This window comes from Microbacterium sp. NPDC096154, from assembly GCF_040302945.1.
Taxonomy (GTDB): domain Bacteria; phylum Actinomycetota; class Actinomycetes; order Actinomycetales; family Microbacteriaceae; genus Microbacterium.
In genome coordinates this window covers 1-42235 of sequence record NZ_JBEOSM010000012.1, presented here as the reverse complement: position 1 = coordinate 42235, position 42235 = coordinate 1, and the positions used below count along the sequence as shown (strand labels likewise).

50 protein-coding genes and 1 pseudogene are annotated in these 42235 nt (G+C 69.2%); 28 read left to right on the top strand and 23 right to left on the bottom strand.

Going from position 1 to position 42235, the window contains the following annotated elements; genetic code table 11:
• Nucleotides 1-222 precede the first annotated feature (222 nt).
• The 9 genes from lnt to ABTW64_RS14245 form a co-directional block, all read right to left on the bottom strand.
• Complete coding sequence (lnt, locus tag ABTW64_RS14285) at nt 223-1869, bottom strand: apolipoprotein N-acyltransferase (RefSeq protein ID WP_350623509.1); 1647 nt, start codon at nt 1867-1869, stop codon at nt 223-225.
• A gap of 78 nt (nt 1870-1947) precedes the next feature.
• Nucleotides 1948-2313 carry a thioredoxin gene (gene trxA, locus ABTW64_RS14280; RefSeq protein ID WP_036542724.1) on the bottom strand — a complete coding sequence of 122 codons (366 nt, stop codon included), beginning with the start codon at nt 2311-2313 and terminating at the stop codon, nt 1948-1950.
• A 54-nt stretch (nt 2314-2367) separates the two neighbouring features.
• Nucleotides 2368-3261, bottom strand: coding sequence for a sulfite exporter TauE/SafE family protein (locus ABTW64_RS14275; protein WP_112266842.1), 894 nt, complete (start codon nt 3259-3261; stop codon nt 2368-2370).
• 121 nt (nt 3262-3382) lie between these two features.
• Nucleotides 3383-3982, bottom strand: a complete 600-nt coding sequence (locus ABTW64_RS14270) for a rhodanese-like domain-containing protein (protein ID WP_112266844.1) — start codon at nt 3980-3982, stop codon at nt 3383-3385.
• 100 nt (nt 3983-4082) lie between these two features.
• Nucleotides 4083-5492, bottom strand: coding sequence for an MBL fold metallo-hydrolase (locus ABTW64_RS14265; protein ID WP_112266846.1), 1410 nt, complete (start codon nt 5490-5492; stop codon nt 4083-4085).
• A gap of 71 nt (nt 5493-5563) precedes the next feature.
• Nucleotides 5564-5977 (bottom strand): hypothetical protein, encoded by a 414-nt coding sequence (locus ABTW64_RS14260; protein ID WP_350623505.1) that lies wholly within the window; start codon nt 5975-5977, stop codon nt 5564-5566.
• 76 nt (nt 5978-6053) lie between these two features.
• Nucleotides 6054-6809 carry a hypothetical protein gene (locus ABTW64_RS14255; RefSeq protein ID WP_350623503.1) on the bottom strand — a complete coding sequence of 252 codons (756 nt, stop codon included), beginning with the start codon at nt 6807-6809 and terminating at the stop codon, nt 6054-6056.
• The gene (locus tag ABTW64_RS14250; RefSeq protein ID WP_102209895.1) at nt 6806-7675 is read right to left on the bottom strand and encodes a cytochrome c biogenesis CcdA family protein; all 870 of its coding nucleotides are present in this window, start codon (nt 7673-7675) and stop codon (nt 6806-6808) included. The genes ABTW64_RS14255 and ABTW64_RS14250 overlap by 4 nt, the downstream gene beginning before the upstream one ends.
• A gap of 6 nt (nt 7676-7681) precedes the next feature.
• Nucleotides 7682-8434 (bottom strand): DsbA family protein, encoded by a 753-nt coding sequence (locus tag ABTW64_RS14245; RefSeq protein ID WP_051016935.1) that lies wholly within the window; start codon nt 8432-8434, stop codon nt 7682-7684.
• A 92-nt stretch (nt 8435-8526) separates the two neighbouring features.
• On the opposite strand from ABTW64_RS14245, the gene ABTW64_RS14240 reads away from it, so the two are divergent.
• From ABTW64_RS14240 to ABTW64_RS14220, 5 genes are read left to right on the top strand one after another with little or no spacing between them, the layout of a single operon-like run.
• Nucleotides 8527-9117 (top strand): hypothetical protein, encoded by a 591-nt coding sequence (locus ABTW64_RS14240; RefSeq protein ID WP_051016936.1) that lies wholly within the window; start codon nt 8527-8529, stop codon nt 9115-9117.
• Nucleotides 9114-9503, top strand: coding sequence for a BlaI/MecI/CopY family transcriptional regulator (locus ABTW64_RS14235; protein ID WP_036542093.1), 390 nt, complete (start codon nt 9114-9116; stop codon nt 9501-9503). The genes ABTW64_RS14240 and ABTW64_RS14235 overlap by 4 nt, the downstream gene beginning before the upstream one ends.
• A complete protein-coding gene (locus ABTW64_RS14230; RefSeq protein ID WP_036542091.1) occupies nt 9500-10483 on the top strand; it encodes a M56 family metallopeptidase in 984 nt (327 codons plus the stop codon). Before ABTW64_RS14235 ends, ABTW64_RS14230 begins: the two co-directional genes overlap by 4 nt.
• Nucleotides 10484-10536: 53 nt before the next feature.
• Entirely contained in the window at nt 10537-10842 is a 306-nt protein-coding gene (locus ABTW64_RS14225) for a hypothetical protein (protein WP_112266848.1), read from the top strand.
• A gap of 30 nt (nt 10843-10872) precedes the next feature.
• Nucleotides 10873-11571 carry an aspartate/glutamate racemase family protein gene (locus ABTW64_RS14220; RefSeq protein ID WP_028850584.1) on the top strand — a complete coding sequence of 233 codons (699 nt, stop codon included), beginning with the start codon at nt 10873-10875 and terminating at the stop codon, nt 11569-11571.
• 39 nt (nt 11572-11610) lie between these two features.
• Here the strand turns inward: ABTW64_RS14220 and ABTW64_RS14215 are convergent, their stop codons facing one another.
• From ABTW64_RS14215 to ABTW64_RS14195, 5 genes are read right to left on the bottom strand one after another with little or no spacing between them, the layout of a single operon-like run.
• Complete coding sequence (locus ABTW64_RS14215; protein WP_112266850.1) at nt 11611-12264, bottom strand: class I SAM-dependent methyltransferase; 654 nt, start codon at nt 12262-12264, stop codon at nt 11611-11613.
• Nucleotides 12261-12437: a DUF8730 family Cys-rich protein gene (locus ABTW64_RS14210; protein ID WP_164498150.1), complete on the bottom strand. Its 177-nt coding sequence runs from the start codon at nt 12435-12437 to the stop codon at nt 12261-12263. Before ABTW64_RS14210 ends, ABTW64_RS14215 begins: the two co-directional genes overlap by 4 nt.
• A 54-nt stretch (nt 12438-12491) precedes the next feature.
• Entirely contained in the window at nt 12492-12767 is a 276-nt protein-coding gene (locus ABTW64_RS14205; RefSeq protein WP_026529653.1) for a metal-sensitive transcriptional regulator, read from the bottom strand.
• Complete coding sequence (locus ABTW64_RS14200) at nt 12754-13074, bottom strand: hypothetical protein (RefSeq protein WP_028850586.1); 321 nt, start codon at nt 13072-13074, stop codon at nt 12754-12756. The genes ABTW64_RS14205 and ABTW64_RS14200 overlap by 14 nt, the downstream gene beginning before the upstream one ends.
• Complete coding sequence (locus tag ABTW64_RS14195; protein ID WP_257996725.1) at nt 13067-13201, bottom strand: hypothetical protein; 135 nt, start codon at nt 13199-13201, stop codon at nt 13067-13069. Before ABTW64_RS14195 ends, ABTW64_RS14200 begins: the two co-directional genes overlap by 8 nt.
• Nucleotides 13202-13464: 263 nt before the next feature.
• Here ABTW64_RS14195 and ABTW64_RS14190 point away from each other — a divergent pair, with 263 nt between their 5' ends.
• The 17 genes from ABTW64_RS14190 to ABTW64_RS14110 all read left to right on the top strand — a co-directional run bounded on the left by ABTW64_RS14190 (nt 13465) and on the right by ABTW64_RS14110 (nt 29201).
• Complete coding sequence (locus ABTW64_RS14190; protein ID WP_112266852.1) at nt 13465-14049, top strand: hypothetical protein; 585 nt, start codon at nt 13465-13467, stop codon at nt 14047-14049.
• Between the two features lie 208 nt (nt 14050-14257).
• A complete protein-coding gene (locus tag ABTW64_RS14185; protein ID WP_164498149.1) occupies nt 14258-15109 on the top strand; it encodes a helix-turn-helix domain-containing protein in 852 nt (283 codons plus the stop codon).
• Between the two features lie 220 nt (nt 15110-15329).
• Nucleotides 15330-16427 carry an ArdC-like ssDNA-binding domain-containing protein gene (locus tag ABTW64_RS14180; RefSeq protein WP_112266854.1) on the top strand — a complete coding sequence of 366 codons (1098 nt, stop codon included), beginning with the start codon at nt 15330-15332 and terminating at the stop codon, nt 16425-16427.
• On the top strand, nt 16427-17341 hold the full coding sequence (locus ABTW64_RS14175; RefSeq protein WP_026529656.1) for a bifunctional DNA primase/polymerase: 915 nt from the start codon (nt 16427-16429) through the stop codon (nt 17339-17341). The genes ABTW64_RS14180 and ABTW64_RS14175 overlap by 1 nt, the downstream gene beginning before the upstream one ends.
• Nucleotides 17338-18048: a helix-turn-helix domain-containing protein gene (locus tag ABTW64_RS14170; RefSeq protein WP_026529657.1), complete on the top strand. Its 711-nt coding sequence runs from the start codon at nt 17338-17340 to the stop codon at nt 18046-18048. The genes ABTW64_RS14175 and ABTW64_RS14170 overlap by 4 nt, the downstream gene beginning before the upstream one ends.
• Complete coding sequence (locus tag ABTW64_RS14165) at nt 18045-18449, top strand: hypothetical protein (protein ID WP_026529658.1); 405 nt, start codon at nt 18045-18047, stop codon at nt 18447-18449. Before ABTW64_RS14170 ends, ABTW64_RS14165 begins: the two co-directional genes overlap by 4 nt.
• Nucleotides 18450-18541: 92 nt before the next feature.
• Nucleotides 18542-19438 carry a hypothetical protein gene (locus ABTW64_RS14160; RefSeq protein ID WP_112266856.1) on the top strand — a complete coding sequence of 299 codons (897 nt, stop codon included), beginning with the start codon at nt 18542-18544 and terminating at the stop codon, nt 19436-19438.
• A complete protein-coding gene (locus tag ABTW64_RS14155; RefSeq protein WP_112266858.1) occupies nt 19435-20460 on the top strand; it encodes a ParB N-terminal domain-containing protein in 1026 nt (341 codons plus the stop codon). Before ABTW64_RS14160 ends, ABTW64_RS14155 begins: the two co-directional genes overlap by 4 nt.
• A 41-nt stretch (nt 20461-20501) precedes the next feature.
• Nucleotides 20502-21191 (top strand): hypothetical protein, encoded by a 690-nt coding sequence (locus tag ABTW64_RS14150; protein WP_036542082.1) that lies wholly within the window; start codon nt 20502-20504, stop codon nt 21189-21191.
• Nucleotides 21192-21204: 13 nt separating this feature from the next.
• A complete protein-coding gene (locus tag ABTW64_RS14145; RefSeq protein WP_350623493.1) occupies nt 21205-22836 on the top strand; it encodes a peptidoglycan DD-metalloendopeptidase family protein in 1632 nt (543 codons plus the stop codon).
• On the top strand, nt 22836-23102 hold the full coding sequence (locus tag ABTW64_RS14140; protein ID WP_026529667.1) for a DUF6112 family protein: 267 nt from the start codon (nt 22836-22838) through the stop codon (nt 23100-23102). The genes ABTW64_RS14145 and ABTW64_RS14140 overlap by 1 nt, the downstream gene beginning before the upstream one ends.
• Nucleotides 23103-23227: 125 nt before the next feature.
• Complete coding sequence (locus ABTW64_RS14135; protein ID WP_026529668.1) at nt 23228-23497, top strand: DUF6112 family protein; 270 nt, start codon at nt 23228-23230, stop codon at nt 23495-23497.
• A gap of 28 nt (nt 23498-23525) precedes the next feature.
• The gene (locus ABTW64_RS14130) at nt 23526-24857 is read left to right on the top strand and encodes a TrbL/VirB6 family protein (protein ID WP_026529669.1); all 1332 of its coding nucleotides are present in this window, start codon (nt 23526-23528) and stop codon (nt 24855-24857) included.
• 6 nt (nt 24858-24863) lie between these two features.
• The gene (locus tag ABTW64_RS14125; RefSeq protein ID WP_112266861.1) at nt 24864-26330 is read left to right on the top strand and encodes an SCO6880 family protein; all 1467 of its coding nucleotides are present in this window, start codon (nt 24864-24866) and stop codon (nt 26328-26330) included.
• Nucleotides 26331-26380: 50 nt separating this feature from the next.
• Complete coding sequence (locus ABTW64_RS14120) at nt 26381-27178, top strand: hypothetical protein (RefSeq protein WP_026529671.1); 798 nt, start codon at nt 26381-26383, stop codon at nt 27176-27178.
• Nucleotides 27179-27219: 41 nt separating this feature from the next.
• Nucleotides 27220-27687, top strand: coding sequence for a hypothetical protein (locus ABTW64_RS14115; RefSeq protein ID WP_026529672.1), 468 nt, complete (start codon nt 27220-27222; stop codon nt 27685-27687).
• A complete protein-coding gene (locus ABTW64_RS14110) occupies nt 27684-29201 on the top strand; it encodes a putative type IV secretion/conjugal transfer ATPase (RefSeq protein ID WP_112266863.1) in 1518 nt (505 codons plus the stop codon). Before ABTW64_RS14115 ends, ABTW64_RS14110 begins: the two co-directional genes overlap by 4 nt.
• A gap of 178 nt (nt 29202-29379) precedes the next feature.
• Here the strand turns inward: ABTW64_RS14110 and ABTW64_RS14105 are convergent.
• Nucleotides 29380-29769, bottom strand: a pseudogene (locus ABTW64_RS14105) (GNAT family N-acetyltransferase); the annotation flags it as partial.
• Between the two features lie 23 nt (nt 29770-29792).
• The gene (locus tag ABTW64_RS14100; RefSeq protein ID WP_112266865.1) at nt 29793-30140 is read right to left on the bottom strand and encodes an ArsR/SmtB family transcription factor; all 348 of its coding nucleotides are present in this window, start codon (nt 30138-30140) and stop codon (nt 29793-29795) included.
• 88 nt (nt 30141-30228) lie between these two features.
• On the opposite strand from ABTW64_RS14100, the gene ABTW64_RS14095 reads away from it, so the two are divergent.
• From ABTW64_RS14095 to ABTW64_RS14070, 6 genes are read left to right on the top strand one after another with little or no spacing between them, the layout of a single operon-like run.
• Nucleotides 30229-31548: an FAD-dependent oxidoreductase gene (locus tag ABTW64_RS14095; RefSeq protein ID WP_112266867.1), complete on the top strand. Its 1320-nt coding sequence runs from the start codon at nt 30229-30231 to the stop codon at nt 31546-31548.
• Nucleotides 31545-32609 carry a flavin-containing monooxygenase gene (locus ABTW64_RS14090; RefSeq protein ID WP_112266869.1) on the top strand — a complete coding sequence of 355 codons (1065 nt, stop codon included), beginning with the start codon at nt 31545-31547 and terminating at the stop codon, nt 32607-32609. Before ABTW64_RS14095 ends, ABTW64_RS14090 begins: the two co-directional genes overlap by 4 nt.
• Nucleotides 32602-33843, top strand: coding sequence for an MFS transporter (locus ABTW64_RS14085; RefSeq protein WP_253049604.1), 1242 nt, complete (start codon nt 32602-32604; stop codon nt 33841-33843). The genes ABTW64_RS14090 and ABTW64_RS14085 overlap by 8 nt, the downstream gene beginning before the upstream one ends.
• Nucleotides 33844-33891: 48 nt before the next feature.
• A complete protein-coding gene (gene cmtR, locus ABTW64_RS14080; RefSeq protein WP_007633539.1) occupies nt 33892-34251 on the top strand; it encodes a Cd(II)/Pb(II)-sensing metalloregulatory transcriptional regulator CmtR in 360 nt (119 codons plus the stop codon).
• Nucleotides 34248-36155, top strand: a complete 1908-nt coding sequence (locus tag ABTW64_RS14075) for a heavy metal translocating P-type ATPase (RefSeq protein ID WP_350623487.1) — start codon at nt 34248-34250, stop codon at nt 36153-36155. The genes cmtR and ABTW64_RS14075 overlap by 4 nt, the downstream gene beginning before the upstream one ends.
• Nucleotides 36152-36460 carry a hypothetical protein gene (locus ABTW64_RS14070; protein WP_013864598.1) on the top strand — a complete coding sequence of 103 codons (309 nt, stop codon included), beginning with the start codon at nt 36152-36154 and terminating at the stop codon, nt 36458-36460. The genes ABTW64_RS14075 and ABTW64_RS14070 overlap by 4 nt, the downstream gene beginning before the upstream one ends.
• Nucleotides 36461-36595: 135 nt before the next feature.
• Here the strand turns inward: ABTW64_RS14070 and ABTW64_RS14065 are convergent, their stop codons facing one another.
• From ABTW64_RS14065 to ABTW64_RS14035, 7 genes are all read right to left on the bottom strand, one after another.
• A complete protein-coding gene (locus ABTW64_RS14065) occupies nt 36596-37000 on the bottom strand; it encodes an arsenate reductase ArsC (RefSeq protein WP_112266873.1) in 405 nt (134 codons plus the stop codon).
• Nucleotides 37001-37015: 15 nt separating this feature from the next.
• Nucleotides 37016-38017, bottom strand: coding sequence for a metalloregulator ArsR/SmtB family transcription factor (locus tag ABTW64_RS14060; RefSeq protein ID WP_013864596.1), 1002 nt, complete (start codon nt 38015-38017; stop codon nt 37016-37018).
• Nucleotides 38014-39114: an ACR3 family arsenite efflux transporter gene (gene arsB, locus ABTW64_RS14055; protein ID WP_112266874.1), complete on the bottom strand. Its 1101-nt coding sequence runs from the start codon at nt 39112-39114 to the stop codon at nt 38014-38016. The genes ABTW64_RS14060 and arsB overlap by 4 nt, the downstream gene beginning before the upstream one ends.
• The gene (gene trxA / locus ABTW64_RS14050; protein ID WP_223172695.1) at nt 39111-39437 is read right to left on the bottom strand and encodes a thioredoxin; all 327 of its coding nucleotides are present in this window, start codon (nt 39435-39437) and stop codon (nt 39111-39113) included. The genes arsB and trxA (ABTW64_RS14050) overlap by 4 nt, the downstream gene beginning before the upstream one ends.
• Nucleotides 39434-40408 carry a thioredoxin-disulfide reductase gene (gene trxB, locus ABTW64_RS14045; RefSeq protein WP_112266878.1) on the bottom strand — a complete coding sequence of 325 codons (975 nt, stop codon included), beginning with the start codon at nt 40406-40408 and terminating at the stop codon, nt 39434-39436. Before trxB ends, trxA (ABTW64_RS14050) begins: the two co-directional genes overlap by 4 nt.
• Before the next feature lie 88 nt (nt 40409-40496).
• The gene (locus ABTW64_RS14040; protein WP_350623483.1) at nt 40497-41282 is read right to left on the bottom strand and encodes a site-specific integrase; all 786 of its coding nucleotides are present in this window, start codon (nt 41280-41282) and stop codon (nt 40497-40499) included.
• Nucleotides 41231-42010: a hypothetical protein gene (locus ABTW64_RS14035; RefSeq protein ID WP_350623481.1), complete on the bottom strand. Its 780-nt coding sequence runs from the start codon at nt 42008-42010 to the stop codon at nt 41231-41233. The genes ABTW64_RS14040 and ABTW64_RS14035 overlap by 52 nt, the downstream gene beginning before the upstream one ends.
• Nucleotides 42011-42235 lie beyond the last annotated feature (225 nt).

Genomic DNA, 42235 nt, shown 5'->3' with positions numbered 1-42235 from the left:
ACCGGTCACGCTGGCGCCGAAAACACCAACACACCGCCCGACGACACCATTATCTACGCCGCGGACACACGCCATAAACGCGACTGTAGTACTAGTGGACCGCGGCCGTCGCCCGAGTTCGTGGAGTGGTTGATGGGTCTCCCCAGTGGTTGGATCACTGATCCGATCCATCAACTCACGGCTAATCAGCAGATCGCTGCGCTCGGCAACGGCGTTCTTCCGCTACAAGCGCTCTCGGCGATGCGCGTCGGCGCACTCGTGCAGGCCGATGCTGCTTCGTTGGCTGGAGTCCAGCACCCGATGGTGTCGCGAGGATGCACGGTCTCGCAGGAGGAGGAAGGCGAGGACGAGAAAGCCGGCGAGAGTGCCTGAGACGATCAGCGTGTTGATCGACTGCGCCAACATGACGGCGGCGGTGAGCCCGTCCCGGAGCTCAAGGTCGGCGATCATGAGTCCGGGTTCGTCCGCGGCTAGTGCGGCCAGCGTGGCGCCGTTCGGGGCGAGTACCTGGCTGGTGCCGGTGGTGGAGAGGTTGACGACGCTGCGGCCGGTCTCGATGGCGCGCATGCGCGCGAACGCAAGCTGTTGCAGGTTTTCATCGGTGTCGCGAAAGTCGGCGTTGTTCGTCTGGAACATGAGCACCTGGGCACCGCTGTGCGCGCCTTCGTGAATGACGTCATCGAAGGCCACGTCGAAGCAGATCGCCAGTCCCACCTCTACGCCGTCGACCTCGATGGCGGGTGTGTCGACGCCGGCGGCGTACTCGCGTTCTAGGAGGTCTACCAGGCTGGGCACGAGCGCGCCGTAGAACCACCGGTCGGGCACGTACTCGCCGAAGGGGACGGGATGGCGTTTGGCGTGCGCGGCCGTCGGCCCGTTCGAGGTCCAGAGGAAGGAAGTGTTGTAGACGAGGTGGCCGTCTGCCGCGGCGGCGTTGAGCAGGATCGGGGCGTCGTATCGGGCGGCTGCATCGTCGAGCGCGTGAGCGGTGGCCTCGTCGGCGAGGGGATCACTGTCGACGCCGCCCTCGGGCCAGAGCACGATGTCGACCTGTTCGTCTTCGAGAGGGGCGGAAGCGGCGAGCTGAGATTCCAGGACCGCGCCCGGTTCGTGCTCATCGACGTACGCGGCGGGGCCGTTGCCCTGCACAGCGCCCACCCGGATGGTGCCCGCGTGACTGGTCGGGAACTGCGGCACCAGGACCATCACCGCTGCGAGACCGAGCACGGGGATCGACGCCGCCCACGAGGCGAGAGGTGTTCTCGGGTGCTCGGTGGCGTTACCGCGTGCCGATTGCGCGCGCACGATCCAACGGACTGCTTCGATCGCGGCGGCGCACACGGCGACCATCAGGAAGCCCAGGCCGGAGACGCCGACCCATGACGCGACCGGAGCGATCGGGCTTTCCGATTGGCTCATCGCCACCCGTCCCCACGGGAATCCGCCGTAGGGCCAGGAGCCCATGATGAGTTCGCGGATCGTCCAGGCTCCCGCTACCAGCAGCGGCAGCGCCAGCAGCCGCATCGCGAAGGCGTTGCGCCGGCGCGGCAGCCATCGGTAGGCGAGGGCGATCGGCACCGTCAGCACAGCCGTGTAGATCGTCAGCGCGCCAGCCAGGGCCACCCACGGGACCCAGCTCAGCGGATGCTCCCCGAGAAACTGCGCCGACCAGGACACGTGAGGAAACCAGAACGCTGCGCCGAAGACTGTCCCGACCAGCAGCGCCCCCCAGGACCGTCGCCCGATGAGAGTGACCAGGGACAACGTCACCGAGACGAACGCCAGCGGCCACCACCCGAGTGCGGGGAACGCCGCATCCATCGCGAGCCCGGCCACGCCGGCGACTGGCATCGCGGCCCATAGCGGCAAGGGCGCAGTCTCGGACGCCCGCGTCCGCGTGTCGGCCGATGTCTCGACTCTGAGCCCGGAAATGATGCGCTCCCTGTTCTAGCGAGGGTCGGACGCCTGCATTTGCGCGCGCACGTGGTCCATGTCGAGGTCGCGGATTTTGCCGATCAGGTCGTGGAGCGCTTTGGCCGGGAGCGCTCCGGGCTGGGAGTAGACCAGGACGCCGTCTTTGAAGCCCATCAGCGTGGGGATGGAGGTGATCTGTGCGGCGGCGGCCAGGGATGCCTGGGCCTCGGTGTCGACCTTGGCGAACAGGATGTCGGGATGCTCGGTGGACGCGGCCTCGAAGACGGGGGCGAAGCTGCGGCATGGTCCGCACCAGGCGGCCCAGAAGTCGACCAGCACGATGGGATGGTCGGTGATGGCGGCTGAGAATGCGTCTTCGGTGAGGTCGATGGTTGTCATGAGGGTGGGGCTCCGGAGTCTGGTCGGCGACGGTGTGTTGTGAGGTGAAGTGGTTCAGCCCGGGGTCGGCCGGGCTAGGCCGAAGGGACAGTTGAGAGCGGTCAGCCGGCAGACGAGGACGAGGACCACCGTGATGAGTCCGAGGCCTCCGGCGGCGATCGCCCAGGCCGGCGGCAGCTCGATCACGAGCACGAGCGTTCCGGTGAGCAGGACGAAGACGCCGAAGACCTTCTGGAGGGCGTCGGCTGGTATGCGTCCTGACAGGCGCGCACCGAGGAGCGCTCCGAGCACGGCCATCGCAGTGACCGCGGCCACCAGGGGCCAGTCGAGGGTCACCGTGGTCAGGTAGCCGGCGAGTCCGGCGAAGGACTTCATCGCGATCACCAGCAGTGAGGTGCCCACGGCCACCGGCATGCTGAGGCCGCCCAGCAGCACGAGGGCGGGGACGACGAGGAAGCCGCCGCCGGCGCCGACGATCCCGGTGATGAGGCCGACGACGATGCCTTCGAGCATGGTCCGCAGCATCGGCAGCGAGTGGGCGCGCTCGGTCCCGGCATCGGCCGTGGGTTGGTCGGTGTCGCGCCTGGGCTTTCTGGTGACCATCGCGATCGCGGTGGCGATCATCATGATCGCGAAGGCCACCATCAGCACGGCACCGGGGAGCTGGCCTCCGATGAGTCCTCCGGCGAAGGCGCCCACCATGCCAGCGGCTCCGAAGATGAGCCCGGTGCGCCATCGGACTCGACGGTGCCGGGCGTGCACGACGAGGCTGGACAGCGAGGTCACGCCGACGATCAGCAGCGAGGCCGCGATGGCCTCTTTCGGGGGCATGCCCGCGATGTAGGTGAGCAGCGGGACGGTCAGGATCGACCCGCCACCGCCGAGCGTCCCTAGCGCGAGCCCGACGCTCACGGCGAGCACGAGGGTGAGGATCAGGGTGCCGCTCACTCGTGCTCACCGGGCATCGTGGTTGGTGCTGCGGGTCGTGACGCCGACCGTGCCGATGCCGGTCCAAGATGCGGGGTCGTTGCGGTTGAACGCCGTCGGAACGTCGGAGCACGCCAGGGCATCACAGTTCCTGGGTCGCGACCGGGATGGATGCGATCGCGCTCCGTGCGGTGGGGCTGGCCGTGACCTTGTTCCAGGGCATGCGGGAGAGGATGCGGCCCATCAGGCAGGAGCCGGTGAGCGCCGCGACGACGAGCCCGGCGCTGAGCGCGAACGCGATGAATCGGGACTCCGGCCACAGGAACTCGGCCACGAGCAGGCTCACCAGGACGATCAGCCCGGCCGTGAACCGCACCTGGCGCTCGATGTCCCAGCGAGCTGCGCCGCGGACCACCTGGCCGCCAGCGGCCTCGAAGGCGGGCACGCCGCCGGTGAGCACGTTGGCCGTCCGCACGCCGGCGGCAGCGAGATGCTGCTGGGCCTGGGTGGCGCGGTTGCCGGACTGGCACACCAGCACCGCGCGGTGCCCGAGCCGCTCTGCCAGCTCCGAGGCATGTTCGGTCAGCAGCGGCAGCGGGACGTTGTACGAGCCGTGGATATGGAGGGTCTCGAACTCGGCCGGGGACCGCACGTCGATGATCGTGAGGTCGTCGTGAAGCTGACGCCACTGGGCGAGCTCCTCGGCGGTGATCGTTCGGAGTTCAGCGGAGGGATTGGTCATGGGGTGGTTCCTCGTCAGGTCTGGCCGCGGGCAGCGGAGATGCGAACGGAAGGGGCTGGGGCCGACCGCACGTCGGAGGATGCGAGCGGTCTGCTGTGCGTCAGGCCAGCGCGGTCTCGCTGGTGGTCTCCTGCCATGCGCGCCAGGCGTTGTAGCTGCCGTCGAGTTCTACGACGTCGTGCCCGGCGCGTCGTAGGGCGCTGGCGGCGACGGTGTTCCGCATCCCGGACTGGCAGTAGGTCACGATCGTGCCGGAGCACGGCAGCTCGTCTTGGTGCCAGAGCACGCGCGCGGCGCTGAGCTGTGTGGCGCCGGGGATGTGCCCGGCGGCGTACTCGCCGCGCTGGCGCACGTCCAGCAGCAGCGCGGCATCGAAACCTGCCAGCTCGGCCGGCTCGATGAGGGGCGGGACGAACCGGGGAAGCCCGTCGATGGTGGTGACGTAGCCGGCGGTCTGGTCGATGCCGACCCGCAGCAGCCGATCCGCGATCGCCTGGGCGGCGGTCTGGTCCTCGGCCAGCAGCACCAGCGGACGCGAGTCGGCCTCGGGATCGTAGGCCCAGGCGGCATAGGTGGCGGTCTTGGAGCCGTCGGGGATGTTGAGCGAGCCGGCAACGGTGCCCTGATGGGCCTGCGCCGGCGGGCGGGTGTCGACGAAGGTGATCTCGTCGGCCTCCAGCCGCCGCGCCACCTCCGCTACGGCCAGCTCTGGCACCGGGCCGCGCTCGCCCAGCACGGCGGGACCCTCGCGGTTCTGCTTCTTCATCCTCGCGAAGTAGGCGTGCGCGTCGGGCTGCCCGTCGAGCAGCTCCTCGATGAACCCCTGCTCGTCCTCGGCAGCCAGGTGGCGACTCCACCACGCGTGGGCGCGCTCGTAGCCGACCGTGGTCGAGGGCAGCGCTCCGAGCGCCTTGCCGCACGCACTGCCGGAGCCGTGCCCCGGGTGGACCTGGACATGATCCGGCAAGGTCAGGAACACCTCACGCAAGCTGCTGAACAGTTGCCGCGCGCCCTCGAAGCGCGTGTCGACCCCACCCGCGGCCTCGTCCAGCAGGTCGGGGCGGCCCAGGTCCCCGGCGAACACGAAGTCGCCGGAGATGAGGTAGCCGGGCTCGCTGGCGAAGGCACCATCGGTGACCAGGAACACCAGGTGCTCAGGAGTGTGACCAGGCGTGTGCCGGGCCTGGATCGTGATGTTGCCGATCGTGATCGTGTCGCCGTCGTACAGACGCCGGGCGTCGAAACCGTACTGCCAGTCCGCGCCGCCCTCGCCGGAGACGTAGACCTCGGCGCCGACCGCCGCAGCCAGCTCGCGCGTCCCGGACAGGTAGTCAGCGTGGATGTGGGTCTCGGTCACTGCGACGATCCGCATGCCGTGCTTGGCCGCGAGCGCCAGGTAGTCCGCGATGTCGCGGCGCGCGTCGATCACCACCGCCTCGCCCTTGGTCTGGCAGCCGATGAAGTACCCGGCCTGCGCCAGGTCCTCGTCGTAGATGCGTTCGAGGAGCACCGTTCATCCTTCCGTCGATGTCATCAATACCCTGGGGGGTATTTTTACCGTCTCATACCCCCTGGGGTATTTCAAGTCGAGTCTGCCACCCGAGCGCCCACGATCGACATGCCCGCGTGGCTGGACGTCGGGAAGGACTCGTTCAGAGGGGACTCAGCGATCGTCGCCACCAGGTGCCGTCGTTCCTGGAGGAGGAGTGCAGCGCCGTTGATGGTGATGTGGGTGGGCACGATGATCGGTCCTTGGCCGTCGGGTTCGTAGGCTTGGGCGACATCGCCGGTGAGGACGTTGTGGACCCGGATCGCCCCGTCCTCTCGCAGGTAGAGGAAGACGCCGCCGATCGCGGCGATGGTGGTCTCGGCGGCAACAGGCAGGGACCACAGCGGTCGGTCGTCGGCGTCGTAGCCGTGCAGGCCGGTGTCGTCCAGGGTGACGAGGGTCCCCGTGGTGGGGTCTACGGCGGCGTCGCGGGCGGTGCTGCTCACGATGCTGCCCTGATCCAGGTTGAGGAGCGCGCCGGTGGTCTCGGAGGTGGCGATGAGCGCGAGCCCGTCTCCCGGTTCAGGGCGCAGGGACGCGCTGATGGACGCCGCTGTCCAGCCGTGCTCGGCGAGGGGGGATGCGCCAGAGCTCGTGATCGTCGGCCGTGTCGCGCGCGATCAGAGCGTCCTCGTGGGTGAGCAGCACGATGCCGTGGTACTCGCCGATGATGCGGATACCTTCAGGGCTCGACTCGTCGGCCGCGACGTCTCCGGTGGTGGGATCGAGCGCGACGCGTGGGCCGGTCTCGCCCATGAAGCCATCGGGAGGTGCGGCGAAGACCAGGCCGGGGCCTTGGTAGGGGCCGGGCACCTCGACCGGACCCCAGACCTGTTCCCCGGTCGTCAGGTCGTAGGCGGTGGCAGTCGTCGCGGCCAGGGCATCGGCCGTGATCTGGAGGTCGCCCAGGATCGCGAGGGCTCGGCCGTGCGCGTCGGTGGTCACGACGAACCCGGTGCAGCTCGCTGGACGTTGCGCGGCCCACAGCACGTCCCCGTAGACGTCCACGGCGGTGAACTCCAGCACACCGTCGCGTTCACCGGCGGCCAGGTACACCCCGTCCGCGTACTGAGGAGTGATGTCCCACCCGGGGTCCACGACCTCCAGCTCCTCGAACGGCGTCGGCAGCTGCAAGCCCGAGGTGTCCACCACGGGTAGCGACCCATCGACCGGGTAGGGGTCTCTTACGGGCTCGGGCTCGGATGCCCCGCAGCCGGTCACCAGCAGCGCGGCCACGGCGGCGAGGGCAAGGCTGGAGCGTCCCCGGCGCGGCGTCATGACTGTTCCGCGCGGTGCTCGCCCGCCTGGGCGTCAGCGCGAGCGTGGGTACGGCGGCGTCTGGCCCAGAGCACGAGCACGATCCCGGCGATGAGGACGACGGCGAGGATGTCCAGGATCGGGTTCGCCAGGATCGCGGTGTTCTCCTGGAGCCAGGCCTGGGCGTCGAGCGGAACCAGTTCGGGAGCCCCGACCAGGCCGTTGGTGGTCCAGAACAGCACCCCGACGCCCACGATCAGCAGCCCGGTGACCACCGAGGTGGTGTGCAGCTCCCGGCCCAGCACGGTGAACGATCGCCCGCGCAGGAACCGGCGTCCACGGGCGCCCAGGCGCTGCCAGAGCGCGGCGATCAGCAGCAGCGGCAGCACCATGCCCGCGCCGTACACGGCGAGCATGACGCCGGCGGCGAGGGTGTCGCCGCGGGCGGCGGCCAGGGTGAGCACGGCGCCCAGGATCGGGCCGGCGCAGAATCCCGCGATGCCGCTGGCAGCGCCCAGCAGCACCGTCTTGACGAGTCCGGTCTTGGACGCCGCTTGCGCGTGCAGGTCTGCCCCGGCCGGTAGCAGCCGGGCAGGGTCGAACCCGAACCCGAGCGCCTGCGCCGCGCCGAGGACGACCAGGACCAGCGAGGCGACGAGCACGATCGCCTGCCGGTGAGTCACGAACAGCGTCCCCAGGGCGCCGGCTCCGACCCCCACGGGGACCAGGACGGTCAGCAGGCCGACGTAGAACACGGCTCCGTGCAGCAGCAGCCGGGGCCCGCTGCCGATCGTGGAGGCGAAGAACGCCGGCATCAGCAACGCCGCGCACGGGCTCAGCAGCGCGAGCGTGCCGCCGGCGAACGCGGCGAGCAGTCCGATGTCCACGCCGCCTCACTCCGCCGCGTCGAGCGCGCTCTGGAACGCTTCCTGGAACACCTCGGTGGGCTGCGCCCCGACGATCGGCTGTCCGCCCAGGATGAAGATCGGGGTGGAGGTGGCGCCGAGGTCGAACCCGAACTGCTGGTTGGCGGCGATCACCTGCGCCGTCTCCTCCGAGCCCAGGTCGGCGGCGAACTGCTCGGTGTCCAAACCGAGTTCGCCCGCCAAGGCGACGAGGGCTTCCTCGCTCAGCTCGCTCTCGGACCTGCGCTCCCCGTCCTCGAACAGGGCGTCGTGGTACTCCCAGAGCGCCCCCTGGAGGGCGGCGGCGTACGAGGCCCGCGCTGCGCGCTCGGACGCGGGACCGAACACGTTGATGTCGCGCCACTCGATCCGCAGATCCCCGGCGTCGACGTGCTCCATCATCGACGGCAGTGTCTGCTCGCTCCACCGCGCGCAGAACGGGCACTGATAGTCCGAGAACACCACCAGCACCACCGGCGCATCCACGGGCCCGGCCGCGAGCAGGTCCGCCTCGTCCCTGGTCTCGGCCGCAGACAGGTCCGGTTGCTCGGGGTTCTGCACCTCCGTCGGCGCGCCGCTATCCGACGGCGAGCCCCCCTCCTCGGCCGTCGTGCCACTCCAGTTCACCGCCACGATCACGGCGATCAGGACAGCAGCCAGGGTCAACACGGCGACCGGCACGATTTGTGACGACCTCGAACGGTTCGACGGTTTCGGGCGGTTCGTGGTCTCGGTGGGCATAGGGATTCTCCTGTCACTGTCGCGGGCACCGACCTCTACTATCTCAGATAGTCGACTATGCGTGGTAGTCGAGTCGTGTCAGAATGGGTTCCATGACCTCTCCCACGACTCGATCCCGCCAGGGCATCGGCGAAAGCTTCCGGTTGGCGGTCCAGGCGCTTCGAGGGTGGACGGGCAGGCAGGTGCTGGCCGCGATCGCTGCCTCGGCGGTCGTCGCGGTGGTGATCGGGGTGGCGACGGTGCTGATCCCCAACCCGCTGTTCGGTCGAGACATCCCGCCGGTGTGGTGGAACTATCCGGTGTGGCTGGTCACCTCGGTGCTGTCGGGCATGCTGGTCGCTACGTATATCCGCCCGTACCGCGCCGCCGCGGACGAGCAGCAGGCGAATGCGGTCAGCGAGGACGGCGCCGCCACCGACGCGGCCGATGAGGCGCAGGCTCGGCGCAGCAGCCGGATGGGAATGGCCGGCGGCATCCTGGCGTGGTTCGCGGTGGGGTGCCCGGTGTGCAACAAGCTGGCGCTGCTGGCGCTGGGGTACTCGGGAGCGATCACCTGGTTCACCCCCGTGCAGCCGTTCCTCGCGCTCGGCGCGCTGATCCTGACCGGCGTCGCACTGGTGTGGCGACTACGCGGGCAGGTCGCTTGCCCGGTCCGCCCCGAGCCGGTGGCGGCTGTGCGATGAAGGCCGCCGATGGGCGCTCCGGCGACCTGCTGCGCCTGGGGGCGTTGGAAGCGCAGGTGATGGACGTGCTGTGGGACCACGGCCCGGCTACCGTGCGCGAAGTGATCGAGCACCTGCCCTCCGACCCCGCCTACACCACCATCGCGACCGTGCTCACCAACCTGGATCGCAAGCGCCTGGTGACCATCACGAGGCAGAACCGGTCCACCCGGTACGGCGCCAAGATCACCAGGCACGAGCACGCCGCGGGGCTGATGGAGCAGGTGCTGGAGGCTAGCCGCGACCGGGCCGCCTCGATCCTGCAGTTCGTGGACTCGATGCCCGAGAACGACCTGGACCTGCTGCGCGACTACCTGGAACGCCGCGACCGGGGAGACATGCCATGACCGCGGGCATCCTCACGATGGCTCTGTGCACCGGACTGGTGGCATTGGCGGTGTTCGGGCCGTGGTTGCTGCGGCACGCTGCCCCCGCCCTGGTGCGCGTCCCGCGCTTGGCGATCGTGGTCGTCGCCGGCGGCATCGGGGTCTGGCTGGTCACGCTGCTGGCGATCGGCCCGGTGCTGGCCTGGGCCGGAGCCGGCCCCGCGCTGCTGCCCGAACGCGCGGCCGAGGTCTGCCAACGGTGCCTGACCGCCGCGAACCCGTTCTCCGCCGACACCACCGAAACCCTGATCCCCGCGGTGCTGCTGCTCGCCCTGCCGGTGGCGCTGGCCCTTGCTCTGGGAGCAGGTCTTGCCCGCCAGATGGTTCGGCGCAGCTCTCGCTCCCGGGACGCCGCCCGCACGCTGCTGCACGGCGCGCGGCGGCAGCTCCTTCACGGGCACGAGGTGGCACTGGTCGACGCCGAGCACCCGTTCGCGCTTACCTTCCCCGACCGTCACGGCGGGATCGTGCTCTCCACCGGCGCGGTGCGCGCGCTGGGGCCGGGCGAGCTGGCCGCCGTGCTGGCCCACGAGCACGCCCACCTGCACCAACGCCACCACCTCATCACCGCGCTAGTGGACAGCATCGCCGCCTACCTACGGTGGGTGCCGCTGATCCGCGCTGTCGCCGACGCGCTGCCGCACTACCTGGAGATCGCCGCGGACGACCAGGCCCGCCGTCACGCAGGAACCAGGGCGCTGGTCAGCGCCCTGGTCAAGCTCGGCGAACGCACCCACCCCGCCATGCCGCAGCACTCCTGCCCTGTCGCCTTGCACGCCGCTGGTCCCGAACGCATCCGCCACCTCGTCCACCCCAGCGCCGGGCTGGCAGGCGCCCTGCCCGCCGTCGCGATCGCCGCATACCTGGTCGGCATGGCCGCCCTTGCTGCCCTCGTCCATCTGCCCTACGTCTCGGCCGCCCTCACCGGCTGCACCATCTGACCCTGCCGGAAACCAAGAGAGAACACCAAACAATGAATGAGAACACTCGTGAGGTGATCCTGCACGTGGCCGACGACCCCGCCGACGTGCAACGGGCGCTGGACGCCGCCGCCGGACTCCACGCCGCCGGCCTGGGAGTGCGGGTGCGGGTGATCGTCAACGGCCCGGCACTGGCCGGCCTGACCGGCACCGATGCCGTCCAGGTGCCCGAGCACACCGAGGTGGCCGCGTGCAGCGTCGGGCTCGGACGGCGCGGCATCGACCCCGGCGAGTTGCGACCCGAGGTCGGCACGGTCCCCTCCGCGGTCACCGCGATCGTCCATGCGCAACTGGCCGACGCCGCCTACATCCGCATCTGACCGGACCAGAAGGTGGCAGATGGAGCGCCGATGAGGACCATCGGGTTGCTGCACGGGATGAGCAGCGTCGCGACGGTGGACTACTACCGCCGGATCAACGACCGCGTGAACGAGCTGCGTGGCGGGCACGAGCGAGCCGAGCTGGTGCTGTCCAGCGTGAACTTCGGCGTCATCGAACGATGCGTGCGCGCCGAAGCCTGGGATGAGGCCGGACAGTATCTGGCAGGCAAAGCCCGGGGCCTGCAGCGGGCGGGAGCGGACTTCATCGCCTGCGGGAGCAACACGATGCACCGAGTCGCGCCCGTCATCGAGGCGGCGATCACCGTCCCATTCCTGCACATCGCCGATGTGGTCGCGACCACAGCGACCGACATCGGGGTGACCCGGCTGGGACTGCTCGGCACCGCGCCGACGATGGAACAGGACTTCTACCGGAGAAGACTCGAGCGAGCGGGCTTCACTGTGCTGCCCCCGGAGCCCGTCGACCGGACCACGGTCGATCAGATCATCTTCGACGAGCTGACCAGACACGTGTTCCGGCCTGAGTCTCGGGAGACCTACATCCGGGTCATGACAGACCTCCACGCGGCCGGGGCCGAGGCGATCGTGCTCGGATGCACCGAGATCATCCTCTTGGTCGGCCCCGACGACGTGCCGGGACTGCCGCTGCTTGACTCGACCACGCTGCACGTCGAAGCCATCGTCCAGACCGCGATGTCCCGCGGCTAAGCCGCCCCACAGCGGGTCCGCCGCGCCGGGACGAGCCGGTCACCGGCGCTGGAGGAGAAGTACCCCGTCGGTCAGCTCGGCGGCCTCGCCGGAAGGGGCGGTGGCGTGTCGGGTGTGCGTCTGGATGCTCAGGACGAGCCAGTCGTGCTCGTTGAGGTTCAGCTCCACGAACTGTCGTGCCGGGCTGGGAAAGCTGTGCGCGGGATGATCCGCGGCGTCGACCCAGGGTGGGAGTGCGGCGTGGGAGAGGACCACGAGGTGACCGCCGGCGCGCACCGTGGTGGCTGCGCGTTGCAGGATCGCGATGCGCGGGAGCGAGACAGGCGAGTGCAGGAAGCTGGCGGTCATCAGATCGTAGGGGCCGTCGTCCGGCTCCCACCGTGCCAGGTCGGCAGTGACGAACCGGGTGGCCGCGCTGGCCTGTTGACGCTGAGCCTCGCGGCGTGCGCGGGCGATAGCGGTGGCGGAGATGTCCACGCCGGTGACGAGCCAGCCCTGGGTGGCGAGCCAGATCGCATCGGCGCCCTCCCCGCACCCCAGATCCAGCGCTTTCCCCGGAGCCAAGTGCTGCACAGCGTTGACCAGGCTAGGGTTCGGGCGGCCCGACCACACGCGCTCGGCGTCCCGGTAGCGGCCCTCCCAGAACTCCTGAGGATTCTGAGAGGGCGAGTCGTGGCGCGTGGCGCCTGTCATCGTCCGAACAAGCGGGCGAAGAACCCGCTCGTCGCGGCTGCCTTCTCCTTCTCCTTGTCGTGTCCGGGGCACCACTGGCCCGCCGGCACGGTGCGCTTGACCTCGGCGATGTGCTGGCCGCAGCCGGCCCAGGTGGTCTTGCCGCAGGTCTTACAGGTCACAGCTCGGCACATGGATTGCTTCTTCCTTCGAGGGCTGGCTGTCGGTTGGTCGTGAGGATCGCTCGTTCAGGCGAGCGTGAGGAACAGCTTCTCCAGCTCCTCGGTGGTGATGTCGTCGGCACGGTTGGTGCCGTCGGGGTCGGCGATGCAGTCCTTCATCGCGGTGGAGATGATCGCGAACCCGGCACGGTCAAGCGCCGAGGAGACCGCCGCGAGCTGGGTCACCACCTCCCGGCACGACCCGCCGCCTTCGACCGCGTCAATGACGGCGTTGAGCTGGCCGCGGGCGCGGCGGAGCCGGTTGAGGATGCGGCGCTGGGCGTCGGGGTCACTCGTGGACATGAGAACTCCTGTTCGGGACGGGGGCGCTCGTCAGGTCGACGTGCTGCCGGGCATCGGGGATGTCGAGTGTGTGCTGCGGCGTCTGAGGCTGCCGACGAGTGGTGAGCCAGCTCGTCGGGCATGTTCCAGTGACCGCCATGACCGCGATGACGGTGGCCATCACGCCGGCGGCTACCGCGATCGCCGGGTCCGTCGACAGCATGGATGCACCGAACGCGCCGACGATCAGGGCGACGGCTCCACGGCTCAGCCGCCCCCATACGCCGGCGCGGCATGCCGGGGCGCAGGTGAGCTGTCGGTCAGACATAGGCGAAACTCCTCTGACTGTCAGGAACGTCGTCGAGTGGGTGGTCGGCCCAAAAGCCCAGGATCGGCACCGAGCTCTCCTCGACCACCCGGGTCGGGTTCTCTCGCCTGATCTCGGTCGCGCCCATGACTCCACTATACCCCCGGGGGTATCGCGATCTCAACTTTGTCATCGCAGCGTCGCGAACGAGGTCTCCGCGACAGAGGCAAGCGGACTCTCCGGACGGTTGTGCAGCGCCCACCGATCGCTCCTCGCGCAGCCCACTCCTCTCGGACCGCGTGGGCCGCAGAGGTCACGAACCGGGCGGGAGGCGGCTACCCCACGGCGGCCGGCGAAGACAGGCTGAACCATACGACTATGCTAGATAGTAACTATCATGGATAGTCGAACATGAGGTTGGTCAACGTGCGGAACGGGGTTCGGAGCATGCGGGAGACAGTCGGACGGAGTAAGCCACCGCCGCGGCGCTGGCATGGGTTCCTCAGCGCGGCGGCGGGGACGGTCCTCGTCCTCGCTGGCGGGGCGCTGCTGGTAGGCCTTCTCGCCGCGCCGGAGCGGGTCGAGTATGTGTACGGGACGGTGAAGACGGCGGTCACGGGAAGCATCCATGCCGCGCGGGAGGACGCGTTCGGAGACCTGCCCACCGTGGACTTGGGCGCCACGGGTGGCGTGCACGAACTAGACGGCTGCGACGGAACGTTCACGGAGATGAGTTCCTACGAGCGGGAGGGCGTTCCGCCGGTATGGGCAGCTCACAACAATTGTCAAGGCGACGTCCTGCTCCCCTGGGAGATAGGCCAACGGGTGCAGGTCGAGGGTAGCGATCAGGTGTATCAAGTGGTTGATATCCGCCACACGCCAAAGACCTGGGCGACCACCGATGACCTACTTGGCCTCGACGGTTCATTCGCCTTGCAGACATGCTTCTACGGCGAGGACCGGATGAAGTTCGTTGGGCTCGAACCGGTCGATTAGTCGCGGGATTGTCGAGACCCGCCCGTCGCGCAGTCCTCAGCGCGGTCCGTCTGGTGCCCGCGAAAGAGGTGGTCAGGAATCCCATCCCAGGAATGCGGTTGATGAGCCCGGATCGGTCGCGGCGTCGAACCAACACGAGTCCTGCAGTCTCCGCGGTTTCGCACCCATCCTCGCCCGGAACCGCATCATCGTCCAGCCGGTCGGGCCGTTGGCCTACGACTGCGTTCAGGTCATCGTCGTTCGCGATGGAAGCGCTATCCTGTTTAGCGAGTTCAAGCAGAAGCTGGTCAAGTTTGGGGACGTGATTCTCCTGGGGGCCAACACACTGCTTGGGGGTGAGCCCGAGGGTCGTGCAACTGTGACGACGGTCTATCTCGACACCGACTACTTGATTGACCAGATTTTCTGGCAACACGTCGGCATATTACGGGACCGCCTCGACGCGCAGTGCTTTGCCGAGACTATGTATGCCGAGCCTGCGCAGGTACTTCATATCGGCGAAGATCGAGCGGGTATGCTGATGCCGCGTCTCGATGAGCTGGTTGCTCTCAGTATCGATGGCCGATTCGCGGAGAACTTCAATCGAATGCAGGCATTGTGGTTCAGCATCGCTCATGTCGTGACTCCCTTTGTCAAGACCTCACCGATCCGTACATCCCCGACGCAGCGCGCGACCGCGATACCCTCCCTACCTCGTGTTCGTCGGTTTGCGCCATTGCGCACAGAAGCGCGCAAGGTCGCTGAACTCTTACGGACGGACCCGGCGCGGCGTTGGTCCGTGTCGGACTTGGCAGATGAAGTACATCTGTCGAAGTCACAGGTCAACCGCATCTTCGTTGAGGCGTACGGGAAGTCACCGATCGCTTACCTGACCATGCAGCGAGCCGAGCGGATGGCGCATCTTTTACGCACGACGTCCCGCTCTGTTGCGGCGATCGCTCAGGAGGTGGGCTGGAGCGATCCTGACTTCGCCGCTCGCCAGTTCCGCCGCGGCGTCGGCCTTACTCCCAGCGACTACCGGACGATGCATCGGGTGACGTCCACGCAAGTGGCCGGGTGAAGGACGCATCTGTCCGGGTGATAGCCGCGGGATCGGTGGCCGCAGGCCCCAGGGCCAGTTCCGATCCGGTAGGCCGGTAGAGACTCGTCGGGTTCGTCGCGGAGCTGACGGTCGCCAGTCTTGTTCCGTCGTCCGTCTTGTCTTCCTGATCCGCCCGGCGTACCTCGCGGTCGCACGGTTGCTCCCACTCGGAGTGGCCCTGGCGGAGGGAGGTCAGGCGATGGCTGCGAACGAGGACAAGCAGGCGGCGCGGCAAGTGACGCTCGATGCGCTGGAAGAACGCATCGTGCGTTCGGTCGAGGAACTGGTGTCGGGCGATGACTGGCGGCGTGCGATCGAGTTCGCCGCGAGGTTCCGGACCCGCTCGTTCAACAACACGCTGTTGATCTGGGCGCAGCATCTCGAAGCCTACGAACAGGGCCGGGTGCCGACACCGACGCCGACCTGGGTTGCCGGGTACAACGACTGGCAGAAGATGGGCCGCTGGCCGGAGAAGGACGGCGGCTATCGGATTCGCGGTCCGGTCAAGGCGAGGTTCGCATCGGCGACCCCGCGCGATCCGGCGTCGTGGCGGCGGCTCGGGAAGTGGGAGAAGCCCCGACCGGGCGAAGTCGTGCGCAGGCGGATCGTCAGCGTCGTCCCGGCCTATGTGTGGGACGTGTCGAGGACGCACGGCGCACCGCTTCCCGAGCTGCCCCGTCCGAGGCTGCTGGAAGGCGAAGCCCCGGCCGGGCTGTGGGAGGGCCTGACCGAGCAGGCGGAGTCGCTGGGGTTCGAGGTGCTGCGGATGCCGCGCGACCGCATCGAACGGGGCGCGAACGGCTGCATCGACTTCGAGACCCGGCAAGTGATGGTCTGCGCGGACATGGACCCGGCCGCGCAGGTCAAGACCCTCGCGCACGAGCTGGCGCACGTCCGGCTGGACGGCCCGAATCAGCGGGACGACGCCCGCGAGCATCGAGGAATCAGCGAGGTACGCGCGGAGTCGGTCGCGTTGATGATCGCCGCCGCACACGGCATGGACACCAGCGACTACACGATCCCGTATGTCGCCGGATGGGCGAGCAACGTGGACGGGAAAGACCCCGTGGCGGTGGTCCGCGCCACGGGCGAGCAGGTGCGCAGCACCGCATTCGACATTCTCGACAAGCTCGACACCACACAGCTCGGGAACGGCAACCCGCTGTCCCTGCGTGTCGATGGCCCGGAGCACACGCCGCAGGCCCAGGAGACGCCAGAGCAGGCCGCGCGCCAGGTCGAGCCGCTGCCGGAGCGGGAGACGCCGGCGGCCTCAGTCGGCTCGGGACGGGGCCTGTGATGGTCACCCCCGCCACGGCTGCCGCCGTGTTCGGTCAGCTCGACGGGGCACCGTTGCCGGTCGCGGCTGGTGAGCTGGCGCGGGCCGGAGTTCCGGTGTTCCCCTGTGCGCCGGCCGGGAAGCGGCCGATCCCGGAGCGCGGATTCCACGAGGCCAGCATCGACCCGAGCCGTGTTGAGGCGTGGTGGCGGGCGCGGCCGGCCGCGAACATCGGCATCCCGACCGGTGCCGTCTCGGGGCTGGTAGTGATCGACGTGGATGTGCACGGCGTCAACGGGTACGCCGCCTACGCGCGGTCAGCCCGGGCCGGGCTGATCCCCGAGCCGCTGGCGGTCGTGCGCACACCCACCGGCGGCCAGCACGCCTACTTTCCAGCCGACCCGAACCAGGCGCAACGGTCCTGGCAGGCAGGGAAGGTCGGCATCGACTGTCGCGGGGACGGCGGCTACATCATCGCCCCGCCCTCGCTGCTACGGCTCGACGGCCTGCGCACGCCGTACCGGGTCGAGCAGCTCGCGGCCGGTGCGGCCTGGCCGATAGATGCGGGCCGGCTGCGAGACTTCCTTGATCCTCGGCCCGCGCCTCGGCCGCGCCTCGGTGGGCCAGTGCGGCGCGAGGATGCGGAGCGGCTGGCGACGTGGCTGGGGCGGCAGGCCACAGACCGCAACCTCAAACTCTTCTGGGCCTCGTGCCGGTTGTCCGAGGGCGGGGTGCCGCTCACGGATGCCCTGGACGCGATGGTGACGGCCGCACAATCCGATTTCGGGGAGCGGGAGATCACCCGCACCGTCTACAGCGCCTATCGCAGCGTCGGCGCCGGAGCCCGCCGGGACCGTCCGGCCGCATCGGCTTCGGGCGAGTTCGCTCGCGGGAACGCGCAGCAGCGGGCGCCCGCCACGCGGGGGCTGTCATGAAGGAGCTACGCGGCCGCCGGTGGGCGGTCATCACCTCGGTCGCCGGGACGGTGTTCATCGCTGCCGGCGCGTTCTGGTTGTCGTTCACGTCCCTGGCCGACCTTGCCCGCCGCTCCGGGATCGGGGCCGGGCAGGCGTGGGCGTGGCCGCTGATCGTCGACGGCGTAATCGTGGTCTCCACGGTGGCCGTCGTTGCCCTCGCCGGTGAGCGAGCGGCGTGGTATCCGTGGGCGTTGCTGGTCGGCGGTGCCGCGGTGTCGGTGACGGCGAACTCGCTGCATGCGGTGGTCGCGGCCGACGCCGACGTGCCCGGACCGCTCGCGGCCGCGGTCGCTGCCGTGCCGCCGGTCGTGCTGCTGGCGATCACGCATCTGACCGTTGTGCTGACCCGCGCCACCGCACGCCCGGCTACTGCGCTCGAGTTGCCGCCGGCGCTCGAGCCGATCACCCCGTTGCCCCAGAGCGAGACGGCATCTCTTGACCCGCCATCTACGGCGGCAGGCGTCACCGCTGCGGACACGGACGGCGGGCCGGATCGTCGGGCGCTGGCGGCAGAGCTGCGAGAGCAGGACTGGTCGAACAAGGCCATCGCCCGGCATTTGGGCGTGCATCCCTCGACGGTGGGTCGCTGGCTGCCTCGTGCTCACCAGTCCGATGAGGCCGACCCGTCCGGGTCGCAGCCCGAGATGGAAGGAGCCCTGCCATGAACGATCAGGACCGGATGCGGGAGCAGCATCGCTCCGAGCCCGAGCCGCCACCCCGTAAGCGGAACGACCTGAACCCAACCGAGGCGACCGAAGCAGCGGGGACGCCGGATGCGGTCAAGGCCGCCGCGTCCCGCACGGCGGCGAAGGAGAAGCTGGCGCGGGTACGGGGCCGGGGCGTGGATTGGGTGCGCCCGACCGACCTGATCGCCCAAGGCGGCGGCCGGCTGTCCCGCCGGGGCATCGACCGGACCGCCGATATGAACCGGCACGTTCGCGCCCCGATCGAGAAGGGCGCCCGCTGGGTCGCCGAGCGAGCCAAGCGTCTGCCGCCTCTGAGCGCCTTCGGCCGTCGCGGCGGCGCCGAGCAGGGACCGCACCGCTCCGGGGTCGGGATGAGGTAGCCGGGTGGTGATGAGTCATGGGCGCTCATTCCGTCAAGGCGAGCCCCGCAGTCGTCTGCGGGTGCACCTCGCCGTCGGGAGGTGCCCAGACCATGACCAACGACACCAGCACCATGAGCGAGACCAGCGGCCGGACGGCTGAGGACTACCGCACCAGCGAGGGCCTGCGTGCCCTGCTGAAACGGCTGCACGCCGCCGGCCAGCGCGCCTGGGAGCACGACCCGGTAGCGGCAGAGCTGATGGCGTTCGCGGCCGAGAAGTACGCGGCGCTGGCGCACAAGCACCGGCTCGATCCGTGGGAGGCCGCGTCGGCGGCGTTCGACGTGATGCGCACCAAGGCCGCCCGCATCGCCGATGACCCGTGGGCGGTCATCACGCACGCGGTACGGATCACCTGCATCGCCGAGGAACGCGGCCAAGGGCTGCTGTGCTCGACCCACCAGGCACGCCGGCCCCGCTACTCGATCTTCCACGACCCCGAACGGCTCTCCGACCGCGAGAACGTCCTGAGCGACTACCATCCCGCGTTCCAGATCAAGGACGCCCACGACCGCGACAACACCCCGGAGCAGGCACCGGCCGAGCCGGCGGCAACCACCGCGGCGTCGGCGGTCGAGGACGCGATCACGCTGCTGATGCTGCTGGACTGGCCCGAGGGCACGGCACGCCCGGCGGTAGAACACGTCTGCGTGGCGCTGACGCGCGTCGGGAACCGGCACACCGCCTACGAGACACTGCGACGCGACAAGCACGCCCGAGCCCTGATCGACCTTCCTGGCCGGTCCTGGGCGGTGCTGCTGCGCGCCCTGCTCGGCTGCCCGGACCCGGCGCTCGCGGCGACCGGCGCGGGACGCGGCATCCTGCTGCGGCTGCTGATCGGCGAGACCCTGCCGGTGCTGCTGCGCGATGACGACCTCGTGCTCACCCTCTCCCTGGCCGCACCGGGCATCAGCAAGCCGGGCGCGAGAAAGGCGCGAGGTGCGGGATGAGCGCACCGGCCGGACACATCGAGCTGGAGCGGGCGGTTGACTCCATCACTGTCGGCCGCCGGCACCGCACGGACCTGGGCGACATCGACGCGCTCGCGGCGTCGATCGACCGGGACGGTCTGTTGCAGCCGCCGACGATCACCCCGGACGGGGTGCTGGTGTGCGGGGCGCGCCGGATGGCCGCGATCAAGAAGCTCGGCTGGCGCCGCGTCAGCGTGTGGGTGCGCTCCGGTATCTCGGACCGGCTGGGGCATCTGCTGGCCGAGCAGGACGACAACCAGCTCCACAAGCCGCTCACCGCGATCGAGGCCGCCGCCTTGTACCGGGAGATCAAGGAACTCATGGCCGAGGACGCCGCACGCCGCAAGGCCAAGACCCAGTTCCACGAGGGCCACGAGCCCGGAAAGCATGGTCCCGCCGATTCGGCGGGACCATCGGACTCGCACCAGCTCGGAGACGCTCGGACACAGGCGGCGCGGATGGTGACCGGCTCGGCGTCCTACAGTCGGCTGGAACAGATCGGCTACCTGCAACACCTGGCCGACGATCCGAGCACCCCGGAGACGATCCGCGTCCAGGCGCGGGACGGGCTGACGCAGATCGAGGCCGGTGCGGCGGTCAACCCGATCTTCCAGCGCCTCCGCGACAGCCAAGCCAAGGCCGACAGCGAGCGGGACCAACGGTTTCACGAGCTGGCCGACGAAGCCCTGGCCCGCGTCCACGCCGCCAAGACCAGCAAGGCCAGCAAGGTCAGCAAGCCGGCCACGCCGAAGCGTCGCCCCGTCGTTGAGGACGAGGAACCGACGCGGTACCCGCTGCGGGCGTTCGTACTGACCTGGGGCGACCTGGAAGCGTGGTGGACCCACTACGACGTGGACGAGCTGGCCGTCGAGCTCACCGACGAGCAGGCCGAGGCGTTCTTCGCCACCGTCGAGGGCACCACCGAGTTCGCCGACCGGCTCCGCACCGCCCGCACAACCGTCGCTGAGTCGGCGGGCCGGCCGCTGCTGCGCGCCCTCTGATGCACCGGTAGGGCCAGTCACCGGCGGGCTCACCTCTGGGCATGAAGACGAATCTCGCTTCCTGGTCCCGTGGCCGACTCATCGCGGTGATCGCCGCCGGCCTCGTGCTGCTGCTCCTGATCGGCGTCGGCGTGTATGGGCTCATCACCGGCCCACGACAGCCCACCGATCGCGCGCCCGATCCGGCTCCGACCATCACCGCTCCGGGTGAGTCCGAGCCCGGCAAACCGGGGCCGCCGCGGGTGATCCCCTCGCACGACCCGGATGAGTTCGCCCGCAATGTCGCTGAGGCGCTGTTCGCCTGGGACACCGGCTCCGGGCTGATGCCGCTGGATTACTCCGCCGCGATCTTGGAGGTCGGGGACCCCTCCGGCCATGAGCAGGCGGGCCTCGCCGCCGACATCGCGTCCTATCTGCCGTCGCGGGAGGCGTGGATCGAGCTGCGCAAGTACGCCACCACCCAGCATCTCACCATCGAGTCCTCGTTCGTGCCCCAAGCATGGGACACCGCGGTTGAGCAGGCCCAGTCCGGCCAGCTCCCGCGTGGTGCGACCGCGATCACGATCGAAGGAACCCGGCACCGCGAGGGCGTCTGGAACGGCGAACCCGTCACCAGCGAGCACCCCGTGGCCTTCACCGTGTTTCTGGCCTGCCCGCCCCCGGCGCCGGAGTTCCGCACCGGCCCGTGTCACGTGCTGCGCCTGTCGCAGCTCGACAACCCGCTGCGATGACAGAAGGCACGCCGTGGTCAAGAAGCTCCTCATCCTCGGACTCGCCTTCGTCCTGTTCGGCCCTGCCTGTGTCCTGATGGCGATCGGCGTGCTGATGAACCCCGCCGCCGCGAACTGCGCCGTCCCCGGCGGCAGCGTCACCGTGGGCAACGTCCCCGATTCGTTGACCGTCACCACGCAAGACGGCACCACGTTCACGCTGAACAAGACCCAGCTCACGCACGCGGCCACGATCATCACTGTCGGCGGCGGCATCGAGGGCGTCGGCCGGCCCGGCATCAAGATCGCGCTGATGGCCGCGCTCACCGAGAGCACCCTGCGCCAGCTCGCCAACACCAGTGCCTACCCCGAGTCCGCGAACTACCCCAACGACGGCAACGGCGGCGACCACGACTCCCTCGGCCTGTTCCAGATGCGCCCGCAATCCGGGTGGGGAACCGTCGCGGAGCTGATGGACACGAACTATCAGGCCCGCGCGTTCTACGGCGGACCCGATGGACCTAACTATCCCTCGCCGCGGGGCCTGCTGGACATCCCCGGCTGGGCCCAGATGGACCCCGGCGAGGCCGCGCAAGCCGTCGAGGTCAGTGCCTACCCTGACCGCTACCGCAACTACGAGCCGGTCGCCGAACGCATCCTCGACGCTCTCACCGGCGCGACGGGTGCGGCTGGCCCGGCCACCGCCTCGGTGGTGGCCGGTCCGGTCGCGGAGTCCTCGCGGGTCGTGTTCCCGCTCCCCGAGGGAACTTGGGTGCTCACCAGCGAGTTCGGGCCGCGTATCCATCCGATCACCGGGGAACCGTCGTTCCACACCGGCACCGACTTCGCCGCACCGGACGGCACGCCGATCCTCGCCGCCGCAGACGGGACCGTGACCGTGGCCGAGTTCTCCGGCGGCTACGGCGGACTCATTGTCATCGAGCACCAGATCGACGGGCAGACCGTGGCGACCGCCTACGCGCATATGTGGCAGTCCGGCATCCTCGTCGCGGCCGGAGATCGTGTGACCGCGGGCCAGCACATCGGCGATGTCGGCAGCTCCGGGAACAGCACGGGGCCACACCTGCATTTCGAGGTCCGGCCCGGCGGCACGAGCGGCGAGGCCGTCGACGCGGCCAAGTGGCTTAACGACCACAACGCGGTCGACCTGCCCGAAGCCACGGTCGGCAGCCCGAACGAGTGCAGTTCCGGTGGAGCGCCGGGCGATCCCGCCCCGCTGGACGGCGACCCCGACCAGATGGTCGATGACCCCACCAGCGACGGGCAGATCACCGCGCGGATGGCGCACGTCATGGCCCAAGCCCGTGCCGCGTTCCCCGACAGCTCCTGGGCCTGCTACTCGCCCCGGCCCGGCACAACGTCAGAGCACCCGCTGGGCCGGGCGTGTGACATCACGTTCGGGAACCCGATCGGGACGCACCCGACGCCCGCGCAGCTCGAGGACGGGTGGCGGGCGACGAACTGGATGAAGGACCACGCCGAGTCGCTGGGCGTGGAGTACCTGATCTGGCAGGGCCAAATCTGGTCCCTGGCCCGCGACGCCGAAGGCTGGCGCCCCTACAACGGCGGCGGGATGCACGACCCCGGCGACGTGACCGGCGGCCATTACGACCACCTGCACGTCACCGTCAGGGCCGGTTCGTGATGGAAGTGTTCCCCGACTTCGACGGGCTCGGAGGCATCGGTGATCTGAAACAGGTCATCGGCGCCCTGCTGATGTTCGTGCTCATCGTCGCGGTGCTCATGGTCATCGTCTCGGCGATCTGCTGGGCGCTGGGCGCCTCGCACGGCAACCACTCGCTTGCCTCCAAGGGCCGGGTCGGGGTGCTCGTCGGCGTCGGCGCCGCCGCGCTCGCCGGCGCGGGGGTGGCGTGGGTGAACTGGCTCATCGCCCTCGGCCAACAGCTCTGATCCTCCGTCGCCAGCAGGCCCGCTCTCTGCGTTGGGAGCGGGCCTTTCGTCTGCCCGGTCTCGCCAGTCGCTCCCTGGTTCACCTCGTCGCCACAAGCCATTCGCTCAGCGAGGGAGTAACCGCCGTGATCGACATCGACCCCAACAGCTCGGGACTGCCCGGCATCGACCAGCTCCGCACCATCGTTGGCGCCGTGATGACGGTCGGCCTCATCCTCTCCGTACTGGCGCTAATCGTCTCCGCGATCGTCTGGGCCTACGGCGCCAACAGCTCGAACCCGCATCTGGCGGGCAGGGGCAAGCTGGGCGTTCTCATCTCCTGCGGTGCCGCGGTGATCTGCGGCGCGGCGGTGACGCTCGTGAACTTCTTCTGGAACGTCGGCCAGGCTGTATAGGGCCGCCGGTCACCGCAGGAGATTTGAGATGGGTGTCTGCGACGTTCCCGTGATTTCGACCGTCTGCGACGTGGCGGGCGAGGCTGCCGCGACGGTCGTGGCTGCCCCGTTCGACTGGCTCGCCCAGGCGATGGGCGGCGCGGCCGGCTGGCTGATCGAGGCGATGTGGGCCGTGTTCGACACGACCACGCTGGTCGATGTCCAGACGGACGGGTTCACCAGCGTCTACAACCTGATCTTCGGCATCGGCGTCTTCCTCGTCCTGATCTTCTTCTGCCTGCAACTCATCACCGGGCTGATCCGCCGCGACCCGACCGCGCTGTCCAGAGCCGCGCTCGGCGCGGCGAAATCGGTGCTGGGCGCGTTCGTGGTCGTCACGCTGACCGCGCTCGCACTGGAAATCGTGGACCAGCTCAGCATCGGCATCATCCAGACGTCCGGCGAGACCACCGAGACGATGGGCGACAAGATCATCCTGCTCGCCGCCGGGCTCAGCGGCATCAACATCGCCGCGCCCGGCGTCGGCGCGATCGTCACGATCTTCCTGGCCGGGCTGATGATCGCCGCCGTCGCGATCGTCTGGTTCAGCCTGCTGATCCGCAAGGCGCTGCTGCTGGTCGGCGTGGTGCTGGCACCGATCGCGTTCGCCGGCGCGTCCTGGGACGCCACCAAAGGATGGATCGGGAAATGGGCGGCGTTCGTGATCGCCCTCATCATCAGCAAGCTCGTGCTCGTCGTCATCTTCTTGCTGGCGATCACGCAGATCGCCACCCCGATCGAGCTGGACATCGCCGCCGTCACCGAACCGATCACCGGCATCGTGCTCATGGGCATCGCGGCCTTCGCGCCCTACATGGTCTACCGCTTCGTGTCGTTCGTGGGCTTCGACCTGTACCAGCAGATGGGCACCGAGCAGGAGGCCAAGAACGCGCTCAACCGTCCCGTCCCGATCCCCTCCAAGCCCCAAGGCGGCGGCGAGCCCAAGAAGGTTCTCGAAGACCCCAATGACGGCGCGTCGGACGCAGGATCAGGTGGCACGCCTCCGCCGTCGCCCGCCCCGGCGCAGGCACCTGCCGCGGCCGGCGGTGAAACCGTGGGCGCCGAAGCCGGCGCCTCCGCCGCGGGCGCGGGACCGGCGGCAGCCGTCGTGGTCGGAGCGAAGGTCGCCAAGGATGCCGCCGAGGCCGGGCCGAAGGCCGGGCACGCGGTGGCCGGTCAGGCCGAGACCGCCGCCGACGCCGCAGGCGGGCAGAACGGCGGCACCCCGCCGCCGTCGCAGACGCCCCCGCCGTCCACGCCGCAGCCGAGGACGCCCACGGAGCCGTCCAACCCCACGGCATCGCCGTGGGGCAAGGAGTGACCACCCATGCCCACCACGGACCAGAAGACACCCGGTAGCGAGCTGACGCCGATGAAGTTCAGCCGACTCACCCGCCGAGGGGTGCTGCTCGGCCTCTCGGTCGCGCAGCTCATCACCCTCGGCATCGGCGGCCTGGCGCTGCTGGCCGCGTTCTACGGCGGCGCCGGGATGCTGCTGGTCTACACCGCCCCGGTCTGGCTGCTCGCGGTCGTGCTGACCTGGGTGCCCATCGCTGGGAGGCCGATGGTCGAATGGCTCCCTGTCGCGCTCTGGTGGCTGTGGCGCTCCACCGGCGGGCAACTGCTCTACCGGCGGCGGATCGTCAAGCCCCGCCCTGCCGGAAGTCTCGCGCTGCCCGGTGACATGGCCCGGCTTCGGGAGCACCTGGACCCCGAGACCGGGGCGTGCATGATCCACGACCCCCGCCAGGCAACCTTGACGGTCGTGACGGAAGTGACCCATCCGGCATTCATCCTGCTCGACCCCGGCGAGCAAGAGCGCCGCGTCACCTCCTGGGGGCGAGTGCTCGCCACGGTCTGCCGGTCCGGGCGGATCGCGACCCTGCAAGTGCTCGAACGAACCCTGCCCGACTCCGGTAGCGGGCTGGCCGAGTGGTGGGCCGAGCACGGCACCGACGACGGCTCCTGGGCCGCGACCACCTACCGCGAACTGATCGAGCGGGCCGGCCCCGCCGGGGAACGGCACGCCACCACGGTCAGCCTCTCCCTGGACATGAAGGTCGCCTCCCAGCAGATCAGGACCGCCGGCGGCGGCATCCGCGGCGCCGCCGCGGTGCTCCGGCAGGAGATGGCGACGCTGGTCGCCGCGCTGCGTTCGGCGGACTTGACCCCTTCGGGGTGGCTCGGCCCCGGTCAGGTCGCGGTCATCCTCCGCTCGGCGTATGACCCGGCCGTGGCCGCCACCTTGGAGCGCCACGGGCGGCTCGGGCAGGAGCTCGCCGCCGCCGGCCCGGTCGCGGTCACCGAGACCTGGGGCAACCTGCGCACCGACTCCGCCTGGCACACCGTGCTGTGGGTCTCGGAGTGGCCCCGCAGCCTCGTCTATCCGGGGTTCCTCGCGCCGGTGCTGCTCTCCACCGGCATCCAACGGGCTGTGTCGCTGATCTACACCCCGATGCGCTCGGACCAGGCGGCCCGCGACATCCGCAAGAAGAAGGTCGAACACATCTCCGATGCGGCCCAGCGCGCCCGAATCGGGCAGATCGAGGACGCCGCGCAGACCGCCGAATACCAAGACGTTCTCCAGCAGGAAGCCGACCTGACCGCCGGCCACGGGATTCTACGGGTCTCCGGGCTCATCTCCGTCTCCGCCCCCAGCGTCGACGAGCTGGAAGCCGCAGTCGCCGCGATCGAACAAGCCTCGATCCAAGCCTCCTGCGAGACCCGAAGGCTCGTCGGCCAGCAAGCCGTCGCGTTCACGGCGGCCGCGCTGCCGCTGTGCCGCACGGTGTGACCGGCGCGCTCACCTGGCAGGCATCCCACCCTCGTTGAAGGAGGCCCGTGATGCCGACATACACGAACCCGACCAGCGATGCCAGCGATGCCTACGAGGCGTTGCGCGGTCTGGCTCACGCCAGCCGTAGCTTCGAGGACCCGTCCGAGACCTACGTGGTGATCGGTGAGCTGTTGGGCGGGCTGCGATCGCTGCGGCAGGTGCTCGACCAGCTCGCCGCCGCCCATCTGAGCCGGCAGCATCACGTCACCGACGAGTCCCGCGAGTACAGCGGCGGTGCGGCCGAGGCGCTGGCCGCAGCGGATGAGCTGCACCAGGCCGGCACGCTCATCGACCAGGCCGACGACCGCCTGAGCGCGGCCATGACCCACTCGGGCCGGATCGTGTGGAACCCGCAGGACCGGATGGTGGAGCGGTGGGTTGGCGTCGTGTTCCTCCAAGGCGAGGAAACCGACCGGGTGATCGACCTCATCGACGCCCACGGGGTCGAGGCGGGGATCGAGCATCTGTCGGCGTGGGACTACGGCGAGGAGACCACGAACGCCGCCTTGGAGAACGGCGACGTTCACGACACCGCCCCGGTCTATCCCGGTGACCGGCAGGCCGAGACCGGCGACTACGCGATGACCTACAACGCGATGGCCGGGCACGTCGCCCTGTACCGGCGGCACCTGATCCGTGCCGAGGACGCCATCGACAAAGAAGCAGGGGCGCACGTCCCGGCCCGCCGCCCGACGACAGGCCGTGAGCGAGAGACGGCCGGGCGGCGTAGCGCCGTCCGTGACGGGGGCTGGTTCGAGCATCCCGGCGTCGCCGCCGTCAAGCAGGCCCGCGGGCTGTCGCTCTGACATAGCCACCACGGAGACGTGCCGGCGCGCACCTGCCCGCCATGAACAGCGCAGACCCCACCGCTTCGATGTCCCGGCACGTCGGGACGCTCACCTTGACCGTCTGGCCGGACTCGCCGCTGGGCGAGCACCAGCGATATGCCTACCGCATCGAGGACACCGCGACCGGGCAGACGCTCGTCGGCCGGGACCTGTTCACCGGCGCCGGAGCGCCGGTCGCCCCGGACCGCGCGATGCGCGACCTCGCCGCCTTCCTGGCAGCGGCCGGCGACGCCCGCCAGTACGCCATCGACAACCCCGGCAGCAGGCCCGAGCATGAGTGCCTGTTTCCCGGATGGGTCGCGGAGGCCGCTCGCCAGAACGCGGACGCGCTGGCACCGCTCGGCATCGAGGGCCCGCCGCAGCCCAAGCCGGACATGCCACAGCAGCCTCGCCCGGCGCCGGACTCGTCATGGTTCGACCGTCCCGCCGGCGGTTGGGTCTCCGGGACGCGGGGGCGGTCGTTGTGAGCCGGGGCGAGAAGCTGCACACCGCTGTCCTCGTCACTCCCGCCTCGGAGCGGCGCCGGCTGCGCAAGCAGCGGCGGCAAGCCGCCGCCCGCCTCGTCGCCGAGCAGCGTCACGTCGAGAAGGAAGCGGCCCAGGCCAAGGCCGCCGCCGAACGGGCTGAACGCCGTGCCACGGTCTACCTGCCCGCCGCCGGCGAGCCCGGCCCGGCCGCGCTGAGGACACCGGGCCGCTTCCGGGTGGCCCGGCATCAGGACACCAGCGCCGTGCTCGCCGGGCAGTACCCGTTCCTGGCCGAAGCCGGGCTCGGAGCCGCGGGAATCTTCATCGGCCAAGACCTCTACAGCGGCTCCTCGTTCGTGTACGACCCGTGGGAGTTGTACCGCAGGGGCATCATCACCGCGCCGAACCTGATCTTGGCGGGGATCGTCGGCTCCGGGAAATCGTCGCTCGCCAAGAGCCTCTACACCCGCAGTCTGCCCTTCGGGTACCGCGTCTATGTCCCCGGCGACCCCAAAGGCGAGCACTCCGGCGTCGCCGAAGCAGTCGGCGGGAAAGCGATCATCCTCGGGCACGGGATGGGCAACAGGCTCAACCCCTTGGATGAGGGCTACCGGCCCGGCGGCCTGTCCGACCAGGAGTGGGCCACCACCCTCGCCGCGCGACGCCGCGATCTGCTCGGAGCCTTGACGGAGACGGTGCTGGATCGGCGGTTGGCGCCGTTGGAGCACACCGCGATCGACACCGCCCTGGCCGGCGCGGTCCGCGACGCGGACGTGCCGATCCTGCCGATGGTGGTCGACCGGCTGCTGCGCCCCGACCCTGCCGACGACCCGGACGGCCGGCTCACCGAGGACGGCCGCCAGGTCGGCCACGCGCTGCGCCGCCTGGTGGCCGGGGACCTGGCCGGCCTGTTCGACGGGCCGAGCACCGTCAGGTTCGACCCGTCGCTGCCGATGGTCAGCCTCGATCTTTCGCGCGTCACCGAGAACAGCACGTTGATTTCGGTGCTGATGACCTGCTCGTCGGCATGGATGGAAGCCGCCCTGCTCGACCCCAACGGGGGCCGCAGATGGGTCGTCTACGACGAGGCATGGAGGCTCATGTCCCACCCGGCGCTCCTGCGCAGGATGGACGCCCACTGGCGTCTCGCCCGGCACTACGGGCTGGCCAATCTCTTGGTGTTCCACAAGCTCACCGACTTGGAGAACGTCGGCGATGCCGGATCGGCGAACCGGGCGCTGGCGAACAGCCTGCTGGCAAACGCGGAGACGAGGATCGTCTACCGGCAGGAGACCGATCAGCTCGGCCCCACCGCCGTCGCGCTCGGGCTGACCGGCACCGAACGCCGCCTGCTGCCCGGACTCGGCACCGGGCAAGGGCTCTGGCGGATCAAGGACCGGGCCTTCGTCGTGCAGCACCAACTCCACCCCGCCGAGCTCGCCGCGTTCGACACCACCGCCCGCATGACCGGCATTCCCCGCAAGTTGAGGAATCCTGAAGTCGATTTGGCGTGAAGATGCGGGTTGAGAGGTCGCTGGAGCAGGTGTGAGTGTGCATGTTCACGGAAGATGCAGCCTCAGCGTGGCTTCCTGCGGGATCAGCAGGGGTGCGGCGTTCGACGAGGATGGTGTCGCGCCAGCGGCCGGCGTGCGGCCCGTAGTCCATGCGGGCGATGCGTTCTCGTCTGCCGACGGTGCGGAATCCGGCGCGCTCGTGGAGGCGCAGGCTTGCGGTGTTGTCGGGGAAGATTGAGGACTGGACCGTCCAGATGCCCGCGTGGTCGGCGACGGCAAGGAATGCGGCCAGGAGCCTGGAGCCGACGCCCTGTCCTGCAGCATCGGGGTGGATGTAGATCGAGTGTTCGACGACGCCCGCATAGGCGGTCCGCGTTGAGGTGGGGGCCGCGGCAACCCATCCGTTGACCCGATCTGCGGAGTCGAGGGCTACCAGGCTCAGCTCGGAGCGTTTGCAAGTGATGAACGCGGCCCAGTTCGCGGGCGGCACAGCTTCGAAGGTGGCGTGCCCGGTGGCGATCCCGGCTTGGTAGATGCTCGCGACCTCGGGCCAGTCGGACTCGACCATCGGCCGGAACCGGGAATCTGGCGTCAGGAGAGGAACGCCCGCGCGGCGCCGGCGAGCGTGTCGGTTGTGGGCTGGTAGTAGGCCCACTTACCGCGTTGCTCGCGGGTCACGAGACCGGCTTCGACGAGGAGTTTCATGTGGTGTGACACGGTCGGCTGCGACAGTCCGACGGGTTCGGTGAGGTCGCACACGCACATCTCGCCCTCGCTGCTGCCGACGATCATCGCCATGAGCTTGACCCGGGTGGGGTCGCCGAGCGCTTTGAACACCCGGGCGAGCTGCTGCGCGGTCGCGTCATCGAGCGGCTGCCCGGGGATGCAGCAGGTCGAGGCTTCGGGGGTGCTCTCGATGGTCGCGGGAAGGGCGTTCATGGCTCCATTCTGCCCTACGCATTGACATCTGTCGATACGTGAGGCAGGCTCGTTCACATTGAAGAACGTCAATGCATGGAGGTTGGGTATGGTTTCCGTCGTCGTTATCGGTGCGGGCCCGCAGGGGCTCGCAGCGGCCGCGCATCTACTGGAACGCGGATTGAACCCGCTCGTGCTGGAGGCCGGTGATGGTCCGGGGGCAGCTGTTGCGGAGTGGGGGCATGTGCGGCTGTTCTCGCCGTGGACGGAGCTCACCGATGCGGCATCTCGTCGCCTGCTGGAGCCGACGGGGTGGGTGGCGCCGGAGAAAGGCTATCCGACCGGGGCGCAGTGGATCGAGGGGTATCTCGCCCCGCTTGCGGACGCGCTGGGCGACCGGGTCCGGTATGGGGCTCGTGTGGTCGGAGCGGCGCGCAAGGGGCGGGATCTCGCGGTCGATGCCGGGCGAGCGGAGCAGCCGTTCGTCGTGCACGTCCGCCGCACGGATGGTGGGCAGGAGCGGATCGAGACCGACGCGGTGATCGACGCGTCGGGCACCTGGTACACCCCGAATCCCGCGGGTGCTGACGGTCTCCCCGCGCTCGGCGAGGAGGCTGCAGTCGATGCGGGGCTGGTGGAGCATCGCATGCCCGCGATCGACGATGCCCTGGGCTTGGCCGGTCAGCATGTGGTGGTGGTCGGCAACGGTCATTCTGCTGCGACGACGATCGGGATACTGTCGCGGGTAGCGAAGCGGGTGCCGGGGACGCGGATCAGCTGGGTGCTGCGCCGCGGCACGGTCGGCAACACGTTCGGCGGCGGGAGCGGGGACGAGCTGCCCGAGCGCGGTGCGCTGGGTCAGCGGGCGAAGAAGGCGGTCGAGGACGGGCTCGTGGATCTCGTCACCGGGTTCCGTACCGAAGAGGTGACGGTCGAGGACGGGCAGGCTGTGCTCCTCGCGGAGGACGGCCGCCGTTTGGAACCGGCATCGCGCGTGTTCGTCGCGACCGGGTTCCGGCCTGATCTGTCGTTCCTGTCCGAGATCCGGCTCGGTCTCGACATGCGGTTGCAGGCTCCGGTGAAGGTCGCTGTCGAGGTGGACCCGAACCTGCATTCGTGCGGCTCGGTCCGTGCCACGGGAGCTGCAGACCTCGCGCATCCGGAGCCGGGGTTCTACATCGTGGGGGCGAAGTCGTACGGGCGGGCGCCGACGTTCCTGGCTCTGACCGGGTTCGAGCAGGTCCGCAGCGTCGTCGCGGCGATCGCCGGCGACCGTGAGGCTGCCGCGCGCGTCGACCTCGTCCTGCCGGACACTGGGGTGTGTGGCGGGTCTGGCCTGTTCGACGCCCCGGACGATCAGGCGGCCTCGGGTTCGTGCTGCGCGCCTGGTCCGCAGCTGGTCCAGATCGGCGCGAGGGCGGACGGATGAGTCGGGGCCGCTTGCTGGTCGTCGGTGGCGGGCAGTCTGGCCTCGCTGCCGCCCGCACCGGACGCGACCGGGGCTGGGAGCCGGTCGTGCTGGAGGCCGGCCCGGAGCCGGTGGGGTCGTGGCCGTGCTACTACGACAGCCTGCGCCTGTTCTCCCCACGCCGGTTCAGTTCCTTCCCCGGGTACTCGTTCCCCGGCGACCCGGACGGCTACCCAGGGCGCGACGAGGTCGTCGAGTACCTGCGCGGATACGCCGACCAGCTCGGCGTCGAGGTCCGGACCAATGCCCGCGTCGTCGACGTCACCGCCGACGGGCCGGCGTTCACGGTGGAGCTGGCTGACGGGAGCAGCCTGGTCGGCGACGCGCTCGTCGCTGCCTCCGGTTCGTTCGGCAATCCCCACGTGCCGGCGATCCCCGGCAGGGAGGCATTCGAGGGGCGGGTTCTGCATGTGGCCGACTACCGGTCGCCGGAGGAGTTCGCCGGGCAGCGGGTCGTGGTCGTCGGGGCGGGCAACTCCGCCGTGCAGGTGGCCCACGAGCTCGCCGAGCACGCGGAGACGTCGCTGGCGGTGCGGGACCGGGTCCGGTTCGCGCCGCAGATGATCGCCGGACGCGACCTGCACTGGTGGCTGCGCCTCACGCGCGCCGACCTGCTCCCGCCATCGGTCCTCGAACGGCTCGTCACCGGCACCCCGGTGATTGGGACCGACACGTACAAGCGGGCGCTGGAGGCGGGCCGGCCCGACCAGCGGCCCATGTTCACCGCGTTGTCCCCGGACGGGGTCGTGTGGCCTGACGTCTCCCGGGAGCAGGTCGACGCCGTGATCTTCGCGACCGGCTACCGGCCGCACCTGACCTACCTGACCTCGCTCGGCGTCCTCGACGGGGCCGGCAGGCTCCGGCACGACCGCGGTGTCTCGACCGCGCTGCCGGGGCTGGGCTTCCTCGGTGTGGAGTTCCAGCGGTCGTTCTCCTCGAACACGCTGCGCGGGGTGCACCGCGACGCCCAGCACGTCGTCGACGCCCTGACCAGGCTGCCGCGGGGTGCCGCCGTTGCCTGAGCCCGGACCCCGCCCGTCGCTCGGCGCGGTGCTGGCGGCCCTGTGCGTAACCGAGATCGTCTCCTGGGGGCTGCTCTACTACGCCTTCCCGGTGCTCGCGCCGCGGATCAGCGCCGACACCGGCTGGTCCACGGTGGCCGTCACCTCGGCGTTCTCGGCGGCACTGGTGGTCTCGGCGCTGGTCGGGGTGCCGATCGGCCGCGTCATCGACCGGCGCGGACCGCGGCTGGTCATGACGGTCGGGTCGGCCCTCGGGGTCCTGGCTCTCGTGGTGATCGGCACGGCATGGAGCCTGCCGGTCTTCGTCGCCGGCTGGGTGCTGGCCGGGGCCGCGATGGCCGGGGTGCTCTACCCGCCGGCGTTCGCCGCGATCACCGGCTGGTTCGACGCACGCCGCCTCGGGGCACTGGCCACCCTGACGCTCGTCGCGGGCCTGGCCAGCACGGTCTTCGCGCCGCTGACGGCGACCGCCGGCGAGCAGCTGGGCTGGCGGGCGACCTACCTGTGGGCGGCAGCCACCCTCGCCGTCGTCACAGTGCCGGCCCACTCGCTCCTGCTGCGACGCCCCTGGCCCGCGCGCGGGCATCGCGACGCGCCCGCCACCGACAGCGCCCATGCCGTCGCGGTCCTGCGCAGCGCGCGGTTCTGGCTGCTCACGGGCGGTTTGACCGCGGCGTCGCTGGCCATGTACACGGGCCTGCTGGCCCTGGTCCCGCTCATGCTCGAGCGCGGCCTCGACGCCCGGGCCGCAGCCTGGGTGCTCGGCCTCGGGGGCGTCGGCCAGGTCGCCGGACGCCTCGTCTACACCGGCCTGGCGCACCGGGCCTCGCTGACCGCGCGCACCGCCGCCGTGTTCATCCTGGTGACTGCGAGCACGCTGGTCCTGGCCGTGGTGCCGGGCCCGGTGGGCCTGCTGATTGCGGCGTCGATGCTCGCCGGAGTCGGCCGCGGGATCGCCACGCTGCTGCAGGCGACCGCGATCACCGACCGCTGGGGAGAGCGCGCCTACGGCCACCTCTCCGGCGTCCTCGGCCTCCCGGTCCTGCTGGCCGCTGCCCTCGCCCCGTTCGCCGGGGCCGTCCTCGCCGAGGTGACCGGGAGCTACGCGAGGGCATTCGCTGTCCTGACCGCCCTGGCTGCAGTCGGGACGGCCCTGATGATCGCCAGCGCGTGGACGAGGGCCTGCGCGGAGCAGCCACTCCTCCCGCCGCGTGGCGTTCATAGTCGAAGTTGAGGTTATCGGAGCCGACAATAGGTCAGCGTTCACTGTATAGTTCAGTGTATGCTGACTATTGCTTCGCGTCTTGACGTCATGAACCGGCTGGGCCGGGCCATGGCGGATCCGACGCGCTCCCGGATCCTGATGACCCTGCTGGACGGCCCGAGCTACCCGGCCGTGCTCTCGCGCGAGCTGGAGCTGACGCGCTCGAACGTGTCGAACCATCTGACCTGTCTGCGCGACTGCGGGATCGTGGTCGCCGAGCCCGAGGGGCGGCAGACGCGCTACGAGATCGCCGACCCGCACCTCGCGGCGGCGCTCACGGCGCTGGTGGACGTGACGCTGGCCGTGGACGAGCACGCGCCGTGCGTGGATGCCGAGTGCACGGTGCCGGGCTGCTGCGGGACGGGAGCGGGCGCGTGAGCGCGGCGTGCGGCTGCGACGAGCCGGAGACCCGGGTCGGCGAGGAGGCCGAGGAGGAGCGGCCGTGGTGGCGTGACCGCGGGATCATGGTTCCGGTGTTCTCCGGCGTCGCCTTCGGCACGGGCCTGGTCCTGGAATGGACGGGTGCGGAGATCCCGGCGCTGGTGGCGTTCTGGATCGGCCTGCTGCTGGGTGCGTCGACGTTCACGCCCGGCGCGGTCCGCAAGCTGTTCACGGGCAAGCTGGGCATCGGGCTGCTGATGACGATCAGCGCGGTCGGCGCGGTGGTCCTCGGCTACGTCGAGGAGGCCGCGGCGTTGGCGTTCCTGTACTCCATCGCCGAAGCGCTGGAGGACAAGGCCATGGATCGCGCCCGCGGCGGGCTGCGGGCGCTGCTCAAGCTGGTCCCGGAGACCGCGACCATCCGGCGGGATGGCGCGTCCGTGGAGGTCGCCGCGAAGGATCTGGCCGTTAGTCAGCTGATGCTCGTGCGTCCGGGTGAGCGGATCGCGACCGACGGGATCGTCCGCACGGGCCGGTCGAGCCTTGACACCTCGGCGATCACCGGGGAGTCGATCCCGGTGGAGGTCGAGCCCGGCGACGCGGTGTCGGCCGGGGCGATCAACACCGCCGGTGCCCTGGAGGTCGAGACGACCGCGGCGGGCACCGACAACTCGTTGACCACGATCGTGGAGCTGGTCGAGCAGGCGCAGGCCGAGAAGGGCGACCGCGCCCGCCTGGCCGACCGGATCGCCCGGCCGCTCGTGCCTGGCGTGCTGATCCTCGCCGCCCTCGTCGCGATCATCGGCTCGCTGCTCGGCGACCCGGAGCTGTGGATCACCCGCGCCCTCGTGGTGCTCGTCGCCGCGTCGCCGTGCGCGCTGGCGATCTCGGTCCCGCTGACCGTCGTCGCCGCGATCGGCTCGGCGAGCAGATTCGGCGTGATCATCAAGTCCGGCGCGGTCTTCGAGCGGTTCGGCGTGATCCGCCACGTCGCCGTCGACAAGACCGGCACCCTCACCCGCAACGAGCCCGCCGTCACCGCCGTGCTCACCACCGAGGGCGTGACCGAGGCGCAGGCGTTGGCGTGGGCTGCGTCGCTGGAGCAGCATAGCACCCACCCGCTGGCCGCCGCGATCACCGCCGCCGCCCCCGGAGCTCCCGCCGCCTTGGACGTGACCGAGCAGGCCGGGCACGGCATCGAAGGCAGCATCGACGGGGCCAGGGTCACCGTCGGTAGCCCCCGCTGGCTGGACGCGGGGACGCTCAAGGACCAGGTCGCGGGCTTGGAGGAGCAGGGCATGACCGTCGTGATCGTGCACCGCGACGACGCCCCGGTCGCCGCGGTCGGTGTCCGCGACGAGCTGCGCCCCGAGGTCCCAGAGGTGGTCCGCACCCTCGCCGCCCAGGGCGTCGGGGTGACGATGCTCACCGGTGACAACGCCCGCACCGCCAGGGCGCTGGCCGCGCAGGCCGGGATCGAGGACGTGCGCGCCGAGCTGCGCCCGGAGGACAAGGCCACCGCGATCAGCAAACTGGGCGGGCACGGCTCGGTCGCGATGATCGGCGATGGCATCAACGACGCCCCCGCCTTGGCCGCCGCGGACATCGGCATCGCGATGGGCGCGACCGGCTCCGACGCCGCGATCGAGTCCGCCGACGTCGCCTTCACCGGCCACGACCTCCGGCTCCTCCCGCGGGCGTTCGACCACGCCCGTCGCGGCAGGCGCATCATCAACCAGAACATCATCCTGTCGCTGCTGATCATCACCGCCCTGCTCCCGCTGGCCCTGTTCGGCGTGCTGGGGCTGGCCGCGGTGGTGCTGGTGCACGAGATCGCCGAGGTCGTCGTCATCCTCAACGGGCTCCGCGCGGCTCGGACCCGAAAAGAGCGGATCGCATGAAGGTCGAACTGTTGCACATCCTCGACTGCCCGAACACGGACATCGCCGAAGCCAACGCGCGTGCTGCGCTGGACGCAATCGGATTTGTGGACGTGGCCGTCGAACTGGTAGCCATCCGGACCGAGGCCGAAGCGACGAATTCTCCGTTCGGAGGATCACCCACGCTCCTAGTCGACGGCGTCGACCTGTTCCCGACCGCACCGGTCCGCTCGCTCGCGTGCCGCGTCTACTCGACGGAAAGCGGATTCGCCGGAGCGCCCACGCCGGAGCAGATCGAAGCAGCGCTGCGAGGCGCTTCTCGATAGAGCGACAACCACTGGGGACGCAATTAGCGGGCCACACCCGCGGCACAACGATGTTCCCCGCATGGATCGAGCTCCCTCAAGAGCATGGGAGGGGCAAGCGCCGATGTTGCTTGCCCCTCCGGCGCTCACACTCCCTCAGACGAGCAGCTCTACCAAGAGCGCTTCGATGCGCCCCTTGATCTCGTCGCGGATCGGGCGCACCGCCTCGATGCCCTGTCCGGCGGGGTCGTCGAGCTTCCAGTCCTCGTACCGCTTGCCCGGGAAGAACGGGCAGGCGTCGCCGCAGCCCATCGTGATCACCACGTCGGAGGCCTGCACCGCCTCGGTGGTGAGCACCTTCGGCTGCTCGGCGGTGATGTCAATCCCTTCCTCGCGCATGGCTTCGACGGCCACGGGGTTGATCTGCTCGGCGGGCATGGACCCGGCCGAGCGGACCTCGATGCGGCCTGCGGCGAGGTGGCGGAGGTAGCCGGCGGCCATCTGGGAGCGGCCGGCGTTGTGGACGCAGACGAACAGGACAGAGGGCTGCTGAACGGTCATGAACTTTGGCTTCTTTCAGTCGGTGAGGGTCGCGAGGAGGGCGCGGACGCGGGACTCGATGTCGTGTCGGATCGCGTCGACCCCTTGCGGGGAGGCGAGGGCGGGGTCGCCGACGGCCCAATCCTCGTAGCGGACACCCGGGATGATCGGGCACACGTCGCCGCAGCCCATCGTCACCACAACGTCCGCGGCGCGGACGGCGTCGTCGGTCAGCGGCTTCGGGAACGCATCCCGAGCCTCCTGCTCGCCTTCGATCTCGACGAGCAGGGAGCGCACGTGCGGGTGCAGGTCCGACGCCGGGGTCGAGCCTGCGGAACGGGCGATCACTCGGCCGTCGGCGAGCTGGTTGACGATGGCGGCGGCGAGCTGGGAACGGCCCGCGTTCTGCACGCACACGAACAGCACCTGCGGCACCCCCGAAGACCGATCCCGGGTGAGGTCGGCGAGGCGCTGGCGGGCGAAGCGCTCGGTCAGCGGGATCATGTGCTGCGTCAGCTTCGCCGACCGCACCAGGCCCGCGTAGGACTCGCGCACGATCGCGATCACGACATCACGGTGCAGCCCGGTCAGCTCGTTGGCCAGTTCCTCGGCGAGCCGGGTCACGCGGGCGTCCATCTGCCGCAACGCTTCAACTCGCGCCTGAGCGTCCTCCGGCTCGTCGGCGACTGCCGCTGGTGCGAACGCGTCGAGGAGGGCCGCGACGGCGCGCTGCTTGCCCGGCGCGATCCGGTACCAGACCCACGTACTGCGCCGCTCGGACCGCAGCATCCCGGTCTCCTTCAACACCTTCAGATGGTGGGAGACGGTCGGCTGGGACACGTCGGCGAGCTCCGCGAGATCGCACACGCAGGACTCGCCGCGCGGGTCGGTCGCGATCGCGGACAGCATCCGCAGCCGCAGCGGATCCGCCAGCGCCTTGAGCGCCCCGGCCACAGTCGCAGCTGCGTCGGCGCCGATCGCGTGCATCGCGGAGGGCGCGCACGCCTCGGCGTCGGGAAGGACAGCGGTGTCGGTCATGACGTCCTCGATTCGATCGTGGATTCGGTGGCGTAGGGGTCCGTGCGGAACCAGGCTTTCGCCGCCCAGAGCGAGACGTAGACCAGCCCCACCAACACGGGCACCTCGATGAGCGGGCCGACGACCCCCGCCAAGGCCTGCCCGGAGGCCGCGCCGAAGGTGCCGATGGCGACCGCGATGGCCAGTTCGAAGTTGTTCCCGGCCGCGGTGAACGCGAGCGTCGTCGATCGCGCGTAGCTCAGGCCGATGCCCTTGCCGAGCAGCAGCCCCGCGAACCACATCAGCCCGAAGTACACCAGCAAGGGAAGTGCGATCCGGGCGACGTCCATCGGCCGGGAGGTGACCTGTTCGCCCTGGAGGGCGAACAGCAGCACGATCGTGAACAGCAGGCCGTACAGCGCCCACGGCCCGACCCTCGGAAGGAACGTCTCCTCGTACCAGTCGCGCCCCTTCCGCTTCTCGCCGATCCACCGCGAGGCGAACCCCGCGGCGAGGGGGACGCCGAGGAAGACGATCACATTCAGCGCGATCTGCCAGACCGAGATCTCCAGCCCTTGCGTGTCCAGCCCCAGCCAGCCCGGCAGGACGGTGAGATAGAACCAGCCCAGCAGGGAGAACGCGACGACCTGGAACACCGAGTTGATCGCCACCAGCACCGCGGTCGCTTCCCGGTCACCGCAGGCCAGATCGTTCCAGATCACGACCATCGCGATGCAGCGGGCGAGCCCGACGATGATCAGCCCGGTGCGGTACTCGGGCAGATCCGGCAGGAAGATCCAGGCCAGGGCGAACATCACCGCCGGCCCCACGAGCCAGTTCAGCACGAGCGAAGAGACCAGGAGCTTCTTGTCTTCGGTGACGGCGGCGACCTTGTCGTAGCGGACCTTCGCGAGCACCGGATACATCATCACCAGCAGGCCCAGCCCGATCGGGACCGAGATCCCACCGACCTCCATCGCGGACAGCACGTCGGAGAGCACAGGCACGAACCGGCCGAGGAGGAGACCGGCGACCATGGCGAGGCCGATCCACAGCGGCAGCCACTTGTCGAGTGTGGAGAGCCGTTTCGGTGCGGTGCGGGTCACGGTGTCGGTCATGCGAGCAGCTCCTCGATCTTCGTCGCGTAGACGGGCTTCGGGTGCGCGCCGATCAACACGTCCACCCGTTCCCCGTTCCGATAGAACCCGAGGGTCGGGATCGAGGTCACGCCGGCCGCGGTCACGGTCTCGAGGTTCTGATCGGCATCGACCTTCACGATCTTCACCCGGCCCGCGTACTCACCGGCGAGCTGGTCCAGGATCGGGGCGACCGCCTTGCATGGCCCGCACCAGGCCGCCCAGATGTCGACCACGACGGGCAGCTCGGAGTCGAGCACCTCGGCCCGGAACGTGGCGTCGGTGACGGGGGTGACGGTGCTCATGCGGAAACCTCCAGAACAGGTGCGGAAACGGTGGCGGGAGCAAGGTTCGACAGGTAGTGCTGGGCGTCCTGCGCGGCCGCGCAGCCGGTGCCCGCGGCGGTGATCGCCTGCCGGTACGTGTGATCGACGAGATCCCCGGCCGCGAACACCCCGGCCAGGTTCGTCCGCGTCGACGGGTGCGCGACCCGCACGTACCCGTCCGCGTCGGTGTCGACCTGGCCGGTCACGAGATCTGAACGCGGGTCGTGCCCGACCGCGACGAACACCCCCGTCGCGTCGAGTCTCCGCTCGGTCCCAGTGACGCTATCGCGCAGCGTGAGCCCGGTGACCTGCTCGTCGCCGAGGATCGCGGCGACCTCGCTGTTCCAGGCGACCTCGATCTTCGGGTCGTCCAGCACGCGCTGCGCCATGATCTTCGACGCCCGGAACTCGTCCCGGCGGTGCACGACGGTCACTTTCGACGCGAACCGGGTGAGAAACAGGGCCTCCTCCATCGCGGAGTCTCCGCCGCCGACCACGGCGATCTCCTGGTCGCGGAAGAAGAACCCGTCGCACGTCGCGCACCAGGACACTCCGTGCCCGGACAAGCGGTCCTCCTCGGGGAGGTCGAGCTTGCGGTACGCGGAGCCCATCGCCAGGACCACCGCCCGCGCCCGATACGTGGCCCCGGCACCGGTCTCGATGATCTTCACGTCGCCGTCGAGGTCGAGGCGGGTCGCGTCGTCGTAGACGATCTGAGCGCCGAACCGTTCAGCCTGCGCCCGCATCGACTCCATCAACTCCGGACCCTGCACACCATCGACGAAGCCGGGGAAGTTCTCCACCTCGGTCGTCGTCATCAACGCCCCGCCCGCGGTCACCGAGCCGGCGATCACGACCGGGGCAAGCCCCGCACGAGCAGCGTAGACCGCCGCGGTGTACCCGGCGGGACCGGACCCGACGATGACCAACTCGACCTCTTGATTCGACATGTATCTATATTGACGCTTCTCGAAGCACGCGGCAAGTCGGCGAGGCGCATCTGGGTGGTGTTTGCCGAAGGTTCATCTTCCGAGGCGGCTACGCACTGTCGGCCGTGATGTTCTGCGGTCCCGTGGCGGTGTGGGAGTAGCGCAGCGCGGTCTCGATGCCGATGCCGAAGAGGTCGCAGATGCGCCTGAAGTCGCCGCCGGTCTGCTCGACCTCGTAGAGAATCCGGTCGGTGCGCAGGGCCTGGGCTGTCACTCCGGCCTTCTTCCAGGGGAAGTTCCGGCCGGGCGGTGAGAGACGGGGCGCGGTCTGGACGGTGACGAGCAGGTAGGGGTTCTTCGTTTCCGGCCAGCGCTGGGCACGGTGGTCGAGCCACGCGCTCAGGCGGACGCGGACAGGTTTCGCGAGCGGGATGAAGCGGACGTCGGGCATTCGCAGACGTCCGTCGATGATGTCGGTGAGTTGGATGTGCTGGACCTGCTGCGTGGTCAGGGCGTGGAAGGCGACGAGCGAGACGGCCAACGCCACTGCGGGGTCGGGGTCGACCAGGGCGTCCCGGATCGCCGTGGGCTCCATCGGCAGCGGTGTGTTGCGCCGCGGGCCGCGCAGCGGGATCGCATTCGTCGGGTCGGTGAAGACCTGCTTGCGGCCGCGCAGGATCGTGAACAGACTGCGGAAACCGAGCATCATGGTGTGACGGCGCGAGGGGTCGTCAGGGAGGGCGGCGAGGATGTCTTCGGTGCTGATCCCTGCGAGGCTGGTGCGCCCGTCGTCGACCCAGCGAGTGATCGCGGGGAGGATGCCGTACATCTGGCCTTTGACGGTCATCGTGTCGCGGGGCTGACGGCGCGGCGGGGTCTTGGAGCCGTCGACCATGATGTCGCGCCAGACCTCGAGCTGGGCTTGATATTACCGTTTGGTTGAACTTTAATTTGATGTTCAGGGATGTTATTAAATGTTTGATATCTCATTCCATCCTTAATAACATTTTGAGGACTTATAATATTTACGTTTTTCCATTGATCCAACCCTTTAGAATAGGACTTCCATGTTGCTCCATCATCAAAGCTAATAATGAATCGAATAATACCAACGTTACTAGAATTGATTAAATGTGAAATAAAGCTTCTGATTTCCCCTAAATAAGCAAAAGATTGAGGTGCTATCACAAGTTGACCTACTGGTAAAGCTTCTACATTTAAAGCTAACTTATCACTTTCACTCAAATCCTCACTATAGGTCACCACGTCAAAATCTCCCTCTAACTCATCAAGTGGGGAGTAGTTGGCTGTAATATTTAATTTTGCCTCCGTTTTGTCAGGGTCATCAGTGTAATATAACACATCCACCTCATCACCAAGCTCATCATAAATAGTAAAAGGTTCTGTCTCCAAAGTGATAGAAGATTCAGTCTGATTCGGATCATCGGTGTACTCAATGACACTAATTGTTTTGTCTTCCCATTCTTCCGCAAGAGTGAAAGGGGTGGTCGTGATATTAAAACTTACTTCATCTTTGTTCGGGTCATCTGTGTAGTAACAGAGTTCTACATCTCCTTCGAGTTCCTGCCAAGCGGATTCAGGGATGATGGATAAGTCGTCCATTCCATAGTCTAGATAGTCTTGTTCGGTTGGTGGGGATGGAAGAGAGTGCCATTCAACATCTACGATATCGCCTTTTCTGATCTTTTTATCGTTTAGGTAGGCTTCGAATTCGATGAATGTTGTATATCTAGGTGTTCAGCGACGCCCTGCGGGTCGATGACGTGATCGTCGTCGAGGGCGAGTGGGGAAAGGTGGGCGAGATCACCCTCAGCTATGTGGTGCTCG

Excerpts from the sequence above, each read along its gene's own strand:
- ABTW64_RS14100 (WP_112266865.1), bottom strand. The coding sequence starts at position 30,140 with ATGAACGCCCTTCCCGCGACCATCGAGAGCACCCCCGAAGCCTCGACC.
- ABTW64_RS14130 (WP_026529669.1), top strand. The coding sequence starts at position 23,526 with ATGGGTGTCTGCGACGTTCCCGTGATTTCGACCGTCTGCGACGTGGCG.
- trxA (WP_223172695.1), bottom strand. The coding sequence starts at position 39,437 with ATGAGCACCGTCACCCCCGTCACCGACGCCACGTTCCGGGCCGAGGTG.
- ABTW64_RS14220 (WP_028850584.1), top strand. The coding sequence starts at position 10,873 with ATGAGGACCATCGGGTTGCTGCACGGGATGAGCAGCGTCGCGACGGTG.
- ABTW64_RS14125 (WP_112266861.1), top strand. The coding sequence starts at position 24,864 with ATGCCCACCACGGACCAGAAGACACCCGGTAGCGAGCTGACGCCGATG.
- ABTW64_RS14255 (WP_350623503.1), bottom strand. The coding sequence starts at position 6,809 with ATGACGCCGCGCCGGGGACGCTCCAGCCTTGCCCTCGCCGCCGTGGCC.
- ABTW64_RS14170 (WP_026529657.1), top strand. The coding sequence starts at position 17,338 with ATGAAGGAGCTACGCGGCCGCCGGTGGGCGGTCATCACCTCGGTCGCC.
- ABTW64_RS14175 (WP_026529656.1), top strand. The coding sequence starts at position 16,427 with ATGGTCACCCCCGCCACGGCTGCCGCCGTGTTCGGTCAGCTCGACGGG.
- ABTW64_RS14230 (WP_036542091.1), top strand. The coding sequence starts at position 9,500 with ATGACCGCGGGCATCCTCACGATGGCTCTGTGCACCGGACTGGTGGCA.
- ABTW64_RS14090 (WP_112266869.1), top strand. The coding sequence starts at position 31,545 with ATGAGTCGGGGCCGCTTGCTGGTCGTCGGTGGCGGGCAGTCTGGCCTC.
- ABTW64_RS14040 (WP_350623483.1), bottom strand. The coding sequence starts at position 41,282 with ATGGTCGACGGCTCCAAGACCCCGCCGCGCCGTCAGCCCCGCGACACG.
- ABTW64_RS14035 (WP_350623481.1), bottom strand. The coding sequence starts at position 42,010 with ATGGACGACTTATCCATCATCCCTGAATCCGCTTGGCAGGAACTCGAA.
- cmtR (WP_007633539.1), top strand. The coding sequence starts at position 33,892 with ATGCTGACTATTGCTTCGCGTCTTGACGTCATGAACCGGCTGGGCCGG.
- ABTW64_RS14195 (WP_257996725.1), bottom strand. The coding sequence starts at position 13,201 with ATGGGCGCGACCGAGATCAGGCGAGAGAACCCGACCCGGGTGGTCGAG.
- ABTW64_RS14165 (WP_026529658.1), top strand. The coding sequence starts at position 18,045 with ATGAACGATCAGGACCGGATGCGGGAGCAGCATCGCTCCGAGCCCGAG.
- ABTW64_RS14205 (WP_026529653.1), bottom strand. The coding sequence starts at position 12,767 with ATGTCCACGAGTGACCCCGACGCCCAGCGCCGCATCCTCAACCGGCTC.
- trxA (WP_036542724.1), bottom strand. The coding sequence starts at position 2,313 with ATGACAACCATCGACCTCACCGAAGACGCATTCTCAGCCGCCATCACC.
- ABTW64_RS14180 (WP_112266854.1), top strand. The coding sequence starts at position 15,330 with ATGGCTGCGAACGAGGACAAGCAGGCGGCGCGGCAAGTGACGCTCGAT.
- ABTW64_RS14095 (WP_112266867.1), top strand. The coding sequence starts at position 30,229 with ATGGTTTCCGTCGTCGTTATCGGTGCGGGCCCGCAGGGGCTCGCAGCG.
- ABTW64_RS14240 (WP_051016936.1), top strand. The coding sequence starts at position 8,527 with ATGACCTCTCCCACGACTCGATCCCGCCAGGGCATCGGCGAAAGCTTC.
- ABTW64_RS14150 (WP_036542082.1), top strand. The coding sequence starts at position 20,502 with ATGAAGACGAATCTCGCTTCCTGGTCCCGTGGCCGACTCATCGCGGTG.
- ABTW64_RS14190 (WP_112266852.1), top strand. The coding sequence starts at position 13,465 with ATGAGGTTGGTCAACGTGCGGAACGGGGTTCGGAGCATGCGGGAGACA.
- ABTW64_RS14200 (WP_028850586.1), bottom strand. The coding sequence starts at position 13,074 with ATGTCTGACCGACAGCTCACCTGCGCCCCGGCATGCCGCGCCGGCGTA.
- ABTW64_RS14065 (WP_112266873.1), bottom strand. The coding sequence starts at position 37,000 with ATGACCGTTCAGCAGCCCTCTGTCCTGTTCGTCTGCGTCCACAACGCC.
- ABTW64_RS14210 (WP_164498150.1), bottom strand. The coding sequence starts at position 12,437 with ATGTGCCGAGCTGTGACCTGTAAGACCTGCGGCAAGACCACCTGGGCC.
- arsB (WP_112266874.1), bottom strand. The coding sequence starts at position 39,114 with ATGACCGACACCGTGACCCGCACCGCACCGAAACGGCTCTCCACACTC.
- ABTW64_RS14120 (WP_026529671.1), top strand. The coding sequence starts at position 26,381 with ATGCCGACATACACGAACCCGACCAGCGATGCCAGCGATGCCTACGAG.
- ABTW64_RS14140 (WP_026529667.1), top strand. The coding sequence starts at position 22,836 with ATGGAAGTGTTCCCCGACTTCGACGGGCTCGGAGGCATCGGTGATCTG.
- ABTW64_RS14270 (WP_112266844.1), bottom strand. The coding sequence starts at position 3,982 with ATGACCAATCCCTCCGCTGAACTCCGAACGATCACCGCCGAGGAGCTC.
- ABTW64_RS14115 (WP_026529672.1), top strand. The coding sequence starts at position 27,220 with ATGAACAGCGCAGACCCCACCGCTTCGATGTCCCGGCACGTCGGGACG.
- ABTW64_RS14160 (WP_112266856.1), top strand. The coding sequence starts at position 18,542 with ATGACCAACGACACCAGCACCATGAGCGAGACCAGCGGCCGGACGGCT.
- ABTW64_RS14215 (WP_112266850.1), bottom strand. The coding sequence starts at position 12,264 with ATGACAGGCGCCACGCGCCACGACTCGCCCTCTCAGAATCCTCAGGAG.
- ABTW64_RS14060 (WP_013864596.1), bottom strand. The coding sequence starts at position 38,017 with ATGACCGACACCGCTGTCCTTCCCGACGCCGAGGCGTGCGCGCCCTCC.
- ABTW64_RS14235 (WP_036542093.1), top strand. The coding sequence starts at position 9,114 with ATGAAGGCCGCCGATGGGCGCTCCGGCGACCTGCTGCGCCTGGGGGCG.
- ABTW64_RS14155 (WP_112266858.1), top strand. The coding sequence starts at position 19,435 with ATGAGCGCACCGGCCGGACACATCGAGCTGGAGCGGGCGGTTGACTCC.
- ABTW64_RS14070 (WP_013864598.1), top strand. The coding sequence starts at position 36,152 with ATGAAGGTCGAACTGTTGCACATCCTCGACTGCCCGAACACGGACATC.
- trxB (WP_112266878.1), bottom strand. The coding sequence starts at position 40,408 with ATGTCGAATCAAGAGGTCGAGTTGGTCATCGTCGGGTCCGGTCCCGCC.
- ABTW64_RS14245 (WP_051016935.1), bottom strand. The coding sequence starts at position 8,434 with ATGCCCACCGAGACCACGAACCGCCCGAAACCGTCGAACCGTTCGAGG.